A 57671-nucleotide genomic window follows, 5' to 3' on the forward strand; every position below is an offset into this window, starting at 1 on the left:
ACCGGTTTTCATATACCCGTGTTTCTGTTCGCAGAGTCGGATGTTGATCTGCCGGCGGGCGTGAATGCGGTCATTCGCGGTCAGGCGCAGGACTGGCTGGAGCTGGAGTCTGCTGCCTGTCAGTATGAAGAAGATTTGCTGCCGCCGTTCTATGACACGTTGACTCAGTATGTCGAGATGGGGAACAGCACATTTGCCTGCCCAGGACATCAACACGGTGAGTTCTTTAAAAAGCATCCTGCGGGGCGCCATTTCTACGAGTTCTTTGGCGAGAATCTGTTTCGCGCGGATATGTGCAACGCCGACGTTAAGCTTGGCGATCTGCTGATTCATGAAGGCTCGGCGAAACATGCGCAGAAATTTGCCGCGAAAGTTTTCCACGCGGATAAAACCTACTTTGTGCTGAACGGCACCTCTGCGGCCAATAAAGTAGTAACCAATGCGCTGCTGACGCGCGGCGATCTGGTGCTGTTTGACCGTAATAACCATAAGTCGAACCACCACGGTGCGCTGATCCAGGCGGGTGCGACGCCGGTGTATCTGGAAGCGGCGCGTAATCCGTTTGGCTTTATTGGTGGTATTGACGAGCACTGCTTTGATGAGGAGTATCTGCGCCAGCAACTTCGCGAGGTTGCGCCGCAAAAGGCCGATCAACCGCGCCCGTTCCGTCTGGCGATCATTCAGCTCGGCACCTATGACGGTACGATCTACAACGCCCGGCAGGTGATCGACAAGATCGGTCATCTGTGTGATTACATCCTGTTTGACTCCGCATGGGTCGGTTACGAGCAATTTATTCCGATGATGGCCGATGGGTCACCGCTGCTGCTGGAGCTTGATGCTAACGATCCGGGGATTTTTGTCACCCAGTCGGTACACAAACAGCAGGCCGGATTCTCGCAAACTTCGCAGATCCACAAAAAGGATAACCATATTCGCGGTCAGGCGCGGTTCTGCCCGCATAAGCGTCTGAATAATGCATTTATGCTGCATGCTTCCACCAGTCCGTTTTACCCGCTGTTTGCGGCGCTGGACATTAACGCCAAAATCCATGAAGGCGAGAGCGGCCGTCGGCTATGGGCGGAGTGTGTGACGCTGGGCATTGAGGCCCGTAAAGCGATACTTACCCGCTGCAAGATGATTCAGCCGTTTATTCCCCCGGTAGTTGATGGCAAACCGTGGGAAAGCTATCCGACGCAGGTGATTGCCAGCGAGCGCCGCTTCTTTAGCTTTGAACCGGGTGCTAAATGGCATGGTTTTTCCGGCTACGCGCGTGACCAGTATTTCGTTGACCCTTGCAAACTGCTGTTAACCACTCCAGGCATTGACGCACAAACCGGGCAATATACCGAGTTTGGTATTCCGGCGACGATTCTGGCGCATTACCTGCGTGAAAACGGCATCGTACCGGAGAAATGCGACCTTAACTCGATTCTGTTCCTGCTGACCCCGGCAGAAAGCGCAGAGAAACTGGCGCAACTGGTGGCGATGCTGGCGCAGTTTGAGCAGCATATTGAAGACGATACGCCGCTGGCAGATGTGCTGCCCACTATCTTCAACAAGTATCCGGTACGCTATCGGGATTACACGCTGCGTGAACTGTGCCAGGAGATGCACTCACTGTACGTCAGCTTTGATGTGAAAGATCTGCAAAAAGCGATGTTCCGTCAGGAAAGTTTACCTGCCGTGGCGATGAACCCACAGGATGCGAACAGCGCTTTTATCCGTGGTGATGTTGAACTGGTGCGGATTAGTGAAGCAGCTGGCCGCATTGCGGCGGAAGGTGCGCTGCCTTATCCTCCGGGCGTGCTGTGCGTGGTACCGGGCGAAGTATGGGGTGGGGCGGTACAGCAATATTTTCTGGCGCTGGAAGAGGGCGTAAACCTGTTGCCAGGCTTCTCGCCGGAGCTGCAAGGTGTTTACAGTGAAACGGATGCAGACGGTATTAAGCGTCTGTATGGATATGTGGTGAAGTAAGCGCAAAAAAAGCGGGTTACCTTTTGGCAACCCGCTTTTCTCTGCGTAAACGTTAGTGCGCGATAGTCTGTGTGCCTGCTGGAACGCGTACGTGTTTGTATTTAAACAGCGCAACGAAGGCAAAAGCCAGAACCAGCGAGTAACCTGCGAAGATCAACCACACGGTCTGCCAGTCGGTAATACCGTTCAGCGTATAGTGTTCAACGACTTTACCGCTCACCAGTCCGCCCAGAATACAACCGAAACCGTTGGTCATCATCAGGAACATACCCTGTGCGCTGGCGCGGATTTCAGGGCGTACTTCTTTCTCCACGAACACGGAACCAGAGATGTTGAAGAAGTCGAAGGCGCAGCCGTAAACAATCATCGACAGAACCAGCAGCACGGTACCGAACGGCGTTGGATCGCCGTAGGCAAACAGGCCGAAGCGCAGCATCCACGCCACAATACTGATAAGCATCACGTTCTTAATACCGTAACGGCTTAAGAAGAACGGGATGGTCAGGATAAACAGCGTCTCGGAAATCTGTGAAATCGACATCATCACCGATGCGTGTTCCACGATAAAGCTACCGGAGAACAGTGGGTTGTTATCGAAGCTGTGCAGGAAGGTGTTACCAAACATATTGGTAATCTGCAGCTCTGCGCCCAGCATCATTGAGAAGATGAAGAAAATCGCCATACGCTTGTTTTTAAACAGCGCGAAAGCATCCAGACCGAGCATTGATGTCCAGCTCTGGTTTTTCTGCTGATTGGCAACCGGAATATGCGGCAGCGTCAGGGTGAACAGTACCAGTACCAGGGACAATGTCGCACCGATGTACAGCTGCATATGGCTCAGTTCAAAGCCGGAGAAGCTCACTGCCCACATCGCCAGAATAAAGCCGATGGTGCCCCAGATACGAATTGGCGGGAAGTCGGTAACGATATCCATCCCGGCAGATTGCAGGCGATAGTAGGAGATGGTGTTGATTAGCCCCAGTGTTGGCATATAGGCCAGGGAGTTAAGCAAGATCACAAAGAACATGGCCCCTGGCGTGGTGACTTCGGCTGCGGCAAACAGCGTTCCTGCGCCGACCAGGTGGCAAAGGGCGTAAACCCACTTCGCACTGATCCATTTATCGGCCACGATCCCTAACAGCGTTGGCATAAACACGGCGGCGATCCCCAGCGAGCTATACACCGCGCCAATGGATGCACCATCGAATTTAAGGGTGACAAACATATAGGAGCCGAGGGTAGTGAGCCAACTACCCCATAAGCAGAACTGCAGAAACGAGAGAACTTTCAGCTGCAGCTTAAGATTCATGTTAATTTCCTCACACCGTAATGCGGATGAATGTTTTAAAAGGCACATTTGCCGTGGCTATATGATGTGATTCTATCAATGAGAGGCACTCTTTTTTTGTTACCTGTGACAAATATTTGCAAACAATTTCTGATTGCAAAGCAAAAGAGTGATGGAGTTAACATTTTTGGTGCTTCAGGCCCCCGTTTTAGGGGGCTGAAGAGGAATACATTAGCGGCGTCGATAGGATTTTTGTGCGGAATTGACCTTGTAAAGGTATCGGCGTGATTCAGCAGAGGGATGTCGGGTGGTCAGCGTTTGATAAACGTCACCTGGAGACATGCTGTTAATGATATTCGCGGCCTGAATTTTATCGTTCGAGAACACGCGCAGCACGCTGCCCGCACCGCCGTTGTACGCGGTGATTACCGCATAGCGGCGTGAGGTCGGATTATCGATACCACCTAAATAGACATTGTTGAGCATTGCCAGATAGGCCGTGCCGGTATCAATGTTGCTGGCCGGATCAAACAAGAAGCTACGGCTTGGTGTGCCTGAGCGCCCTTGTGAGCGGAACACATCTTTCCCGGCGCTGTGCTGTACCACCTGCATCAGTCCCAGCGCATCGGCATGGCTCACCGCATACGGGTTAAACGAGGATTCGGTTTGCATGATAGCCAGAATCAGCGACTCGTCGACGCCATACTTACGTGAAGCCTGACGCACCATGCCAACGTATTTATGCGCGCGCTTATCAAGGTGGTTCGGCACCAGATTGATCGTCACGCTATAGATGATACGCAGGCCATTGCTGCGGCTTTTAAGTCGTGTTTGCAGCAGGTAGTTGGCAAAGTTGGTGGCACGCCCCTCCCAACGAATGGGCTGGCCGGTATTATCAACAACCTGTCCGTACAGGAATGGCTCTTTGGAAATCTTAATGTCGTCGACATCGGAATAGAGGTCGATAGAACCCGGATCATCGCCCATCAGCAATGTCTTGATAATCGCCCGACGCAGGTGTCCGGCGGGATCTGTCCCGGCAATGGTCTCGACGGTTATCGTACCGTCATCAAAGTTGATGTGGCTGCGGGTTTGATACTGATCGGTATACTTGACGTAGTCCTTCGGACCCGCAATCAGCACTTCCTTAAATCCCCACAAATTCTCAATATTATGGGCAAATTGCCCCATCAGAATATCAAAACCGTTGGTATCCTTGACCCAGGCTTCGTTATAGGAATCGCCTTTTTTGGTCGAACTGGAACAGGAGATGAGCAACGGCGCAATAACGGCAAGCGCGAGAAATTTTTTCATCATTCCGGGAGTGCGTGTTGTGTTTGTTGTTTGCAAGGACCAGATTAAAACGTAGGCCGGATAAGCGCAGCGCCATCCGGCAACGGTTCTTATGATTCTGGCGTATAGCCTTCAATATGCACATCCTTACCTTCAAACAGGAAGTTAATCATCTCCTGTTCCAGTAACTTACGGTGTTCGACGTTCATCATATTGAGTTTTTTCTCGTTAATCAGCATGGTCTGTTTATGCTGCCATTGCGCCCATGCTTCTTTAGAAATCTCGTTATAAATGCGTTTTCCCAGATCGCCCGGGTACAGCTGAAAATCCTGGCCTTCTGCTTCGCGTTGCAGGAAAGTGCAAAAAATCGTTCTGCTCATAAAAAGTCCTCTCTATCGTCCGGTACGTTAAACGTGTGTACCGGCACGTAATTGCTGTAACAAACGCTCCACGGGAGCCGCCAGTCCGACCGACGGCGGTTGCGCTAAGTTATACCAGAGCGCGTTGCCTTCATCCATGCATGAGGTGAATGAAGACACGGGAAGCCACATAGGCACAATATCTAAGTGGAAATGGCTAAAGGTATGGCGAAACGCATTAAGTTGGGTCAGATTATCTGCGTTAATTTGTCGTTGCGCCAGCCAGTTGCGCAGTCCATCTTCGTCGTCAAACTGCGGAAAACAGTATAAACCACCCCATAAGCCGCTGGGCGGTCGCTGTGCAAGCAGCACTTCGTCATCATGCTGCATCAGTAAAAAATAGCCCGTTCGTTCCGGTAGCGTCTGTTTGGGCTTTTTACCGGGATACAACGCCCAACTTGCATTGGCGCTCGCCACACAGCCATTTTCCAACGGACACAGGGAACATTTAGGTTTTGAGCGCGTACAGACCATTGCGCCTAAATCCATCATCGCCTGATTAAAACGCTCAACACCCTGGGCCGGCGTAACTTGCTCGCTCAGCTCCCACAGCTTCTTTTCGACCTCTTTTTTACCCGGCCAGCCGCTTACAGCATAACAGCGAGCCAGCACGCGTTTGACGTTACCGTCGAGAATCGGAAAATGCTGACCCAGAGAGAGAGAAAGGATCGCGCCTGCGGTTGAACGTCCGACGCCAGGTAGGGCGGCTACTTCATCAAAGGTTTGCGGAAATATACCGCTATGCAGCGTCACAACCTGCTGCGCGGCTTTATGCAGATTACGCGCACGGGCGTAATAACCCAGCCCGGTCCACAAATGCAGAACTTCATCCAGCGGCGCATGGGCCAAATCCGTTACCGTTGGGAAGCGCGCCATAAAGCGCTCAAAATAGGGGATAACGGTCGCAACCTGAGTTTGTTGCAGCATTACCTCAGAGAGCCATACTTTGTAAGGCGTCTTGTCAATTTGCCAGGGCAGCGTTTTCCGCCCGTATTTGTCGTACCAGCTCAAAACCTGAGCCGAAAATTGAGACGCTTGCATGATTACCGTTTCATTATTGCCGGGGGCAAGATTGCAGCACAGCGGCAACGGGGTGTAAACCGGAACTTTCCGCTGCTCACTTTCTTCCTTTACTTGCATCCGGCAACTAACTTTGGATAATGCCCGTTTTCAGAACTCAAACACAGCAGACTAAACTTTTATGAAGAACGACGTCATTTCACCGGAATTTGATGAAAACGGCCGCCCTCTGCGCCGGATTCGTAGTTTTGTTCGTCGCCAGGGGCGACTGACGAAAGGGCAGGAACACGCGCTGGAAAACTACTGGCCGGTGATGGGCGTTGAGTTCAGCGAAGAGCCTGTAGATTTCGCAGAACTGTTTGGCCGTGACGCGCCAGTCACGCTGGAAATCGGTTTTGGTATGGGAGCGTCGCTGGTTGCAATGGCGAAAGCGCGTCCGGAACAGAATTTCCTCGGCATTGAGGTTCACTCACCTGGCGTTGGTGCGTGTCTGGCTTCAGCCCATGAAGAGGGTGTCGAGAACCTGCGCGTCATGTGCCATGATGCCGTTGAAGTCCTGCATAAAATGATTCCTGACAATTCTTTATCTATGGTTCAGCTGTTTTTCCCTGACCCGTGGCATAAAGCACGTCATAATAAACGCCGTATCGTTCAGGTACCGTTTGCTGAGCATATCTTAAGTAAGCTGAAGCTGGGCGGCGTGTTCCATATGGCGACCGACTGGGAAGCGTATGCGGAGCACATGCTTGAAGTGATGTCCTCGATTGACGGGTATAAAAACCAGTCAGAGAGTAACGATTATGTACCGCGCCCGGAATCGCGCCCGGTAACCAAATTTGAACAACGTGGTCATCGTCTTGGCCACGGCGTATGGGACTTAATGTTCGAGAGGGTGAAATAATGGCAAAGAACCGTAGCCGTCGTCTGCGTAAAAAGATGCACATCGAAGAATTCCAGGAAGTAGGATTTTCGGTTGCATGGCGTTTCCCGGAAGGTACATCTGGAGAGCAGGTCGATCAAATCGTTGATGACTTTATCAATGAAGTCATCGAACCGAACAAGCTGGCTTTTGACGGCAGCGGCTATCTGGCCTGGGAAGGTCTGATCTGTCTGCAGGAAATCGGCAAATGCACCGAAGAACACCAGGCAATCGTGCGTAAGTGGCTGGAAGAGCACAAACTCGAAGAAGTGCGTACCAGCGAACTTTTCGATATTTGGTGGGACTAAGTAGCACAGGGTCGGCAAATGCCGACCCGATTTGTATTGAGGGAAAGATATGATGCGCAAAACGCTGCTGGCGGCAGTCCTAACGTTCACGGCGATGGCCGCACATGCAGATTACCAGTGCAGCGTCACCCCGCGTGACGATGTGATTTTGAGCCCACAAACGGTGCAGGTGAAGGGCGAGAATGGCGACCTGGTTATTACCCAGGCTGGCGATGTCACCTTCAACGGTAAACAGTACAACCTGAATGCCGCACAGCGTGAGCAGGCCAAAGATTATCAGGCGGCGTTGCGTAGCAGCCTGCCGTGGATCGACGAAGGTGCCAGAGCGCGCGTAGAGAAAGGTCGCGTGGCGCTGGACAAAATCATCGCCAAAGAGGTCGGTGAAAGCAGCAACATGCGTGGCCGCTTAACCAAGCTGGATGCGCAATTGAAAGAGCAGATGAACCGCATCATCGAGCATCGAACTGATGGCCTGACTTTCCATTATAAGGCGATTGATCAGGTCCGCGCGGACGGACAACAGCTGGTTAATCAGGCGATGGGCGGCATTTTGCAGGACAGCATCAACGAAATGGGGGCGAAAGCCGTGCTCAAAGGCGGTGGTAATCCACTGCAGGGCGTACTCGGAAGCCTCGGTGGTTTGCAGACCTCAATTCAGAACGAATGGAAGAATCAGGAACAAGACTTCCAGCAGTTTGGCAAAGATGTCTGTTCCCGCGTTGTGACGCTGGAAAACGATCGTAAAACGCTGGTTAGCACTCTGAAATAATCTTCACCTCTTATTAACGGCACAGAAACATTCTGTGCCGTTTTATTTTGTATATTTCTGTTTTTTTGATATCCATCTCTAAGAACGGCAATTTGGTGGAGATATAAATCTGGTTAATTGGAACTCGTCACATTATTCATCTGTAGGATAGACATAATGCTGCAAATTCAAGTAACTGGAGAAATAACATGGAGTTTTTCAAGAAAACGGCACTTGCCGCACTGGTTATGGGTTTCAGCGGCGCGGCGCTTGCACTGCCAAACATCACCATTTTAGCGACCGGTGGGACGATTGCCGGCGGCGGTGATTCCGCGACAAAATCTAACTACACGGCAGGCAAGGTTGGCGTAGAAAGTCTGGTTGAGGCCGTACCTCAATTGAAAGATATCGCTGTCGTTAAAGGCGAGCAGGTGGTGAATATCGGCTCCCAGGATATGAATGACGAAGTCTGGTTAACGCTGGCGAAAAAGATTAATACCGAGTGTGATAAAACCGACGGCTTCGTGGTAACACATGGTACGGATACCATGGAAGAAACCGCCTATTTCCTCGACCTGACCGTCAAGTGTAACAAACCGGTGGTGCTGGTCGGCGCAATGCGTCCGTCTACGGGTATGAGCGCTGATGGCCCGTTTAACCTGTATAACGCAGTAGTAACTGCCGCAGACAAAGCCTCTGCCAACCGCGGAGTGCTGGTGGTGATGAACGACACCGTTATGGATGGTCGTGACGTGACTAAAACCAACACTACCGACGTCGCTACCTTCAAATCCGTTAACTACGGCCCGTTGGGTTACATCCATAACGGTAAAATCGACTACCAGCGTACGCCTGCGCGTAAGCACACCACGTCTACTCCGTTCGATGTGTCTAAGCTGACCGAGCTGCCGAAGGTTGGAATTGTTTATAACTACGCTAACGCCTCCGATCTGCCGGCAAAAGCGCTGGTGGATGCGGGTTACGCCGGGATCGTCAGTGCGGGTGTAGGTAACGGTAACCTGTATAAAACCATTTTCGATACGCTGGCAACCGCCGCGCATAAAGGTACCGTTGTAGTGCGTTCATCCCGTGTACCAACGGGCGCCACTACACAGGATGCAGAAGTTGATGATGCAAAATACGGATTTGTGGCTTCAGGTTCCCTGAACCCGCAAAAAGCACGTGTTCTGCTGCAGCTTGCGCTGACTCAAACCAAGGATCCTAAGCAGATCCAGGAAATGTTTAATCAGTATTAATCGATGAAGGTGGCTGCGCTTACCGCCCTAACCCTGTAGGCCGGATAAGACGCAGCCGCCATCCGGCAATTTTCCTGATGGCGCTACGCTTATCAGGCCTACGTTCACCAGCCATCACTCCGCCAGAAACAGCTCCAGCAGCGAATTCAAGAACAGCTTACCGTGTTGGGTAATCTGCCAGTACTCATCGCATTCACTCAGGTAGCCCTGGGAAATAGCCTCATCGATCTGTCGACGAATAACGTCTTCGGTAAGACCGGTATATTGCGTAAACTCCGCGCGAGGCGCGGCTTCCAGCAGCCGGAAACGATTCATGAAGAACTCGAACGGCTTATCGGCTTCGGCGACATCGCGCTGGCTTTCGAGATAACGCCCTTGCATATACCCACGCGGATGCCGTGTTTTGGTGGTGCGCAGGATTCGTCCGTCAGGGAATGTGATCTTACCGTGTGCGCCGCAGCCAATGCCAAGATAGTCGCCAAAACGCCAGTAGTTAAGGTTGTGCTGACACTGATAACCCGGTCTGGCGTAGGCTGAGGTTTCGTACTGCTGATATCCCGCGGCGGTCAGTAGCTGGTGGCCTTGCTCAAAAATATCCCACAGTGCGTCATCGTCCGGTAAAACCGGCGGTCGGGAACCGAACAGCGTGTTGGGTTCGATGGTCAACTGATACCAGGAAAGATGCGGTGGGTTGAGCGCGATGGCCTGCTGTAAATCACCCAGCGCCTCTTCCAGCGTCTGATCCGGTAAACCATGCATCAGGTCGAGGTTAAAGCTGCGTAGCCCCAGACCGCTCGCCAGGTGTGCTGCTCGTTTGGCTTCTTCCGGCCCGTGAATACGTCCCAGACGTTCGAGTTTGGCGGAGCTAAAGCTCTGTACGCCAATCGAGATACGGTTGACGCCAGCGCGTTGATAATCCACAAAGCGATCGGCTTCCACCGTCCCGGGATTCGCCTCCATCGTGATTTCTGCATCTTCGGCCAGATTCAGCCGTGCTCGCACGCCGTCGAGCAGCGTTTGCATCGCCGGGCCAGAAAGCAGGCTCGGCGTGCCACCACCGATAAAAATCGTCTTTACTTCACGTCCCTGGGCATGGGCCACCTCAGTATCCAGATCGCTCAGCAGATGCTGCACATAGTCGTCATGAGGGACTTCGCCCTTTAGCGCATGCGAGTTGAAGTCGCAGTACGGGCATTTCTGCACGCACCACGGGATGTGAATATAAAGACTTAGCGGCGGAAGCTTAACCATTACGCAGGGCATCCAGCAGCAGCTTCAGCGCCTGGCCGCGGTGAGAAATTGCACTCTTTTCTTCACGGGTCAGTTCGGCTGCGGTTTTCCCTTCAGACGGCACAAAGAAGATCGGGTCGTAGCCAAAACCACCGTTTCCGGCAGGTTCACGGGTAATCACGCCCGGCCAGCTTCCGTGGCACACAACAGGCGTTGGATCGTCTGCATGGCGCATATACACCAGCACACAATGGAACTGCGCCTGGCGCTTGTCATCAGGAATATCCTGCAGGGTGTGAAGCAGTTTTTCCAGGTTCTGCTGATCGGTCGCATCTTCGCCGGAATAGCGGGCTGAATAGATACCCGGCGCGCCGCCAAGGGCATTTACTGCCAGACCTGAGTCATCAGCAATGGCCGGTAAGCCGGTAATTTGCGCGGCATGACGCGCCTTCAGAATGGCGTTCTCAATAAACGTCAGCCCGGTCTCGTCTGCAGAATCAACACCCAGTTCCGTTTGGGCAACAACATCAAGACCGAAATCACTCAGAAGAGAGGCGAGTTCACGCACTTTACCGGCATTGCCGGTCGCGAGGACAACTTTTTGCATAGGATACCTAATCAGTTAACGCCGCAATTTCGGGCGGGATCTGTTGCGGATGAATGATTTTAACCTGTTTGTGACGACCAAGCTCGCCCTTCTCAATGACGACCTGGCTTTTTGCCACACGGAACTGTTTGCCGAGAAACTTCACCAGATGGCTATTGGCCTGGCCATCTACTGGCGGGGCGGTAATGGCGACTTTAACTTCGTCGCCATGTAAACCCACAATACTGTCACGGCTGGCTTTAGGCTGAATGTAGAGCCGTAAAACCAGACCGTCGTCGCTGGGTGTAACGGCACTCATAGCGCCATCCACAGCCCCGGCAGCAGCATGTTGCCTGTCGCCTGCAACACTTCCGCGATGCCCATGTTAATAACGTAGAGCAGCAGAACCAGAATCATTGGGGAGAAATCGATCCCGCCCATGCCTGGAAGTATGCGACGGATAGGACGCAGCAGCGGATCCGCCAGTTGAATCAGCACGTACTCTACAGGACTGCGGCCCTGGCTGACCCAGCTCATAATTGCCATCACCAGCAGCACCCAGAAAATCAGCAGCCCGATAGTCTTCAGGACAATCAGTACGGCGGCGATCCAGATGATCGGCTGGAACGTGACCACCTTAAACAGCACGATTGCTTTGATAAAGCTGAGAACGAGCGCAACTAATGCCGATGCGCTGTCGATCGGCCCCATCGGGGGAATAATGCGGCGTAACGGCCCAATGATGGGCTGAGTGATTTTCACTATAAACTGCGAGAACGGGTTGTAAAAATCGCAGCGAGACCATTGCATCCACACGCGCAGCAGCAGCGCCATGGTATACAGCTCAATTACCGTTGAGAGCAGGAAGGTCAACGTATTCATGGTGTTCCTTAGTTTTCCTTATTTTTTAGTGTAATCACGAGCACCAAAAATGGCAGTGCCAATGCGCACCATCGTGCTACCCGCCGCGATGGCGGCATCCATATCATCAGACATTCCCAGTGAGAGAGTGTCGATGCCTGGGTAGCGTGTTTTCAACCCGGCAAATGCTACCGCCATTTGCTGTGCAACTTCAAACTGCCTTACATAATCTGACTCTGGAGCCGGAATCGCCATCAGACCACGCAGGGTAATGCGCGGCAGTGCAGCGACTTCAGCGGCTAGTGCATCAAGCTCTGCCAGCGGAATTCCTGACTTACTGTTCTCATCGCTGATATTAATTTGAATCAGTACATTGAGCGGCGGCAGTTCCGCCGGGCGCTGTTCGCTCAGACGGGCAGCGATACGCAGACGGTCGATCGTATGGCACCAGTCAAAGTGCTCGGCGACCAGACGACTTTTGTTGGACTGCAGCGGGCCGATAAAGTGCCACTGCAGATCGTTGACGCCTTTTTCCTGGAAGTAGCGGATTTTATCCACCCCTTCCTGCACATAGTTTTCACCGAAGGCACGCTGCCCGGCGGCAATGGCTTCTTCGATGGCGCTCGCAGGTTTGGTTTTGCTGACTGCAAGCAATGTAACTTCTTCTGAAGACCGCCCGCAACGCGTCGCGGCGGCTGAGATTTTGTCCCGGACATGTGCCAGGTTATGCGCGATATCGTTCATTTTCCGAGGATGTTCATATGAATATGGAAGAAATAGTGGCCCTTAGTGTAAAGCATAACGTGTCGGATCTACACCTGTGCAATGCATGGCGTGCGCGCTGGCGCATACGTGGAAAAGTCGAAATCGCACCCTTTACTACGCCTGACGTGGAGAATCTGCTGATGTGCTGGCTCAGTGAGCAACAACAGGTACAGTGGCAGGAACAGGGGCAGATTGATTTTGCTATTGCGCTGGCAGGTTCCCGGCGGCTGCGCGCCAGTGCTTTTGCTCATCAACAGGGAACCTCGCTGGCGCTAAGATTGCTCCCGCTTGATTGCCCACGTTTAGACGATCTCCAGACCCCTGACGTCATACCTGAACTGCTGCGCAGTGAAAATGGGTTAATTCTGGTGACAGGCGCTACCGGTAGCGGTAAATCAACGACTCTGGCGGCGATGGTAGAGTACCTGAATCAGCATGTTGCGGGGCATATTCTGACGCTGGAAGACCCGATTGAATATCGCTACACCAGCCAGCGTTGTCTTATTCACCAACGGGAGGTGGGCGTACACTGCGCTTCTTTCGCCGCCGGTTTACGCGGCGCGCTGCGTGAAGATCCCGACGTCATTTTGCTGGGCGAACTGCGCGACGCGGAAACCATTCGTCTGGCATTAACGGCAGCGGAAACCGGGCATCTGGTGCTGGCAACGTTACATACGCGAGGGGCGGCGCAGGCCATCGCGCGGATGGTGGATACCTTTCCCGCACAGGAGAAAGATCCGGTGCGTAATCAGCTGGCAGACAGCCTGCGGGCGGTACTTTCGCAAAAGCTGGAGGAAGATAAGCTGGGAGGACGCGTGGCGCTATTTGAGCTGCTCGTCAACACGCCAGCCGTGGGCAATTTGATTCGTGAAGGGAAAACGCATCAGCTACCCGGCGTAATTCAAACCGGGCAACAGACAGGTATGCAGACATTTGCACAAAGTCAGCAGCAGCGCCAGGCGCAGGGTCGGCTTTAGTAGCCCTGCTCGAAATAGCTTTCGAGAATAATAACGGCAGAAGCGGAGTCCACTTTGCCTTTATTCAACGCCCGGTATCCGCCTTGTTCGAACAGGCCGGAGCGGGCCTCGACGGTGCTCAAGCGTTCATCGTGCAGCGTTACGGTTACGCCAAAGCGACCGTGAATACGGTTAGCGAACTTACGCGCGCGCGCGGTAAGGGGCTGTTCTGTGCCATCCATGTTGAGTGGTAGGCCGACAATGATTTCATCCGGCTGCCATTCTTTCAGCAGGCGTTCAATCAAACTCCAGTCTGGCGTACCGTCCTGCGCTTTAATGGCGGGCAACGGTCTCGCCGTACCGGTAATGCGCTGACCAACAGCAACACCAATACTTTTCGTACCAAAATCAAAAGAGAGTAATGTTCCGCTCATCAGGCATGTCCCGCCACGCCAGGCATGGTCTGAATATCTATCCCGATAAGCTTCGCCGCATCGCGCCAGCGGTCGGCAATCGGCGTTTTGAATAAGATGTTGAGGTCTGCGGGCGCCGTGAGCCAGGCGTTATCCAGTAGCTCTTGTTCCAGTTGACCTTTTTCCCATGATGAATAACCCAGCGCAACCAGCACTTCGGACGGTTGCTCCTGCGTACCCAGGGTTTCTAGTACATCGCGGGAGGTTGTGATGATGGTGTTATCTGAGATGCGAATACTGGAGGCAAAGCGTGACGGTGGAGTGTGGAGAATAAATCCACGGTCTTCCGCCAGCGGGCCGCCGAGCATCACTGGTTTATCCAGACGAATGGCCGGATCGCGTTCTTCTGGGGTAATCTTCAGCTTTTCCAGAATCCCTTCAATTTGTAAGTTTTCCAGAGGCTTATTAACGATAATCCCCATTGCTCCGTTCTCATTATGTTCACAGATGTACACCACGGAACGGCGGAAAATCGGATCCTGGAGAGCAGGCATGGCAATCAGAAAGTGATGCTGTAAATTCATTGTCAGAGGTTCTGTTTCCTGGTTCAAAAAAGCAACAGAGCCCAGTATGTGGGCAAAGCTCGAAGATGTCACCCTCTGAAGATAGCATTGCCGGATGACGGCTTCGCCTAATCCGGCCTGCGGGGTGCAATTCCAGGCCGGATGAGACGCGATGGCGTCGCTATCCGGCAACGTATTTATTTCTGCAAACGCACCTCAATGGCATCCATCAGCATACCGGTAATCGAAACCGGGAACTCCGCTTCAATTTCACGAATACAGGTTGGGCTGGTAACGTTAATTTCCGTCAGGCGATCGCCAATGATATCCAGACCGACAAAAATCAAACCTTTCGCTTTCAGCGTTGGCCCAATGCGACGTGCAATTTCCCAGTCGCTGTCGGTCAATGGACGCGGCTCGCCACGACCGCCAGCGGCCAGGTTGCCACGGGTTTCGCCGCCCTGCGGAATACGCGCCAGGCAATAAGGAACGGGTTCGCCATCGACCACCAGGACGCGTTTATCGCCATCTTTAATTGCTGGCAGATAGTTCTGCGCCATGCAGTAGCGGGTACCGTGCTCGGTCAGCGTTTCAGCAATGACGCCAAGGTTCGGGTCGCCTTCCTTCACACGGAAAATAGATGCGCCGCCCATACCATCCAGCGGTTTGAGAATGATGTCGCTGTGTTTTTGCCAGAAGGCTTTCAGCTGCGCTTTGTTACGCGTGACCAGCGTTTCCGGCGTCAGGTCGGCAAACCATGCGGTGAACAGCTTTTCGTTGCAGTCGCGCAGGCTCTGCGGTTTGTTGACGATCAGCGTCCCTTTTTCTTCTGCACGTTCCAGAATATAGGTTGCGTAGATGAACTCGGTATCAAATGGCGGATCCTTACGCATCAGAATAACGTCCAGGTCTGCCAGCGGGAGATCCTGCTCGCTCTTGAACTCATACCATTTGTCGTAGTTCTGCTCTACGCTCAGGGTACGCGTATGGGCGCGGGCTTCACCGTTGATCAGATAAAGATCGGCCATCTCCATATAATGAATTTCGTAACCGCGACGTTGCGCTTCCAGCAGCATAGCGAAGCTGGAATCTTTCTTGATGTTGATGCTTGCGATGGGATCCATCACGATGCCGAGCTTAATCATTGTCTTCTCCGTTTATGCCTTAGCCCAGATCGCCAAAACGCACCTGTAGCGCAGTAATGGCGGTGAGCGCGGTTGTCTCAGTACGCAGAACGCGAGGTCCTAACAGAATATCAGTAAACTGATAACGTGCGGTCATGGCAATTTCATCTGCCGACAACCCGCCTTCCGGGCCAATCAGCAAGCGGATGCGTTCCACCGGCAGCGGCAGCGTATTGATGCTGGCGCTGGCGCGCGGATGCAGGTTCAGTTTCAGACCTTCGTCCTGTTCCGCGCACCATGCTTCCAAATCCATTGCCGGGCGAATTTCGGGCACCCGGTTACGACCGCACTGTTCGCAGGCGGCAATGGCGATTTTCTGCCACTGCAGGAGCTTCTTGTTCAGGCGTTCACTGTCCAGTTTAACGCCGCAGCGCTCAGAAAAAAGTGGCGTAATGAGGCTTACACCCAGTTCGATCGATTTCTGGATAGTAAATTCCATTTTTTCACCGCGCGACATCACCTGACCCAGGTGGATGTGCAACGGCGATTCACGATCGTCGAGTTCAGCGTTAAGTACCTTCACGTCCACGCTTTTTTTACTGGCGTGGGTGATTTCAGCGTCGAATACCTGATTGCTGCCATCAAACAGCTGTAGCGCCTGGCCCGGTCCCATACGCAGCACGCGGCCGATATGGTTGGCTGCATCTTCACACAGTGAAATTTGGCTGCCGGAAGTGATTGGCTCAGGGTGATAAATGCGAGGAATGCGCATAGTTAAACATCCGCGTCATGGCCCTGGGCTGCGAAAGGCCAGGGCATGGTTAAAAATATTGACGCTAGTGTAGGTTAGCTCTTTTGCGCCTGGCAAGCGCGTTGCACATATGGGTTATGGTTCCCCTGTACCTTTGCAATGCGTTCGTCGCGCTCACACTCCCAGTCGGTGACCGGATATTGCTTATTCCAGGCGTTAAAAAGCTGAGTTTGCTGGCGGGAGAGCGTTAGATCGTACTGGTCGCGCATGTAAAAATAGGTACGAGCAATGGCACCGCGAGCGCGGGCTGGCGGCTCGGCAACTTTCTCTTTGAAGTCGACCTTCATGGCGCATTGCCCATACTGACCTTCGCCACCGTTCCACTGGCTGTACATGAAGTTAGCGCGATCGCCATTTACCTCACCCACAGCAGGTTGCAGGTTATGCATGTCGCTTTCCATCTTACGATAGACCGGATCTTTGGCGCAGTTTTTACGCCCTCCGTCCTGCCAGCACTGACGCTGATGACCAAATTGCCAGGCGGGGACAACGTGCTCCCATTCAATTCGACTGGCGCGGTTTTCATTTTTTCGCACTTTATAGCCGCAGGATTCGAGGTCAACGACCCCTTTTTTGCCTTGCCAGTTAATTTTACAACCGCAGTAGAAATCGCCCGGTGCATCGGCGTTAACCTTGACGCCTGCTGCTTTTGCCTGAGAAAAACTGTTGATGCCTTCGGCTAAAACCGGGCCTGAAAACGCAGCGGCTAACAGGGCCGCAGCAAAAGAAAAATGACGGTACATCACAAACTCCGTGTCAAAACGAGCCCGCAACGTAGCGAAAGTTATTCCAGTATGCAATCAGTTAGGTCAGAAAAGTTCCTGATAATTCTGAAGATTATTCTGCAACCAGTGGTTCACCGCAGTGAACACAGCGGTAGGTGGCCTCACCGCGCACAACGCGGTTATGGCGGCGGACGGTCAGTTGGTGCTCCTGACACTTACAGCGGTAAGTAAAGGTCTTGCGCTGCACCGATTGCAGTTCAAACTGATGCGTGCGCCGGGCTGGTACGCCCAGAACGCTTTCCATCATCCATTTCCACTCTTTCCCGTGTGGCGGCACGCGCCCAAAGTGCTTCCACACCAGTAGATGCGCCAGTTCATGGGGCACAACTTCGTTAATGAATGCGTCGACGTTTTCCATCAGCAGGACGGGATTAAGGCGAATTTCATAGGTTTGTAGCCACGCAGTGCCCGCGGCGGTGCCGCGCTGTTGGTAAACCAGCTTTGGCTCCGGGTATTGGCGTTCGAGCTTGAGATTGGCCTGGGCGAGTTTTTCCCGCAGGCTACGCATAACGGCTTGCTGGATGGCGATAGGGAGACGGGAGGTTTTCATAACGCCAGAGGATAGTGCGACAGGGAAGGGACTGCAAGAGGAAGGCTTCCTCCTCTGGGGAGGAAGCCTTTGGTGATTAGTCGTGTGCGCCAATTTCGCGCAGTTTACGACCCTTCATCAGGTTACGCTCAATGTGTTCCAGAGAGACGTTTTTAGTTTCAGGGATCAGCCACAGAGTCAGGAAGATGAACAGTACGTTCAGGCCGCCGTAGACCCAGAAGGTGTTGGCACTGCCCAGCGAGTTCAGCATCGTCAGGAAGGTTGCGCCGACGATCATGTTGGCAATCCAGTTGGTTGCAGTAGAGCAGGTGATGCCGAAATCGCGGCCTTTCAGCGGCTGGATTTCAGAGCACAGTACCCAAATCAGCGGACCGGCGCTCATGGCAAAGCCAACGATAAACATCAGCAGCATCAGTACTGCGAAGTATTGTGCGGATGCCGAGTGAATACCCACGTGCATCATTGTACCCAGCACGCCCATACCAACAGCCATCACGATAAAGCCAAGGATCAGCGTAGGCTTGCGGCCCCAACGGTCAACCAGGCCAATGGCGATAAAGGTTGCCAGCACGTTGGTCAGACCGACGATAACAGTCCCCCACATCTGCTCGGTGGTGTTGGTGTAGCCCGCCAGCTCAAAGATTTTCGGTGCGTAATACATGATGACGTTCATCCCGGTGAACTGCTGCATCACCTGTAACAGAACGCCAAGGAATACCGCGCGACGGAAGTTGCTGTTTTCTTTAAACAGCGCCCAGCCGCTCTGCTTCACCTGCAGACTTTCACGGATTTCATCCAGCTCGCGTTTGGCTTCTGCGCTGGTGTCACGCAGACGCAACAGGACGCGTTCAGCATCAACAAAACGACGTTTAGCTGCAAACCAACGTGGGCTGTCCGGCAGGAAGATAACGCCAACCAGCAGCAGCAGGGCAGGGATGATGATTACACCCAGCATCCAGCGCCATGCGCCGCTGTAGCTAAACGCTGTATCGGAAAGATACGCGCCCAAAATACCGATGGTGATCATCAGCTGATACATGGAGATCATGCTGCCACGAATCTTTTCCGGGGCAATTTCAGACAGGTACAGCGGCGCGGTATAAGACGCAACACCTACAGCCAGGCCGAGCAGCACGCGGGAAACCAGCAGGACTTCAACGTTTGGCGCAGCGGCGGAGAACAGTGAACCCGCAACAAACAAGATCGCACCGATCATCAGGCTTTTTTTGCGTCCCAGTTTGAAGGAGAGCCAACCGCTGCCGACAGCACCTACCGCCGCACCAAACATCATGGAACTCACCACCCATTCCTGAGTGTGCGGGGTAATTTGAAACTCGTCGGTGATGAACGGTAAAGCACCGGCAATAACACCGATATCCAGGCCAAAAAGTAATCCAGCCAGGGCTGCCAGAAAGCAGACAAAAAATGTCATGGCTTTGTTGGAACGCCCCGTTTTTTTATTGTCAGGCATGATGCCCTCCGGTTGGGTAGCTAGTTTTGTTGATGTTAAGGGTAGGTGAGTACGGGGTAAAAAAATGCGAATCACATCACATTAGTGTAATCGCTTACACTGTCATTCATGCGGGTTATTAGTTAATTCATTGAAAGTTAACATTATTTATTGGGATTAAATAATGTTTGTCGTCTGAATTTAAGACAATGATGAAAGATAATGTAACAGTGATGCAAGTGTGCTGGCTAAGAGATGTTAATTCAAGGTAGAGGGAAATATGGTGTGATGTAATCGCTTTCATTTTCATTTAAAGCAATAGTAATCAGCGCGGTTTGGTGATGGATGTGGGAGAGGAAATAGGTATAAAAAAAGACCAGCGCGAGGCTGGTCTTCATAAGCGTTAGGTCTGGTTTAAATTACTTCAGACCGGCAGCGTCGCGCAGCAACTGTGCTTTGTCGGTTTTTTCCCATGGGAAATGTTCGCGACCAAAGTGACCGTAAGCAGCGGTTTCTTTGTAAATCGGGTGCAGCAGATCCAGCATCTGAATCAGGCCATACGGGCGCAAGTCGAAGAACTCACGCACCAGCAGGGTCAACTGCTCTGAAGGCACTTTTTCAGTACCGAACGTTTCCACCATGATAGATGTCGGTTCTGCCACGCCGATTGCGTAGGAAACCTGAATCTCACAACGGTCAGCCAGGCCTGCGGCAACGATGTTTTTCGCTACGTAACGGGCTGCATAGGCTGCGGAACGGTCAACTTTAGACGGATCTTTACCAGAGAATGCACCGCCGCCGTGACGCGCCATGCCGCCGTAGGTATCAACGATGATTTTACGACCGGTCAGACCGCAGTCGCCCATCGGGCCGCCGATAACGAAACGACCAGTTGGGTTGATGAAGAATTTGGTCGAAGCGGTCAGCCATTCAGTCGGCAGTACCGGCTTGATGATCTCTTCCATAACGGCTTCTTGCAGAGATTTCTGGTCGATATCTTCAGAGTGCTGAGTAGACAGAACAACCGCATCAATACCGACGATTTTGCCGTCGTCATATTGGAAGGTTACCTGGCTTTTGGCATCCGGACGCAGCCAGGATAAGGTGCCGTTTTTACGCACTTCAGCCTGACGCTGCACCAGACGGTGAGCATAGGTAATAGGTGCTGGCATCAGCACGTCGGTTTCGTTGGTTGCATAACCAAACATCAGGCCCTGGTCGCCTGCGCCCTGTTCCAGCGGATCGGCACGGTCAACACCCTGGTTGATGTCCGGAGACTGTTTACCAATCGCGCTCAGTACCGCGCAAGAGTTGGCGTCAAAGCCCATGTCGGAATGCACATAGCCAATTTCGCGAACCGTGTTACGGGTGATCTCTTCGATATCAACCCATGCGCTGGTGGTGATCTCACCGCCAACTAAAACCATACCGGTTTTGACGTAGGTTTCGCAGGCAACGCGTGCTTTTGGATCCTGTTCCAGGATTGCATCCAGCACAGCATCAGAGATTTGGTCAGCGATTTTGTCAGGATGCCCTTCTGATACGGACTCGGACGTAAAAAGGTGTTTTGCCATATTTAATTTCACCTAAGGAGAATTTGGTTAGCTCAAACTGTCGAGTGGAATAGCCATGTGTAGAAGATTCTACCATGAGTCTGCAGATGACGGACACTGGCAGTCTGAGTGTTAATCGGTATAGATGGATTAACATCTGGACGGCTATTTTAGGACAGTTCTTCGCCTGATTTCCAGCTTTTTTTGATTGAGGTCGCATTGTACTGAAAATGTAACTGGAAATTTTTCCTGACGGTGCTGGCAATGTGCATATTTATCTTTTGCTTTTTGACTTTCTTATCGGTATAAAACGCGGCGCGCGGCTCATACAAAAGCACACGACGTTTTCATCGTGTTGCCACTTCCAGCCGGGTTAAAACTTTAGCTTTGGCTTGTGGGTTTGTTCCGTAAGGAGCAACCGTGGAGGTGATACGAGATAATGAACCGTTGTATTCTGCAGAATCTGTCGCACCGTTCTGGTGTACATATGTCCCCCGCAATCTGCATCTCTGCTTTGCATACCTGTCGATGTTATATACACAAAATCATTTATGCTGCGTCGAGGCGGCAAGTGAATGAGTCCCCTGAACGTACGAGTAGTACGTGACTGGGGCGAATGAGCGTAGCCAACAAAGTGGCTGCATGAAGGATGAAGTGTATACCCATCTCGGCGTATCTCAGGACTCAAGAGCCGGTAACGGTCACTAAGAACTGAACAAGGGCGCTCTTGGTAAACAAGAGTTTTCTCGTGGTTTCGCCGAACCGTCAGCATTAAGTTCGGTTACGTGTTTACATTGATATGAAAAAGAAACCGGTCGCACAGTCGGAGCGTCAGCACTATCTGCTGCAAATTCTGCCTGTATTTGGGTTGTTATCGCGTCTTCGGATTGCGATAGTAGTCAACTGTTTTACACTTGTTAATAAAATTGAGGTTCGCTATGTCTGACGACATTTCTTTGGGTTCGCCTTCGTCAGCAGGCGAACACGGTGTACTACGCTCCATGCAGGAGGTTGCAATGAGTTCCCAGGAAGCCAGCAAGATGCTGCGTACTTACAATATTGCCTGGTGGGGTAATAACTACTACGACGTCAATGAACTGGGTCACATCAGCGTGTGCCCGGATCCGGACGTACCCGAAGCGCGCGTTGACCTTGCTGAGTTGGTGAAAGCCCGTGAAGCGCAGGGCCAGCGTTTGCCTGCATTGTTCTGCTTCCCGCAGATCCTGCAACACCGTCTGCGTTCGATTAACGCCGCGTTTAAACGTGCCCGTGAATCTTACGGTTACAACGGTGACTATTTCCTCGTTTACCCGATCAAGGTCAACCAGCACCGCCGCGTGATTGAATCGCTGATCCACTCTGGCGAACCGCTGGGACTGGAAGCGGGTTCCAAAGCTGAACTGATGGCCGTTCTGGCCCATGCCGGAATGACCCGTAGCGTGATCGTGTGTAACGGTTATAAAGACCGCGAATATATCCGTCTGGCGCTGATTGGCGAGAAGATGGGCCATAAGGTCTATCTGGTCATCGAGAAGATGTCTGAAATTGCAATCGTGCTGGATGAAGCTGAACGCCTGAATGTCGTTCCGCGTCTGGGCGTGCGTGCGCGTCTGGCGTCGCAGGGCTCTGGCAAGTGGCAGTCCTCCGGCGGGGAAAAATCAAAATTCGGCCTGGCGGCAAACCAGGTGCTGCAGCTGGTCGAAATTCTGCGCGAGCGCGGTCGTCTGGACAGCATTCAGTTGCTGCACTTCCACCTTGGCTCGCAGATGGCGAACATTCGTGATATCGCCACCGGCGTACGTGAATCGGCGCGTTTCTACGTTGAGCTGCACAAGCTTGGCGTCAATATCCAGTGCTTCGACGTGGGCGGTGGTCTGGGCGTGGATTACGAAGGTACCCGTTCGCAGTCTGACTGTTCCGTAAACTACGGCCTGAACGAATACGCCAACAACATCATCTGGGCTATTGGCGACGCCTGCGAAGAACACGGTCTGCCGCATCCGACGGTAATCACCGAGTCTGGCCGCGCGGTTACCGCGCACCATACCGTGCTTGTATCAAACATTATCGGCGTTGAGCGTAGCGAACACACAGAAGCAACGCCTCCGGCTGATGATGCGCCGCGTGCTTTGCAAAGCATGTGGGAAACCTGGCAAGAAATGCATGAACCGGGAACCCGTCGTTCACTGCGTGAATGGCTGCACGACAGCCAGATGGATCTGCACGATATTCACGTTGGTTACTCTTCAGGTACTTTTAGCCTGCAAGAGCGCGCGTGGGCTGAGCAGCTTTATCTGAACATGTGCCATGAAGTGCAGAAACAACTCGACCCGAGCAACCGCGCGCATCGCCCGATTATCGACGAGCTGCAGGAGCGTATGGCGGATAAGATTTACGTCAACTTCTCGCTGTTCCAGTCGATGCCGGATGCGTGGGGGATCGATCAGCTGTTCCCGGTAATGCCGCTGGAAGGACTGAATCAGGTACCTGAGCGCCGCGCGGTGCTGTTGGATATCACCTGTGACTCTGATGGCGCTATCGACCACTACGTTGACGGTGATGGCATTGCGACCACCATGCCGATGCCGGAATATGACCCGGAGAACCCGCCGATGCTGGGCTTCTTTATGGTGGGGGCGTACCAGGAGATCCTCGGCAACATGCACAACCTGTTTGGTGATACCGAAGCGGTTGACGTGTTCGTCTTCCCTGACGGCAGCGTAGAAGTTGAGCTGTCCGACGAAGGGGATACCGTGGCGGATATGCTGCAGTACGTGCAGTTGGATCCGAATACCCTGCTGACGCAGTTCCGTGACCAGGTGAAAAACACCGATCTGGATACCGAGCTGCAGCAACAGTTCCTCGAAGAGTTTGAGGCCGGTCTGTACGGTTATACTTATCTGGAAGATGAGTAACGATAAATGCCTGCTGGCGCTACGCTTACCGGGCCTACGAAAGTAGGCCGGATAAAGCGAAGCCGCATTTTTGGCACTTACTTGAATCCGTACAAAATAACGGCGATAATTTGCCGTAAATATGCAGTTACCAAATCAATCCCTTCCTCGTCGGGCTTAACGACGCGGAGGGGATTTTTTTTCATCGATTTTTAAAGAGGTCAGTACATGAGCACCTTAGGTCATCAATACGACAACTCCCTGGTTTCTAACGCCTTTGGTTTTTTACGTCTGCCGATGAACTTCATGCCATACGACAGCGACGCCGACTGGGTGATCACCGGCGTACCGTTTGATATGGCAACGTCTGGCCGCGCGGGCGGGCGTCATGGTCCGGCGGCGATCCGTCAGGTTTCCACTAACCTGGCGTGGGAGCATAACCGCTTCCCGTGGAACTTCGATATGCGCGAGCGCCTGAACGTGGTGGACTGCGGCGATCTGGTTTATGCCTTCGGTGATGCGCGTGAAATGAGTGAAAAACTGCAGGCTCATGCTGAGAAGCTGCTTTCTGCCGGTAAGCGCATGCTCTCTTTCGGCGGCGACCACTTCGTCACGCTGCCGCTGTTGCGCGCACACGCTAAGCATTTTGGTAAAATGGCGCTGGTGCATTTTGATGCCCACACCGATACCTACGCGAACGGCTGCGAATTCGACCACGGCACCATGTTCTACACTGCGCCGAACGAAGGGCTGATCGATCCGAATCACTCTGTGCAGATTGGTATTCGTACCGAATTCGACAAAGACAACGGCTTTACCGTGCTGGATGCCTGCCAGGTGAACGATCGCAGCGTAGATGACATCATCGCCCAGGTTAAGCAGATTGTCGGTGATATGCCGGTGTATCTGACCTTTGATATCGACTGTCTGGATCCAGCGTTTGCGCCGGGTACCGGTACGCCAGTGATTGGCGGTCTGACTTCCGATCGCGCGATCAAGCTGGTACGTGGTATGAAAGATCTGAACATCGTCGGGATGGACGTCGTTGAAGTGGCTCCGGCCTACGATCAGTCAGAGATCACCGCGCTGGCGGCGGCTACGCTGGCTCTGGAAATGCTGTACATCCAGGCAGCGAAAAAAGGCGAGTAAGTTGTTTTGCAGGATGTCGCTAACGCTTATCCGGCCTACAGCTGGTTGATGTTTGTAGGCCGGATAAGGCGTTCACGCCGCATCCGGCACGATTAACGGTTATTTGATCCCGTCGGCGCTCATGCGATCGCGAATATGTTGCGCACGTTCTGCGGATGCCGGGTGATCGTCAAACATTGAGCTTTGACGTCCAGCTTCCAGTTTGGCCAGTTTCTCAAAGCTGGTGGCTAAACCTGCCGGATTGATCCCGCGTTTGCGCAACAAATCATACGAGTAATCATCCGCCTCGGATTCCTGACGCTGGGAGAACTGCGAGTTCACCAGTTTCTCGCCAAGATCGCCCAATTGCGACTGTGACAGGCTGCCGACAATGCCGCCAGCTGACGCCGCCGCTGCACGTACGGCGTTTGTACCCAGCGCAACCTGCATGCCTTTTTTCACGTGGCCCAGCGCGACGTGGCCCATTTCATGGCCGATCACCGCTTCGACTTCGTTGTCGGTCATCATATCCATCAGGCCGCTGTACACGCGGATACAGCCGTTTGCCATGGCAAAGGCATTCACATCTTTCGCCATATAGACTTTGTAGTTCACCGGCTGGCCGTTAATGTTATCGCCAAGCGCGGCGGATATTTTGCCAAGACGCGTTGCGTACTCGCTGCTGGCCGGGGCGATAGTAGCCTTGCTGTCCATATCTTTACAGGCCTGATCGCTCAGCGCTTTTACCTGAGCATCGCTCAGACTGTAGGCCTGAAAAGCCTCCGCGCCAGAAGAAAGCAGTCCGTTGGAGTCCATGTTCTGGCAGCCGGTCAATGCCGCAGCCATGCTCGTAGCAAGCAGTAAAGCGCGAATTTTCATTTTTTCTCTTCCGCACAAAGTCAGGATTATTCTAAAAATTACGTCGTTTGCAGGTGAACCGACGCTCGGCCTAAGTATAAAGAAAAGAACAATACGCGGGCGAGAAGATTGCGCAACTTGCGCGCATGATCCAGAGATTTCTGAAGCGGCAAAAGGATGCTCCATGTACATGACACGCGGCTTGGGTTACATTGTTGGCACTTTTTTCCGGCGTAGCCCAAAACGCGCTGTCGTCAAGTCGTTAAGGGCTCAGCCTTCATTATCCGATCTGGAGTCAAAATGTCCTCACGTAAAGAGCTTGCCAATGCTATTCGTGCGCTGAGCATGGACGCAGTACAGAAAGCCAAATCCGGTCACCCGGGTGCCCCGATGGGTATGGCTGACATTGCCGAAGTCCTGTGGCGTGATTTCCTGAACCACAACCCGACTAACCCGTCCTGGGCTGACCGTGACCGCTTCGTGCTGTCCAACGGCCACGGCTCCATGCTGATTTATAGCCTGCTGCACCTCACCGGCTACGATCTGCCGATGTCCGAGCTGCAGAACTTCCGTCAGCTGCACTCCAAAACTCCGGGTCACCCGGAAGTGGGTTACACCGCCGGTGTTGAAACCACTACAGGTCCTCTGGGTCAGGGTATTGCGAATGCAGTGGGTATGGCTATCGCTGAAAAAACGCTGGCGGCGCAGTTTAACCGTCCAGGTCACGACATCGTTGACCACTTCACCTATGCTTTCATGGGCGACGGCTGCATGATGGAAGGTATCTCTCACGAGGTATGTTCCCTGGCCGGTACGCTGAAGCTGGGTAAACTGGTTGCGTTCTACGATGACAACGGCATCTCTATCGATGGCCACGTTGAAGGCTGGTTCACCGACGACACCGCGAAGCGTTTTGAAGCTTACGGCTGGCATGTGGTCCGTGGCGTTGATGGCCACGATGCTGACGCCATTAAACGCGCAGTTGAAGAAGCACGCGCAGTAACCGACAAACCGTCCCTGTTGATGTGCAAAACCATCATCGGTTTCGGTTCTCCGAACAAAGCGGGTACTCACGACTCTCACGGTGCACCGCTGGGCGATGCAGAAATCGCACTGACCCGTGAACAGCTGGGCTGGAAATACGCGCCGTTCGAAATCCCGTCTGAAATCTATGCTCAGTGGGATGCGAAAGAAGCAGGCCAGGCAAAAGAAGCTGCGTGGAACGAGAAGTTCGCTGCATATGCGAAAGCCTTCCCGCAGGAAGCGGCTGAATTCACCCGTCGTATGAAAGGTGAAATGCCGTCTGACTTCGACGCAAAAGCGAACGAGTTCATTGCTAAGCTGCAGGCTAATCCGGCGAAAATCGCCAGCCGTAAAGCTTCTCAGAACGCGATTGAAGCCTTCGGACCTCTGCTGCCTGAATTCCTCGGCGGCTCAGCTGACCTGGCACCGTCTAACCTGACGCTGTGGTCTGGTTCGAAAGCGATTAATGAAGATACTGCCGGTAACTACATCCATTACGGTGTGCGTGAATTCGGTATGACCGCTATCGCGAACGGTATCTCCCTGCACGGTGGTTTCCTGCCGTACACCTCCACCTTCCTGATGTTTGTGGAATATGCCCGTAACGCGGTGCGTATGGCTGCGCTGATGAAACAGCGTCAGGTCATGGTCTACACCCACGACTCCATCGGTCTGGGCGAAGACGGCCCGACTCACCAGCCGGTAGAGCAGGTTGCTTCTCTGCGTGTGACCCCGAACATGAGCACATGGCGTCCGTGTGACCAGGTTGAATCCGCCGTTGCGTGGAAATACGGTGTTGAGCGTCAGGACGGCCCGACCGCGCTGATCCTCTCCCGCCAGAACCTGGCACAGCAGGAGCGTACCGAAGAGCAACTGGCAAACATCGCTCGCGGTGGTTACGTGCTGAAAGACTGCGACGGTCAGCCGGAACTGATCTTCATCGCTACCGGTTCTGAAGTTGAGCTGGCTGTGGCTGCGTGGGACAAACTGACTGCCGAAGGCGTGAAGGCTCGCGTGGTTTCCATGCCGTCTACCGACGCGTTCGACAAACAGGATGCCGCTTACCGTGAGTCTGTGCTGCCGAAAGCGGTTTCCGCTCGCGTTGCAGTGGAAGCAGGTATCGCGGACTACTGGTTCAAATACGTGGGCCTGAACGGCGCAATCGTCGGTATGACCACCTTTGGTGAGTCTGCTCCGGCAGAGTTGCTGTTTGAAGAGTTCGGCTTCACCGTAGACAACGTTGTCGCGAAAGCAAAAGAACTGCTGTAATTTCGATTACAGGTGAAAACGGGTCGCTCAGGCGACCCGTTTTTTTTTGCTTTTCCGGAACGCGCCGCGCGTTGCGCAATCGCACGGCTCAGTCTGCTATCCAGACCGTCTGCGGCATCATTGAAGGGCTCCGGGACTCGGACCTCGCGCTGGTGATTAGATGCAGGTTAGGGGGCTTTCTGATTTAAATCAGGGTGTGTAACACGACAATGAAATAATTTTGCTACGGTTATTCGTCATTCTGGAATATGGAATAAATTTAGCGTTGAAGGGCGTTAAAATGTGACGCAAGTCAGATAACTGTGTTCTGTTGCTGGACAATCATTCCTTTTATTCCGCGTTTCGCTTATTCTAGCTGAAGCGTTTCAGTCGATTAAATGTTCGACAATTAACCAATTAGTCGCAGTTTGCGACAGGTAAGGTTTCCCTGAGCGATTTGCTGCATTACTCTGTCTGCCACATCGTTTCTGAGAAATCCTTGCAGGAGACCTATGACCGTACGCGTAGCGATTAATGGTTTCGGTCGTATCGGACGCAACGTGGTTCGTGCTTTGTATGAATCCGGGCGTCGGGCGGAAATCACCGTGGTGGCAATCAACGAACTTGCGGATGCTGCAGGCATGGCGCATTTGTTGAAATATGACACCAGCCATGGACGTTTTGCCTGGGATGTTCGTCAGGAACGTGACCAGCTCATCGTTGGCGATGACGCTATCCGCATTCTGCATGAGCGAACACTCGATGCACTTCCATGGCGCGAACTGGGTGTCGACATCGTGCTGGATTGTACGGGGGTCTTCGGCAATCGCGAACACGGCGAGGCGCATATTGCCGCTGGTGCAAAAAAAGTGCTCTTTTCACATCCTGGTAGTCACGACATCGACGCAACCGTTGTGTATGGCGTTAATCAGGATCAGCTGCGCGCTGAGCACCGGATCGTTTCCAACGCTTCCTGCACCACGAATTGCATAATACCCGTCATTAAATTGCTGGATGATGCTTACGGCATTGAGTCTGGTACCGTCACCACGATCCACTCCGCGATGCACGATCAGCAGGTTATTGATGCTTATCATCCTGACCTGCGTCGCACGCGAGCGGCCAGCCAGTCGATTATTCCGGTTGATACCAAACTGGCGGCGGGCATCACGCGAATTTTTCCGCAGTTTAACGATCGTTTTGAAGCGATAGCGGTGCGTGTACCAACCATAAATGTGACGGCGATCGACTTAAGCGTGACGGTGAAAAAACCAGTAAAAGCCAGTGAAGTCAACCAGTTGCTGCAAAAAGCAGCACAAGGTGCATTTCATGGTATAGTTGACTATACGGAATTACCGTTGGTCTCTGTAGATTTTAACCACGACCCGCACAGTGCCATCGTTGATGGTACGCAAACGCGTGTGAGTGGCGCTCACCTGATCAAAACGCTGGTCTGGTGTGATAATGAATGGGGCTTTGCTAACCGTATGCTCGACACTACGTTAGCGATGGCTGCTATTGGTTTCAGGCTCGACGCTTGAGCGTCGACAAAACTTTATGAATCAACGAGAGGATTCACCATGTCTGTAATTAAGATGACCGATCTGGATCTGGCTGGTAAACGCGTTTTTATCCGTGCGGACCTGAACGTACCAGTTAAAGAAGGGAAAGTAACCAGCGATGCGCGTATCCGTGCTTCTCTGCCGACCATCGAACTGGCCCTGAAACAGGGTGCGAAAGTGATGGTAACTTCCCACCTGGGTCGTCCTACCGAAGGCGAGTACAACGAAGAATTCTCTCTGCTGCCGGTTGTTAACTACCTGAAAGACAAACTGTCTGCTCCGGTTCGCCTGGTAAAAGATTACCTGGACGGCGTTGAAGTCGCTGCCGGTGAACTGGTGGTTCTGGAAAACGTTCGCTTCAACAAAGGCGAGAAGAAAGACGACGAAGCACTGTCCAAAAAATATGCTGCGCTGTGCGACGTATTCGTAATGGATGCTTTCGGTACAGCTCACCGTGCACAGGCTTCTACTCACGGTATCGGTAAATTCGCTGATGTAGCTTGCGCAGGCCCGCTGCTGGCTGCTGAGCTGGATGCGCTGGGTAAAGCACTGAAAGAACCTGCTCGTCCGATGGTTGCTATCGTTGGCGGTTCTAAAGTTTCCACCAAACTGACCGTTCTGGATTCTCTGTCAAAAATCGCTGACCAGCTGATCGTTGGCGGTGGTATCGCGAACACCTTCGTTGCCGCTCAAGGCCACAACGTGGGTAAATCCCTGTACGAAGCTGACCTGGTTGACGAAGCTAAGCGTCTGCTGACCACTTGCGACATCCCGGTCCCGACTGACGTTCGCGTAGCGACTGAATTCTCTGAAACTGCACCGGCTACTCTGAAGTCCGTAAGCGATGTGAAAGAAGACGAGCAGATCCTGGACATCGGCGACGCTTCTGCACAGCAGCTGGCTGACATCCTGAAAAATGCGAAAACCATTCTGTGGAACGGCCCGGTTGGCGTGTTCGAATTCCCGAACTTCCGCAAAGGTACTGAAATCGTTGCTAACGCTATCGCAGACAGCGAAGCGTTCTCTATCGCAGGCGGCGGTGACACCCTGGCAGCAATCGACCTGTTCGGCATTGCTGACAAAATCTCCTACATCTCCACTGGCGGCGGCGCTTTCCTCGAATTCGTGGAAGGTAAAGTATTGCCAGCAGTAGCGATGCTCGAAGAGCGCGCTAAAAAGTAAGCATTTAATGGGCAGGGAAACCTGCCCAATTATTAGCGCGCTTTAGAGCGCGCGCCCTTTCCAAGGCCGAAGATACAGGATTCGTAATATGTCTAAAATTTTTGATTTCGTAAAACCAGGCGTAATCACTGGTGATGACGTACAGAAAGTTTTCCAGGTAGCAAAAGAAAACAACTTTGCTCTGCCAGCTGTTAACTGCGTGGGTACCGACTCCATCAACGCCGTTCTGGAAACCGCTGCAAAAGTTAAAGCGCCGGTAATCGTACAGTTCTCCAACGGTGGTGCTTCTTTCATCGCGGGTAAAGGCGTGAAGTCTGACGTTCCTCAGGGCGCTGCAATCCTGGGTGCTATCTCTGGCGCGCATCACGTTCACCAGATGGCTGAACACTACGGTGTTCCGGTTATCCTGCACACTGACCACTGCGCGAAGAAACTGCTGCCGTGGATCGACGGTCTGCTGGACGCGGGTGAAAAACACTTCGCAGCAACCGGCAAACCGCTGTTCTCTTCTCACATGATCGACCTGTCTGAAGAGTCTCTGGAAGAGAACATCGAAATCTGCTCCAAATACCTGGCGCGCATGTCCAAAATGGGCATGACCCTGGAAATCGAACTGGGTTGCACCGGTGGCGAAGAAGACGGCGTGGACAACAGCCACATGGACGCTTCTGCACTGTACACCCAGCCGGAAGACGTTGATTACGCATACACCGAGCTGAGCAAAATCAGCCCGCGTTTCACCATCGCAGCTTCCTTCGGTAACGTACACGGCGTTTACAAGCCGGGTAACGTTGTTCTGACCCCGACCATCCTGCGCGACTCTCAGGACTATGTTTCTAAGAAACATAACCTGCCGCACAACAGCCTGAACTTCGTCTTCCACGGCGGTTCCGGTTCTACTGCTCAGGAAATCAAAGACTCCGTAAGCTACGGCGTAGTGAAAATGAACATCGACACCGATACCCAATGGGCTACCTGGGAAGGCGTTCTGAACTACTACAAAGCGAATGAAGCTTACCTGCAGGGCCAACTGGGCAACCCGAAAGGCGAAGATCAGCCGAACAAGAAATACTACGATCCGCGCGTATGGCTGCGTGCTGGTCAGGCAACCATGATCACCCGTCTGGAACAGGCTTTCAAAGAACTGAACGCGGTTGACGTTCTGTAATTTACGCCGTTCTACGTGACATGAGGCCCGCAAATGCGGGCCTTTTTTATTGCCATTTCAATATGCTGCTGGCAGAGAATTCTGTGATCTGTTTGGCAAAATCCAGGTTTATTGTTTACCCTTGTCAGATTGCCAGTCCCGTTGGGACGGCTTTATTTTTCCCATTTGGGTAAGCAAAAAAGGAATATTGAATGGAAGATTTGAATGTTGTCGACAGCATAAATGGTGCGGGCACCTGGCTGGTCCGCAATCAGGAGCTGCTGTTAAGCTATGCCGTCAACATCGTTGCGGCCATCGCCATTGTCATTATCGGTATGATTGTGGCGCGCATCGTATCAAACACCGTTAACCGCCTGATGGTGGCACGTAAAATTGATGCAACCGTTGCTGACTTCCTCTCCGCACTGGTGCGCTACGGGATTATCGCGTTCACGCTGATTGCCGCTCTGGGTCGCGTTGGGGTACAAACCGCTTCTGTGATTGCCGTTCTCGGTGCCGCAGGTTTAGCCGTTGGTCTGGCGCTGCAAGGTTCGCTGTCTAACCTCGCCGCTGGCGTGCTGCTGGTGATGTTCCGTCCGTTCCGCGCAGGTGAGTATGTAGACCTCGGCGGCGTAGCGGGAACCGTACTCAACGTGCAGATTTTCTCCACGACTATGCGTACCGTAGACGGTAAGATTGTTGTGATCCCAAACGGTAAAATCATTGCCGGGAACATCATTAACTTCTCTCGTGAGCCGGTTCGTCGTAACGAATTTATCATCGGCGTGGCTTACGACTCCGATATCGATCAGGTGAAAAAAATCCTCACCGATATCATTCTGTCTGACGAGCGTATCCTTAAAGATCGTGAAATGACGGTGCGCCTGAATGAGCTGGGCGCTTCCTCGATCAATTTTGTGGTACGCGTCTGGAGCAACAGTAGCGATCTGCAAAGCGTCTACTGGGACGTACTGGAGCGTATTAAACGCGAGTTTGACGCCAACGGTATCAGCTTCCCGTACCCGCAGATGGATGTGAACTTCAAGCGTGTGAAAGAGAGCGCGGCAGAGTAATCGCGTGCCCGGTGGCGCTATCGCTTACCGGGCCCGCAGGTTTTGTAGGCCGGATAAGGCGTCAGCCGTCATCCGGCATTTCCCCCCCCCCCTTGGTATTAATTCTTCTTATCCCTGATTAAAATTATCCATTTCCGCTAATGTTTTCCCCGCGCTATAGTCTGCTCCTAAGAGAAACAGTTCGGGATGATTAACGTGTTATCGTATTATTTTCAAGGGCTTGCACTTGGTGCGGCTATGATACTTCCGCTCGGTCCGCAAAACGCCTTCGTGATGAATCAGGGGATCCGTCGCCAGTATCACATCATGATTGCTTTACTCTGCGCTATCAGCGACTTAGTGCTGATTTGCGCGGGGATCTTTGGCGGTAGCGCCTTGCTGATGCAGTCACCATGGCTGATGGCGCTTGTCACCTGGGGTGGGGTGGCATTTTTACTCTGGTACGGTTTCGGGGCGTTAAAAACGGCGATGAGCAGTAACCTGGAACTGGCCAGCGCCGAGGTGATGAAGCAGGGCCGCTGGAAAATTATCGCTACTATGCTGGCGGTGACATGGCTCAACCCCCATGTTTACCTGGATACCTTTGTGGTGCTGGGGAGTCTGGGAGGCCAACTGGACGTTGAGCCTAAGCGCTGGTTTGCGCTGGGTACCGTCAGCGCTTCGTTCCTGTGGTTCTTCGGCCTGGCATTGCTGGCGGCCTGGCTCGCTCCGCGTTTGCGCACTGCTAAAGCACAGCGGATCATCAATACCCTGGTAGGATTGGTGATGTGGTTTATCGCTTTTCAGTTGGCAAAAGAAGGTGTTGCGCACGTTCATGCGTTGTTCAACTAAGTGTTGTCTGATGGACAACGCAGCGAGATCGGCTAAGCTTGCCTGCATGTGCCCTGAGTTTCGGGGTAATTAATGAAACATGGAGGAACGACCGTGAAGTTCAAAATAATGGCCCTGGCGGCATTAGTCGGATTCAGCGCACTATCGGTACAGGCAAATGAGTTGCCAAATGGACCGCACATCGTGACTTCCGGAACGGCAAGCGTGGATGCGACACCAGACATCGCTACTCTGGCGATTGAAGTGAACGTAGCTGCAAAGGATGCGGCCTCAGCTAAGAAACAGGCTGATGAGCGCGTGGCACAATATCTGTCCTTCCTTGAACAGAACCAGATAGCGAAGAAAGATATTAGCGCGGCAAACCTGCGCACCCAGCCGGACTACGACTACCAGAATGGTAAAAGCGTCCTTAAAGGCTATCGTGCGGTACGTACCGTTGAGGTCACGCTGCGTCAGTTGGACAAACTCAACGCGCTGCTTGATGGTGCACTGAAGGCCGGTCTGAATGAGATCCGTTCGGTATCGCTTGGCGTTGCCCAGCCGGATACTTACAAAGATAAAGCGCGTAAAGCAGCAATTGATGATGCTATTCATCAGGCTGAGCAGTTAGCTGCGGGCTTTAACAGCAAATTGGGGCCCGTTTACAGCGTGCGTTACCACGTTTCCAATTATCAACCGAGCCCGATGGTACGGATGATGAAAGCAGATGCAGCGCCTGCGACATCCGCTCAGGAAACCTACGAACAGCCGGTTATTCAGTTTGACGATCAGGTTGATGTGGTCTTCCAGATTGAGCCGACGGCGGGGCAGCCAGCAGCAACGCCAGCCAAAACCCAGTAATCATTGCAGACCCGGCTTTCCAGCCGGGTTTTTTCTGTGAGCAACTGTAAAAATGAGACCCCACATCCAGTCTTTTTTTTCGCCGTAATGAGGATAGGCCATAGCGATTTTTAAGGGGACGCTATGGATATTTTTATCTCGAAAAAGATGCGTAATTTCATTCTGCTGGCGCAAACCAATAACATTGCCAGAGCGGCAGAAAAAATACATATGACCGCATCGCCTTTCGGTAAAAGCATTGCCGCACTGGAGGATCAAATCGGCTATACGCTGTTTACCCGCAAAGATAACAACATCAGTCTGAATAAAGCCGGACAGGAACTGTATCAGAAGCTGTTTCCCGTTTATCAGCGCCTTTCTGCCATTGATAACGAAATCCATAACGCCTCTCGCCGCTCGCGGGAAATCGTCATCGGTATCGACAATACCTACCCAACGATTATTTTTGACCAGTTGATTAGCCTTGGTGACAAGTATGACGGCGTGACGGCTCAGGCCGTTGAATTCAGCGAGAATGGGGTGATTGATAACCTGTTCGATCGCAAACTGGATTTTATTATCTCGCCGCAGCACGTTTCCCCCCGCGTCCAGGAACTGGAGAATCTGGCGATTAGCGAGCTGCCCCCGCTGCGTCTGGGGTTTCTCGTTTCCCGGCGCTACGAAGAAAAACAGCCGCAGGATCTGCTGCGCGAGCTGCCCTGGCTGCAAATGCGCTTCCAGAATCGCGCCAACTTTGAGGCGATGCTGGATGCATACATGCGGCCCTGTGGGATCAACCCGACGATTATCTACCGTCCGTACAGCTTTATGGCCAAGATCAGCGCGGTAGAGCGCGGGCAGTTTTTGACGGTGATTCCTCACTTCGCCTGGCGGCTGGTGAACCCGTCGACGCTAAAGTATTTCGATGCGCCCGGCAGCCCCATGTATATGCAGGAGTTTCTCTATTCGCTGAAAAACCATCGTTATACCGCCACGATGCTTCAGCATATTGCTGAAGATCGTGACGGTAGCGCAAGTTAACCGAGCATCGATCCTGTTTCGAGAAGATTACGATGCAGATCGAACGCATGGCTGAGATCGTGATGGATATGTCCGCCGGGTGCTTTCTCCAGATAGCGGTGCAGATAATCCCGGTAAAGAGGGTGCGCACAGTTATCGATAATCGTGTGCGCCCGCTGCATCGGAGATAGCCCACGCAGATCGGCAATCCCTTGTTCGGTCACGATCACTTTAACGCTATGTTCGCTGTGGTCGACATGGCTGCACATTGGTACGATGGTGGAGATTTTCCCGCCTTTGGCAATCGACGGCGCCATAAAGATAGACAGGTAGGCATTGCGCTCGAAATCCCCGCTGCCGCCGATGCCATTCATCAGGTTCACCCCCGCAACGTGCGTGGAATTGGCATGGCCGTAGATATCAAACTCCAGACCGACGTTGAGCGCAATAACCCCCAGCCGACGGATGATCTCCGGGTTATTGGAGATCTCCTGCGGGCGCAGCACAATCCGGCTGGCGAAGAAGTCCATGTTGTCGTAAATCTTCTGTAGCGACGGGGCTGAAATGGTCAGGCTGGAGGCGCTGGCACCTGTTATCTTGCCCGTTTCCAGCAGATGCACCACCGACTCCTGCAACACCTCCGAATACATCATAAAGGGCGGGATATCCGGGTTCTCGCCCAGTCGCGCCATTACCGCGTTGTTGATATTGCCCACGCCGCTTTGTAAGGGTAGAAACTCAGCTGGAATACGTTTGTGAGCCATTTCTGCCAGCAGGAAAGTGACGACGTTATCGGCAATTTGCTGGCTGACCGGATTGGTTTTATCCGCCGCATTTCCGGCATCGGGCAGCTCGGTATCCACCACCGCAACCACCTTTTTGGGATCTATCTGCACGCACTGGCTGCCCACGCGATCCATGGTATGAAAAATGGGTACGCTGTTACGCCGCGGCGGCGCACCGGGTATCACGATGTCGGCAAACTCCGCCACGCGCGGATTATGGTAATGATTCAATTCAATGATCACTTGTTTCGCCCGCAGCAGCCAGGTCGGCGCATTACCAATACCGCTGGAAAGCCAAATCCGGCCATCTGGCGCAATGGCGGAGGCTTCAATGACGGCAACATCGATCTCGCCAAAAAAGCCGTAATTAACCATTTGCGCCACTTCACTCAAATGGAGATCGACAAACCTCACCTGGCCCTGATTAATTTTCTCGCGCAGGCCCGATGACGTTTGATAAGGCGCCCGCCAGGAAACGGCATCCGCCGCGGATAGAACATCATCAGCGGCGGCGCCAATTGATGCTCCGGTCAGCAGGCGGATCTGAAAAGGCTGCCCGTTCTGATGCCGTTCGCAGGCGCGTTGGGCAATTGCGCTGGGTAACGCTTTGGGTGAACCCGCAGGGGTAAAGCCGCTAAACGCCACCATATCATCGTGCTGGATAATTTCTGCCGCCTGTTCGGCGCTCATCCGTTTCATGGCCGTCTCCTTCCTCGGACGTGATTAATGGCCAACAAAATTTGGTTTACGTTTTTCCATAAACGCGTTCATCCCTTCCTGATAATCCTCGCTGTCGTACACCGCGCGGCGCATGCCCTGAATACGCTCGAACTCATCGGAATTCATGGTGTGCGCTTCACCCAGCACGCGCAGTTCTTCTTTGATGACGGCGATGGCCAGCGGCGCTTTTTCCGAGATGTGGTGCGCCATTTGCAGAGTGAAATCTTCCAGTTCCTCAACGGGCACGACATGGTTAAGGATCCCGACCGCCATGGCGCGTTGAGCGGTGATGGGCGAAGCGGTAAAAATCAGCTCTTTCACGATGTGAAAACCAGCGTCGCGGGTCAGGTTGTGGATGCCCACCAGGTTATACGGCACACCGAGGTTGACCGGGGTCATCGAGAAAGTGGAGGTACTGGCTGCAATGATCAGATCGGAACTCATGATCATCTCAAACGCGCCGCCCCAGACGCTGCCTTCGACCATGGAGATCACCGGCTTCGGGTATTTTTGGATCATACGGGTTATCTGACGCAGCGGATCGTCATAAGAGAGCGGATCGCGACGTCCGGTCGGGAGTTCATGAATATCATGCCCGGCAGAAAACACTTTGGCCCCGCTTGGAGCGCGCAGAATGATGCAGCGAATGTCTACACGATTGAGATCGCTCAGCGCCTGCATCAGATCGTCAATAAACACTTTACTCAGGGCATTGAGCTTGCGGGCGTAATTGAACTCAATAACCGCGACTTTCTGGATGATGACCACGTTGACGTATTGATAAGACATAATGTTCTCTTTATTGAAAGTAATGATGCTGAATAAATTCGCTGATGTGCCGCAGACCGGTGCGCGGCGAAAGATCATTGTTTTTGACGGCCTGAAGCGTCTGCTGGAAATAGCGGTCGAAATCAGTGCGGGCAAACAACAGATGCAGGGCTTCTTCTTCAGCCTGTTGGTGTAACCAGTCCACCGCCTGCTGCTGGCGAACTTTTTCCAGTCGACCGCTGGCGGTCAGGCACGTTTTAAAGTCGGTTATCGCCTGCCAAACCTCCTCGATACCGCGTTTTTCCAGGGCGCTACAGGTCAGAACCCGCGGCTGCCACTCGTCATATTTGCGGCGCAGAATATGCAGGGCGGACTCGTACATATGGCGGGCAATGGCAACGCTGGTATGGTTATCACCGTCGTCCTTATTGATGACGACCAGATCCGCCATTTCCATCAGGCCTTTTTTGATGCCCTGTAAATCGTCGCCACCGCCAGCGATTTGCAGTGAGATAAAGCAATCCACCATGCCTGCGACTTCGGTTTCTGACTGCCCAACGCCGACGGTTTCTACAATCACCACGTCAAAGCCAGCCGCTTCGCACAGCAGCATTAATTCGCGGGCATGCTGGCTGGCACCGCCTAAATGACCGCTGGAAGGGACCGGTCGAATAAACGCAGATTCGGCGCGGGCCAGCTCCGTCATGCGGGTTTTATCGCCAAGAATGCTGCCGCCGCTGACCGGGCTGCTGGGATCGACGGCGATCACCGCCACCCGTAATCCGTGGTGGATGAGCAACATGCCGAATGCTTCCAGGAAAGTGCTTTTGCCCGCGCCCGGCGTACCGGTGATCCCCAAACGCAGGGCGTTACCGGTGAACGGCATTATCGCGTCCAGCAATTGCGTACTCAGTGGCTGGTGGCGCGGGTGGTTGCTTTCGACCAGCGTCATCGCCTGGGCGAGCGTAGCCCGTTCGCCGAGTCGCAAACGGCGGACGGTATCTTCAAGCGTGGCGGCGTTAATCATGATGCTGACTGATACGGGTTAACACATCGCGGACGCTGTCGAGCATTGGCGTGCCGGGACCATAAATGGCTGCCACGCCATGTTCGTGCAGGAAGGCGTAATCCTGTGGCGGAATAACGCCTCCTGCTACCACGCAGATATCTTCACGCCCCCATTTTTTGAGTGCGGTAACCAACTCAGGAATCAGCGTTTTATGGCCCGCCGCAAGTGACGATGCGCCTATTACATGCACATCGTTTTCTACCGCCAGACGGGCGATCTCTTCCGGAGTGGAGAACATCGGGCTGAGATCGACATCGAAACCGAGATCGGAATAGGCGCTGGCGATCACCTTCGCGCCGCGATCGTGGCCGTCCTGACCCATCTTGGCGATCAGAATACGCGGGCGGCGTCCATTTTCCGCGAGGAACTGTTCGGTTTGCGCAACAATGGCATCGAACTCGTCGGCGGATTTGTCTGACTGGTGATAGCTTTGCGCAATCACCCCGGTGACGCACTGGCTGGGAACCAGATACCGGTCAAAGGCGACCTCCAGCGCGTCGGAGATTTCACCGAGCGTGGCGCGAACGCGAGCGGCGCTGACGGCGGCGGCCAGCAGGTTTTCATTATGCTGCGCGGCGTGGGTCAGCGCGGATAGCGCGGTCTTGACGGCATCGTTGTCGCGGGTGGTGCGGATATGCTGCAGCGAGGCAATCTGCTCGTTGCGCACCTTCACGTTGTCGATCTCCAGTACCGACGTCTCGTCTTCTTTATCCAGTTTGTACTTATTGACGCCGACGATAACGCGCTTACCCTGGTCGATCAGCGATTGTTCACGCGCGGAAGCTTCTTCGATCATCCGTTTAGGGAGTCCGGCTTCGATTGCTTTCGCCATGCCGCCTGCCTCATCAATCTGTTTGATGATCGTGCGCGCCTGCTTCACGATTTGATCGGTGAGTGACTCGACGTAATACGATCCGGCCAGCGGATCAACGGTGCGGCAGATCTCTGATTCTTCCTGAATGATGATCTGCGTATTACGCGCAATACGGGCGGAGAAATCGGTGGGCAGACCGAGCGCTTCATCAAAAGCATTGGTATGCAGCGACTGGGTGCCGCCAAGCGTAGCGCCGAGTGCTTCAATAGTGGTTCGTACCACGTTGTTGTACGGGTCCTGCTCGGTCAGGCTCCAGCCGGACGTCTGGCAGTGGGTACGCAGAGCGAGAGATTTCGGGTTGGTCGCGCCAAAGCTGCTGACCGCTTCACTCCACAAATAGCGCGCCGCGCGCAGCATGGCGACGTTCATAAACAGATCCATGCCGATACCGAAGAAGAACGACAGGCGCGGGGCGAAGTCATCAATTTTCAGTCCGGCGGAGAGTGCAGCTTTGATGTATTCAATACCGTCTGCCAGCGTAAACGCTACCTGCTGCACGCAGTTCGCTCCGGCTTCACCCATGTGATAGCCGCTGATGCTGATGGTGTTAAAGCGCGGCATGTTGCCAGAGCACCAGGCGATGATGTCGGCGATAATGCGCATGGACGGTTTTGGGGGATAAATGTAGGTGTTGCGGCACAGGTACTCTTTCAGAATATCGTTCTGAATGGTCCCGGTGAGTTGTTCCGGCGCTACGCCTTGTTCTTCTGCAGCGACGATATAAAACGCCAGCACAGGTAGAACCGCGCCGTTCATGGTCATCGATACTGACATTTTATCCAGCGGGATCTGGTCGAACAGTATCTTCATATCTTCGACGGTATCGATCGCCACGCCTGCTTTACCGACGTCACCCGCCACGCGTGGGTTGTCAGAGTCATAGCCACGATGTGTGGCAAGGTCAAAGGCGACGGAAAGTCCTTTTTGTCCGGCGGCGAGGTTGCGGCGGTAAAAGGCGTTGGACTCTTTGGCGGTAGAGAAACCAGCGTATTGACGAATGGTCCACGGCTGCGCGGTATACATGGTGGCGCGCGGGCCACGCACGTAAGGCGGCAGGCCGGGAAGGGTGCCCGTGACTTCCAGATTATCGAGGTCTTCTTCGGTGTACAGCGGCTTGATGGCAATCCCTTCCGCCGTCTGTCTTTCCAGCGACTCGACGGTTTTTTCCCGGCGACTGAGTTCTTTATTGGCGAGTGTTTGCCACTCCTGCACGTTTGCCATTTTTTGCTCCGTATTACGCAATAAGTTGAATCTTTGCGAATACGGTGAGCTTTTTCATTTGGCTTGTCGCCAGCAAAAAATAGCCAACAGGGCGTCGTTTTTTGCCGCGTGGCGTGTTTGATTTTGTGATTTATTTCAAAGACGTGGCGGGAATAGCATGAAAAGAGGGTAAAAGGCTTGTCGGCCGGATAGGGCGTTACGCCACCATCCGGCACTCAGAGGTTATGAGCGGTTTAATCCTGACGCAGTACGTTGTGACCATAGGCCAGCAGCGCATCGGTGACGTTGCGCATCATGCGGCTTTCCGGTGCAAAACGGTGCCAGTACAGCATCCGGCGCTGGAACAGGCCCGGTGTTAAGTCGATAAGCTCGCCGCTTTCCAGTTCTTTCTCAATCTGCAAGTGGGGGATCATGCAGCAGGTCGTTCCCTGACGCGCCAATTGAACAAAGGCTTCAGACGAGTTAACGATATGGCACGGCACGCTGCCCGGCGGCAGGTCGAAGTTTTGTTGCAGGAACGCCTGGTGCATATCATCAAGATGGTCAAACGCTACCGCTGGGGCTTTCAGCAGGGCAGAGCGGGTGACGCCGTTAGGGAAATAGCGCTCGGCGAAAGGTTTGGATCCAACAAACAGGTAGTCCAGCGCGCCGAGTTTATCCACCAGACAGCTTGGCAGCGCCTGATGCTGAATACTCACCGCACCGACCACCTCACCACGACGTAGACGCTCCTGAGTGCGCGTTTCATCCTCAACCTGCAGGTTCAGACGAATCGGTGAATTGGCCAGTACCGGAGCCAGCGCCGGAAGCAACCAGGTCGCCAGACTGTCGGCGTTCACCGCCAGTGAGAGCAGCAGTGGCGTCGAGCCGGTTTGTTCATCACCCAGCCACTCGTCTTCCAGCAGTTCAACCTGACGCAAAAGCGCCAGTAGTTTCTGCCCCTGTTCGGTTGGGCGTGGTGGTACGGTACGCACCAGCAGCGGTTGTCCGAACATATTCTCAAGCTGTTTTATGCGCTGTGAAACCGCGGATTGCGTGATGCACAGCTTTTGCGCCGCGCGCTCAAATCCTCGTTCACGAATAACCGCATCCAGTGCTTGTAGTGTTCTGTAGTCCGGACGTTTCATTGCTTTGACGCACTCCTGAAAATTTTGCTTGTTCTGCACTATGACACAAATTTAGGTTGGGTAAAGACGAAATCCGCCGCTTGCGAGCGGGTGTGGGGACATTTTTCTGCACAATGTTCTATAATGCGCGTGAATTTTCCCACCATATTCACACCACAGGCGAAACGATCATGACGCAGGATGAACTGAAAAAAGCAGTAGGATGGGCGGCACTTCAGTATGTACAGCCCGGTACCATTGTGGGCGTAGGTACAGGTTCAACAGCCGCACACTTTATTGATGCGCTGGGCACAATGAAAGGTCAGATTGAAGGTGCGGTATCCAGTTCGGACGCTTCAACCGAAAAACTCAAAAGCCTCGGTATCCACGTGTTCGATCTTAACGAAGTGGACAGCCTCGGCGTATACGTTGACGGCGCGGATGAAATCAACGGCCACATGCAGATGATCAAGGGCGGCGGCGCAGCGTTGACCCGTGAAAAAATTATTGCTTCCGTGGCGAAGAAATTTATCTGCATTGCCGACGCGTCCAAAGAAGTCGATATTCTCGGTAACTTCCCACTGCCGGTTGAAGTGATCCCAATGGCGCGCAGCGCTGTGGCTCGCCAGTTGGTGAAGCTGGGTGGTCGTCCTGAATACCGTCAGGGCGTAGTGACGGACAATGGTAACGTGATCCTTGATGTACACGGTCTGGAGATCCTCGATGCCATCGCGATGGAAAACGCCATCAATGCGATTCCGGGCGTGGTAACCGTCGGTCTGTTTGCCAACCGTGGTGCGGATGTCGCGCTGATCGGTACACCAGACGGCGTGAAAACTATCGTAAAATGATCTGACGGGAGTGTCTTCTCCCGTTAAAAAAATTTTGGCAGGGCAAATTTGGTGACTTGTGTCACGTTTATAATATTGTCCTGCCGATCTCTCCAAAGAAAAAGTTATCGCCAGTATTTTCCTCTGACATTTCTCTCTGAATGACATTTCTTCAGCACGGCGACGCAAACGTTCATATTGCCGCAATATTATTTTTTGATATGTTGAAGAGACGGATGAAAATCCCACACACAACACATCAGTTTGAACAAAAAAAGACAGGGTCGGGGAAATGGCAAAGGTATCACTGGAGAAAGATAAGATTAAATTTCTGCTGGTTGAAGGCGTGCATCAAAAAGCGCTCGAAAGCCTTCGTGCAGCAGGTTATACCAACATCGAGTTTCATAAAGGCGCTCTGGACACTGAACAACTGAAAGAGTCCATCCGTGATGCCCACTTCATTGGCCTGCGATCCCGTACCCATCTGACTGAAGATGTGATTGACGCCGCAGAGAAACTGGTCGCGATTGGCTGCTTCTGTATCGGCACCAACCAGGTTGATCTCAGCGCTGCGGCAAAGCGCGGTATCCCCGTGTTTAACGCACCATTCTCTAACACACGTTCCGTTGCGGAACTGGTGATTGGCGAACTGCTGCTCCTGCTACGCGGCGTACCCGAAGCGAACGCCAAAGCACACCGCGGCGTGTGGAATAAACTGGCTACCGGCTCGTTTGAAGCGCGTGGCAAAAAACTGGGGATCATCGGCTACGGCCACATTGGTACTCAGCTAGGCATTCTGGCGGAATCGCTGGGGATGCACGTCTATTTCTATGATATTGAAAATAAACTCCCGCTCGGCAACGCTACACAGGTGCAGCATCTTTCCGACCTGCTCAATATGAGCGACGTGGTCAGTTTGCACGTACCGGAAAATGCCTCCACCAAAAATCTGATGGGCGCGCGTGAGATTGCGTTGATGAAACCAGGCGCGCTGCTGATTAACGCCGCACGCGGCACAGTTGTTGATATTCCTGCGCTGTGCGACGCGTTAGCGACCAAGCACCTGGCAGGGGCTGCAATAGACGTATTCCCAACCGAGCCGGCAACCAACAGCGATCCTTTCACTTCGCCGCTGTGTGATTTCGACAACGTGATCCTGACGCCGCACATTGGTGGTTCAACGCTGGAAGCACAGGAAAACATCGGTTTGGAAGTGGCTGGGAAACTGACCAAGTATTCCGACAACGGCTCTACGCTGTCTGCAGTTAACTTCCCGGAAGTTTCGCTGCCGCTGCACGGCGGTCGTCGTCTGATGCACATTCACGAAAACCGTCCGGGCGTACTGACTGCGCTGAACCAGATTTTTGCCGAGCAGGGCGTCAACATTGCCGCGCAGTATCTGCAGACTTCCGCACAGGTAGGTTACGTGGTTATTGATATTGAAGCGGATGAAGATGTGGCAGAGAAAGCGCTGCTGGCGATGAAAGCCCTTCCGGGAACCATTCGCGCTCGTCTGCTGTACTGATTTCCTCTACATGGGCAGGCGATGACCTGCCCATCTTTCCTCTGATTTCCCGGCCTCAAAATCTCTTCCTGTCACGCATACATTCTGTTTTCGAGCCTTGCCGCAATTGGCAAAAAAGCTACCACTCCCAGATTTTGGACGGCGTCACCACTGCAGGCAGCGGGATATCCCATTCTTCGACAGGCAGCTTTTCCACTCGCTGACAATCGTGCGCGTAGCCTACGGGCTGGATCTTATGCTGCTGCCAGTTTTGAAGCGTCCGATCGTAAAATCCACCGCCCATACCCAGGCGTTGCCCGACCTCATCAAACGCCACTAACGGCGTAATCAGTACATCCAGCTGTGAGAGCGGCAATACGTCACGTACATCAAGCCGTGGTTCCTGGATCTTTAAGCGATTGGTTACCAGGTCGCTGTGCGGATGATAGTGCAGGAACAGCAGGTTGCCAGGGCTGAAGGGATGAAGAACCGGAAGATAGACGCGCTTGCCCGCTCGCCACAGCTGATCTATTAGCGGCTGGGTATCGAGTTCGCCATCGAACGAGAGGAATACCGCCACGGTATGAGCGAGTACAACAGGGGGATAACTGAGCATTCGGGTCGCGGCTTGCTGACCGTATTGTCGTTGCTGTTCGGAAGTAAGCGCGCGACGACGCTGCCGAATCAGTTGACGGATTTCTTGCCGGGATAAAGGGAGTTCAGAAAGTAATGTCATGGCTGTTGCCAGGTAGAAGGGAATCTCCGAGATGCCGCCGCAGGCTGTAACCCTTGAACCCTTGGTTCAAGGTGAATGCGTCGTCACAGTTTTAAGGCTTCTCGGACGGGCCGAGCATGCTCACCAACCGTGGAGCGCCACATTCTTGTGGTATGAAATATCGGCTCAGGGGACTGGCCCGCTTGCAAACATCTCAGAGAAATTTTGTCTTCACGGTCACTCTACCACAGTAAACCGAAAAGTGTTATTCAAAGTTTTGGCCCGTTTTTTCGGTTATGCGACCCTGATCAAGCAACGCCTGTTCGATGGTCTGTTGTAGCATCCGAATACGTTGTTCCATGCTCGCCGCGTACTCACGCGTCTTCGCTTTTTCCTGAGTTAATTCATAGCTGATGTTCAACGCGGCGATGAAAACCAACTGCTCAGTATTTGTGACTCTAGTGCGAACTTTCAGATCTTGCAATCGCTGATTGAGATCGTCCGCAGCCTGATTCAACGCATCCCTTTGTTCAGGCGGGCAATTCACTCGCAGTGAACGGCCAAATATTTGGATATCGACGGGTTGTGCAGACATGCCACCTTCCTGCTGATTGACTGCGCTGCCTTCGTCTCCAGACCGTGGGTCCGCGAAGGGGCGACACTATAGCTACCCTGGTATCAAGATACAAGCCCTTTTCTGGTCCACCAGGGTCCAAAGTGGTAGCATATCATGAATATTCCTCCCTTTGATGACGAATGCTTATGTCTATACAGAACGAAATGCCTGGTTACAACGAAGTTAGCCAGTTTTTGAACCAACAAGGGGCTGGATTAACCCCGGCCGAAATGCACGGCTTGATAAGCGGAATGATTTGCGGCGGAAACAACGACAGCTCATGGCAGCCGCTGCTGCACGACCTGACGAACGAAGGTCTGGCCTTTGGTCACGAGCTGGCTCAGGCGCTGCTGAAAATGCACTCAGCCACCAGCGATGCCCTCGAAGACGACGGCTTCCTTTTTCAGCTTTATCTGCCTGAAGGGGATGACGTCAGCGTTTTCGATCGCGCCGATGCGCTGGCGGGATGGGTAAACCACTTTTTACTGGGCCTTGGCGTCACGCAGCCGAAGCTCGACAAAGTGACCGGCGAAACCGGGGAAGCGATTGACGACCTGCGCAATATCGCTCAATTGGGATATGACGAAGACGAAGATCAGGAAGAGCTGGAAATGTCGCTCGAAGAGATCATCGAATACGTGCGCGTAGCCGCCTTGCTGTGCCATGACACGTTTACGCGTCAGCAGCCGACCGCGCCGGAAGTCCGTAAACCGACTCTGCACTAAGAACGAAACGCAAAGGAGAGTGTGATGAGCGAGATATCTCAGCAAGAATTCCAGCGTCGTCGCCAGGCTTTACTGGCACAAATGCAGCCCGGCAGCGCCGCGCTGATTTTTGCCGCACCGGAAGCGACGCGTAGTGCGGACAGTGAATACCCTTACCGCCAAAGCAGTGATTTCTGGTACTTCACCGGTTTTAACGAACCTGAAGCCGTGCTGGTGCTGATTAAAAGTGATGACACTCATAACCACAGCGTTTTGTTCAATCGGGTTCGCGATCTGACGGCGGAGATCTGGTTTGGCCGCCGTCTGGGTCAGGATGCTGCCCCGGCAAAACTTGGCGTTGACCGGGCGCTGGCCTTCAGTGAAATCAACCAACAGCTGTATTTGCTGCTCAATGGTCTGGACGCGGTATACCACGCCCAGGGCGAGTATGCCTGGGCAGACGAGATTGTGTGCACGGCGCTGGATAAACTGCGCAAAGGCTCCAGACAAAATCTGCACGCGCCTGCCGCGATTATCGACTGGCGTCCGATGGTGCATGAAATGCGCCTGTTCAAATCACCGGAAGAAATTGCGGTCATGCGTCGTGCCGGAGAAATCACCGCACTGGCGCATACCCGCGCGATGGAAAAATGCCGTCCAGGAATGTTTGAATACCAGTTAGAAGGGGAGATTCACCATGAATTTACCCGTCATGGCGCGCGTTATCCGTCCTATAACACGATTGTCGGCAGCAGTGAAAACGGCTGTATTCTGCATTACACCGAAAATGAAAGTGAAATGCGCGATGGCGATCTGGTGCTAATCGACGCTGGCTGTGAATACAAAGGCTATGCGGGTGACATTACGCGAACCTTCCCGGTAAACGGTAAATTTACCCCAGCACAGCGTGAAATCTACGATATCGTACTGGAATCCTTAGAGACCAGCCTGCGTCTGTATCGTCCCGGAACGTCCATTCAGGAAGTCACTGGCGAAGTGGTGCGCATCATGATTACGGGCCTGGTGAAGCTTGGCATTCTGCACGGTGATGTCGATCAGTTGATTACCGAAAATGCGCACCGCCCATTCTTTATGCATGGTCTAAGTCACTGGCTTGGGCTGGATGTGCACGACGTCGGCGTTTATGGTCAGGACCGCTCACGTATTCTTGAGCCGGGAATGGTACTCACCGTCGAACCGGGACTGTATATCGCGCCGGATGCCGATGTACCGCCGGCCTATCGTGGTATCGGCATTCGTATTGAGGATGACATCCTCATCACCGAGGACGGCAATGAAAACCTGACCGCCAGCGTAGTGAAGAAAGCCGATGATATTGAAGCCTTAATGGCTGCGGCGCGACTGCAATGAGCGTGATTATCGTTGGTGGTGGTATGGTTGGCGCGACGCTGGCGCTGGCCATTTCTCAGCTCAGCCATGGGACTCTGCCGGTTCATCTGATAGAAGCGAGCGAACCTGAAACTGACCGCCATCCTGGGTTTGACGCCCGGGCGATCGCGCTGGCGGCAGGAACCTGCCAACAGCTGGCGAGAATTGGCGTATGGCAGGCGATTGCCGATTGCGCAACGGCCATTAAAACGGTTCACGTCAGCGATCGCGGCCATGCCGGATTTGTGACGCTGGATGCGCAGGAATACCGTATTCCGGCTCTGGGCCAGGTGGTAGAACTGCACGACGTCGGGCTGCGTCTGTTTGCGCTGCTGCGCAAAGCACCGGGTGTCACATTGCACTGCCCCGACCGCGTAGCCAGCGTGTCGCGCACGCAGGAGCGCGTTGAAGTGACGCTGGAGAATGGCGAGATGATTACCGGTCGCCTGCTGGTGGCTGCTGACGGCACGCGTTCCGCACTGGCGACTGCCTGCGGTGTTGACTGGCTGCAACAGCCTTATGAGCAACTGGCGGTGATTGCCAACGTCACGACCTCTGTACCGCACGATGGGCGAGCGTTTGAACGCTTCACGCAATATGGCCCGCTGGCAATGCTGCCAATGTCTGACGGTCGCTGCTCGCTGGTGTGGTGCCATCCGCTGGAGCAGCGTGATGAGATCATGGCCTTGTCCGACGAACAGTTTTGCCGTGAACTGCAAACCGCTTTTGGCTGGCGACTGGGACGTATTACCCAGGCTGGTAAACGCAGCGCTTATCCGCTTTCGTTAACTACGGCGCTGAAAGCGATTACCCATCGTACCGTGCTGGTAGGGAACGCCGCCCAGACGCTGCACCCCATTGCCGGGCAAGGTTTCAACCTTGGCCTGCGCGATGTAATGAGCCTTGCTGAGACGTTGACGCAGGCGCAAAACGGCGCGGAAGATGTGGGTGATTATGCGGTGCTGGCACGTTATCAGCAGCGCCGCGAGCGCGATCGCGAGACGACGATTGGTGTGACCAACAATTTAGTGTATTTGTTTGCCAATCACTGGGCCCCGCTGGTTGTTGGGCGCAATGTCGGGTTGATGGCGATGGAATTATTCACCCCTGCGCGCGATGCGCTGGCGGAGCGGACCCTGGGTTGGGTTGCACGATAAATATGACCTGTAGGCCGGATAAGGCAACGCCGACATCCGGCAAGGGTCCCCGCAAAAATGCCTGATGGCACTGCGCTTATCAGGCCTACGGATTACAGGTTTCGAGGTATAAACAGTGCAAAGTGTTGATGTAGCAATTGTTGGTGGCGGCATGGTGGGACTGGCGGTTGCCTGCGGCCTGCAGGGCAGTGGGTTGCGCGTTGCTGTATTAGAACAACATGTTCCGCAGCCGTTGGCGGCGGATGCACCTCCTCAGCTTCGCGTTTCGGCCATTAATGCAGCCAGCGAAAAACTGCTTACCCGTCTTGGCGTCTGGTCCGACATTGTTGCCCGTCGCGCTTGCTGCTACCACGGCATGGAAGTCTGGGACAAAGACAGCTTTGGACGCATTGAATTTGATGACCAGAGCATGGGTTACAGCCATTTGGGCCACATCGTTGAAAACTCAGAAATCCATTATGCGTTGTGGCAAAAGGCACAGCGTTCAGCGGATATTACGCTGATGGCGCCAGCTGAAATACAGCAGGTGGCCTGGGGCGAGAACGAAGCATTTCTGAGCCTCAAAGATGGCGCAATGCTGACGGCGCGTCTGGTCGTCGGTGCCGATGGCGCTAATTCCTGGCTGCGCAATAAAGCGGACATTCCGCTCACCTTCTGGGACTACCGTCATCATGCGCTGGTGGCGACTATCCGTACGCAGGAAGCTCACGGTGCGGTTGCGCGTCAGGCGTTTCATGGCGAGGGGATCCTGGCATTCCTGCCACTCAGCGATCCACACCTGTGTTCTATCGTCTGGTCGCTCTCGCCGCAGGAAGCAGAACGTATGCAGCAGGCAAGCGTTGACGAGTTTAATCAGGCGCTGAATATCGCCTTTGATAATCGTCTGGGGCTGTGCAGCCTTGAAAGCGAACGTCAGGCGTTTCCGCTGACGGGACGTTATGCTCGCCAGTTCGCGGCCCATCGTCTGGCGCTGGTGGGGGATGCGGCGCATACCATCCACCCGCTGGCGGGTCAGGGGGTTAACCTTGGCTTTATGGATGCGGCGGAGCTGATCGATGAACTTAAGCGGCTACAACGTCAGGGTAAAGATATTGGGCAGTATCTCTATTTACGCCGCTACGAGCGCAGCCGTAAGCACAGCGCAGCGCTGATGCTGGCGGGGATGCAGGGTTTCCGTGAACTGTTTGCAGGCGAGAATCCGGCGAAAAAACTGCTACGCGATATTGGGCTGAAACTGGCCGATACCCTCCCGGGCGTAAAACCACAACTCATCCGTCAGGCGATGGGACTGAACGATCTTCCCGAGTGGTTACGTTAGTGTCCGTAAGGACAATCTTAAGAGTTTGAGACCCGTCACACTTTCCTCTCCCGGCCTTCGCGCCGGGGTGCTTCTCTCATTTGAAATAATCTAATTCCACGCCTTTTTTCGCATTAGTTTTTCTAATATTGTGTTTTTTTCATAACGCCATTTTTGACATTTTTTCCACATTTAATGTGGATTGGTGCTGTGATTTTACGCTTACCTTTGTTTGTTGTTCTGATTAATTGCTATATGTATGGAGTTTTATTCTGTTGGTGATCTGGCTGTTTTTCGCCATAAGCTAATGTGATGGTTAATTTTGACTTATGGTTTAGCGTCTGTTTCGGTGGTAAGTTCAGGACAAAGAGAACGTTTGCGTCGTAGCCCCTGGAGCGGCTGCGGTGCTGAGTTTCGTGGCGAAAATTTCACCGCGAAAGAGTTGGTAGCCCCGCTTATTCAACGAGGAAAAGATGGCTCAACAGACTCCTTTGTACGAACAACACACGCTATGTGGCGCGCGCATGGTCGATTTCCATGGCTGGATGATGCCACTGCATTACGGTTCTCAGCTCGATGAACACCATGCTGTTCGCACCGACGCCGGAATGTTTGATGTGTCGCATATGACCATCGTCGACCTGCGCGGTAGCCGCACCCGGGAGTTCTTGCGTTATCTGCTGGCAAACGACGTCGCGAAGCTAACGAAGACGGGTAAAGCCCTCTACTCCGGGATGCTCAACGCTTCGGGCGGCGTGATAGATGACCTGATTGTCTACTACTTCACTGAAGATTTCTTCCGCCTCGTTGTAAACTCCGCCACCCGCGAAAAAGACCTCTCCTGGATTACCCAACACGCTGAACCTTACGCCATCGACATCACCGTTCGTGACGACCTGTCGCTGATTGCGGTGCAGGGGCCAAACGCGCAGGAAAAAGCAGCCACGTTGTTTACTGACGAACAGCGCCATGCGGTTGAAGGCATGAAGCCGTTCTTTGGCGTTCAGGCGGGTGATTTGTTTATCGCAACCACCGGTTATACCGGCGAAGCAGGCTATGAAATCGCCATGCCGAATGAAAAAGCGGCTGATTTCTGGCGTGCGCTGGTACAGGCTGGCGTCAAACCTTGTGGTCTCGGCGCGCGCGACACCCTGCGTCTGGAAGCGGGTATGAACCTGTATGGTCAGGAGATGGACGAAGGGATTTCTCCGCTGGAAGCCAATATGGGTTGGACCATTGCGTGGGAACCTGCCGACCGCGACTTTATTGGTCGTGAAGCACTGGAAATGCAGCGCGAAAAAGGCCACGAACAGCTGGTCGGGCTGGTGATGACTGAGAAGGGCGTGCTGCGGAATGAACTGCCGGTGCGTTTCACCGATGCTTCTGGCAACCAGCATGAAGGCATTATCACCAGTGGCTCATTCTCCCCAACCCTGGGTTACAGCATCGCGTTGGCGCGCGTGCCTGCGGGTATCGGTGAGACTGCGATCGTACAGATCCGTAACCGTGAAATGCCGGTAAAAGTGACTAAACCTGTTTTTGTGCGTAACGGCAAAGCCGTCGCGTAATTCATCCTTTTTTGGAGATTGATTGATGAGCAACGTACCTGCAGAACTGAAATACAGCAAAGAACACGAATGGCTGCGCAAAGAAGCTGACGGCTCTTACACCGTTGGTATCACCGAACACGCTCAGGAGCTGTTAGGTGACATGGTTTTCGTTGACCTGCCAGAAGTTGGCGCCACCGTCAGCGCGGGCGATGATTGCGCCGTTGCGGAGTCCGTAAAAGCGGCATCCGATATCTATGCGCCAGTAGGCGGTGAGATTGTTGCGGTTAACGATGCGCTCAGCGACTCCCCGGAACTGGTTAACAGCGAACCGTATGCGGGCGGCTGGATTTTCAAAATCAAAGCCAGCGATGAAAGCGAAATTGAATCGCTGTTGGATGCCACTGCGTACGAGGCATTACTGGAAGACGAATAAGATTGTGCCGGATGGCACTGCGTTTATCCGGCCTACGGTTTTATGTAGGCCCGGTAAGCGTCAGCGCCACCGGGCAATTGAGTTAGAGACCATCACGATTCACTGCACGTTTCAGGAACCATCGCCCATGACACAGACGTTAAGCCAGCTTGAAAACAGCGGCGCTTTCATTGAACGCCACATCGGACCGGACGCCGCGCAGCAGCAAGAGATGCTGAATGCGGTTGGCGCCGAGTCGTTAAACGCGCTGATCGGCCAGATTGTGCCGAAAGACATTCAGCTCGCAACCCCGCCACAGGTGGGCGAGGCGGCGACCGAATACGCTGCGCTGGCTGAATTAAAAGCCATCGCCGGGCGTAACAAGCGCTTCACGTCCTACATTGGCATGGGCTACACCGCCGTGCAGTTGCCACCGGTTATTCTGCGTAACATGCTGGAAAACCCAGGTTGGTACACCGCATATACGCCGTATCAGCCGGAAGTATCCCAGGGACGACTGGAAGCTCTGCTGAACTTCCAACAGGTCACGCTGGACCTGACGGGCCTGGATATGGCTTCTGCTTCTCTGCTGGATGAAGCCACTGCGGCTGCTGAAGCCATGGCGATGGCCAAACGTGTCAGCAAACTGAAAAATGCTAACCGTTTCTTTGTGGCGGCTGATGTTCACCCGCAAACGCTGGACGTGGTTCGCACCCGTGCAGAAACCTTTGGCTTTGACGTCATTGTTGATGACGCGGCGAAAGCACTGGATCACCAGGATGTGTTTGGCGTGCTGTTGCAGCAGGTTGGCACCACCGGTGAAGTGCACGACTACAGCAAACTGATTGCCGAGCTGAAATCCCGTAAAGTTGTGGTCAGTGTCGCTGCCGACTTTATGGCGCTGGTACTGCTGACTGCACCGGGCAAACAGGGCGCGGATATTGTTTTCGGCTCTGCGCAACGCTTCGGCGTACCGATGGGTTACGGCGGCCCACACGCGGCATTCTTCGCCGCTAAAGACGAATTCAAACGCTCCATGCCAGGCCGTATTATCGGCGTATCGAAAGATGCGGCGGGCAATACCGCACTGCGCATGGCGATGCAGACTCGTGAGCAGCATATCCGCCGTGAGAAAGCGAACTCCAACATTTGTACCTCGCAGGTTCTGCTGGCCAACATCGCCAGCCTGTATGCCGTTTATCATGGTCCGGTTGGCCTGAAACGTATCGCTAATCGCATCCATCGCCTGACTGATATTCTGGCGGCCGGTCTGCAGCAGAAAGGGCTGAAGCTGCGCCATGCGCACTACTTCGACACTCTGTGTGTTGAAGTGGCCGACAAAGCGGCTGTTCTGGCGCGTGCCGAAGCGGCAGAAATCAACCTGCGTAGCGATATCCATAACGCGGTAGGCATTACGCTCGATGAAACCACCACCCGTGAAAACGTGGTGCAGTTGTTCAATGTTCTGCTGGGCGACAGCCACGGTTTGAATATCGATACGCTGGATAAAGATGTGGCGCTCGACAGCCGTTCCATTCAGGACAGCATGCTGCGTGACGATGCGATCCTCAGCCATCCGGTGTTTAATCGGTATCACAGCGAAACCGAAATGATGCGCTACATGCACTCGCTGGAGCGCAAAGATCTGGCGCTGAACCAGGCAATGATCCCGCTGGGTTCTTGCACCATGAAGCTGAACGCTGCCGCCGAGATGATCCCTATCACCTGGCCGGAATTCGCTGAACTTCACCCGTTCTGCCCGCCAGAGCAGGCAGAAGGTTATCACCAGATGATCGGCCAGCTTTCCGAGTGGCTGGTAAAACTGACCGGTTATGACGCCGTCTGCATGCAGCCGAACTCCGGCGCGCAGGGCGAGTATGCGGGTCTGCTGGCGATTCGTCACTATCACGAAAGCCGTAACGAAGGCCATCGCGATATCTGTCTGATCCCGGCTTCTGCCCACGGCACCAATCCGGCATCTGCACAGATGGCGGGGATGCAGGTTGTGGTTGTCGCGTGTGATAAGAACGGCAACATCGACCTGGACGATCTGCGAGCAAAAGCAGAACAACATGCTGCGAATCTCTCCTGCATCATGGTGACCTATCCGTCTACTCACGGCGTGTATGAAGAAACGATCCGTGAAGTGTGCGACGTTGTGCACCAGTTTGGCGGCCAGGTTTACCTTGATGGCGCGAACATGAACGCTCAGGTTGGGATCACCACGCCGGGCTTTATCGGCGCAGATGTCTCGCACCTCAACCTGCATAAAACATTCTGCATTCCGCACGGCGGCGGCGGCCCAGGTATGGGACCGATTGGCGTCAAATCACATCTGGCACCGTTTGTACCGGGTCACAGCGTAGTGCAGATTGAAGGAATGCTCACCCGTCAGGGCGCAGTTTCAGCGGCGCCGTTCGGTAGCGCATCCATTCTGCCAATCAGCTGGATGTACATCCGTATGATGGGTGCAGAAGGTCTGAAGCAGGCAAGCCAGGTGGCTATCCTTAACGCTAACTACATTGCCAGCCGTCTGAAAGATGCTTATCCGGTACTGTATACCGGTCGCGACGGTCGCGTGGCGCATGAATGTATTCTCGACATTCGCCCACTGAAAGAAGAGACCGGCATCAGCGAACTGGATATTGCCAAGCGTCTGATCGATTACGGTTTCCATGCGCCGACCATGTCATTCCCGGTCGCGGGTACCCTGATGGTTGAACCGACTGAATCTGAAAGCAAAGTGGAACTTGATCGCTTTATCAATGCGATGCTGGCAATCCGCGCTGAAATCGATCGCGTGAAAGCCGGTGAATGGTCACTGGAAGATAACCCGCTGGTTAACTCACCGCACACGCAAAACGAGCTGGTCGCGGAGTGGAATCACGGTTATAGCCGAGAAATCGCCGTCTTCCCGGCTGGTGTGGCGAACAAATACTGGCCGACCGTGAAACGCCTTGATGATGTTTACGGTGACCGTAACCTGTTCTGCTCCTGCGTGCCGATGAGCGAATATCAGTAACTTTTCCGCGCAGTAAAGCTTTTGTAGGCCGGGTAAGGCGAAGACGCCTCCCGGCTTTTTCATATCTGGAGGTATCCATGGGAATCGCATTGGTTACTGGCGGCAGTCGCGGCATCGGGCGGGCAACCGCGCTGCAGTTAGCGCAAGAGGGTTACACGGTTGCGGTTAACTTTCATCACAATATCCGTGCGGCAACGGAGGTGGTGAATACCATTGCCGCTGCCGGGGGAAAGGCGTTTGCTCTACGGGCTGATATCAGCGATGAAAGCCAGGTTGTGGCAATGTTTGAATGCATTGACCGCGAAGGTGAACCACTGTCTGCGTTAGTGAATAATGCCGGGATTTTGTTTGAACAGAGCACGGTGGAAAGCCTAACCGCCGAAAGAATTAACCGCGTGCTGGCGACCAATGTTACCGGCTATTTTTTGTGTTGTCGGGAAGCGGTAAAGCGCATGTCTTTCAAACACGGAGGGCAAGGCGGGGCGATTGTGAATGTGTCTTCGGCGGCATCGCGGCTTGGTGCGCCATTCGAATATGTTGATTACGCGGCCTCAAAAGGCGCTGTGGACACGCTCACCACCGGCCTTGCGCTGGAGGTTGCGGCGCAAGGGATCCGCGTAAACTGCGTGCGACCTGGTCTTATCTACACTGAAATGCACGCATCAGGCGGCGAGCCGGGAAGGGTCGATCGCGTGAAACCGATGTTGCCTATGCAGCGCGGCGGACAACCGGAGGAGGTCGCGCAGGCGATTACCTGGCTGCTGAGCGAGAAGGCGTCGTACGTAACGGGCAGTTTTCTGGAACTGGCTGGCGGGAAGTAGGGTTTAATCGCCGGTTGGCGCTACGCTTATCCGGCCTACGGGAATTTAATCTGTAGGCTGGATAAGGCGTTTACGCCGCCATCCGGCAAAAAATCAAAGTTTCTCGCCGTTGCTGGCAATCACCGCTTTGTACCAGTTAAAACTTTTCTTGCGTGAACGCGACATATCGCCGGTGCCGTCGTCGTGTTTGTTCACGTAGATAAAGCCGTAGCGCTTGCTGTACTGACCGGTGGTGAACGAGACACAGTCGATGCAGCCCCACGGAGTGTAGCCCATCAGGTCTACGCCATCATACGTTACCGCTTTCATCATCTCTTCAACGTGGGCGCGCAAATAGTCGATGCGATAGTCGTCGTTGATGCTGCCGTCTTCTTCCACTTTGTCGTAGGCACCAAATCCGTTTTCTACGATAAATAGCGGTTTCTGATAGCGCTCATACAGTTCGCATAAGGCGTAACGCAGACCGACCGGATCAATCTGCCAGCCCCAGTCGGACGCTTTTACGTGCGGGTTCGGTACGCTGCCCTCAAAACCAGAAATGGCATCGCCGCTGCCGCCTTCCGCTTTTACCGCGTTGGTCATGTAGTAACTGAATCCGAGATAGTCACAGGTGCCTTCACGCAGGATTTGCTCATCTCCGGCTTCCATTCGGATGTTGAATTCGCGGCGTTCCCACTCGTTCAGTACATATGATGGATAGTAGCCGCGCAGTTGAACGTCGGTGAAAACGTAGCGCTCACGCATCGATTCCTGCGCGAACATCACATCTTCAGGCTTACAGGAGAATGGGTAAAGTGGCACCATCGCCAGCATGCAGCCGACTTTCATTTCCGGGTTGATGCGACGTGCGGCTTTCACTGCCAGAGCGCTGGCCACGAACTGGTGATGCAGCACCTGGTACATGGTTTCTTCCGGGTTTTCATGCTCGGTATACACCACGCCGGAGCAGCAATAACCAAACAGCGGTGCGCGCCAGTTGCGCTGGTTGTTGATCTCGTTAAAGGTCATCCAGTATTTGACCTTGTGCTTGTAGCGCTCAAAAACGACTTCAGCAAATCGGACAAAGAAATCGACGACTTTACGATTGGTCCAGCTACCGTATTGTTGAACCAGGTGCAGCGGCATTTCAAAGTGGGAAAGGGTGATGACCGGTTCGATGTTGTACTTCAGCAGTTCATCGAACATGTCGTCGTAGAACTTTAGCCCTTCTTCATTCGGCTGGCTTTCGTCCCCTTTGGGGAAGATACGGGTCCAGGCGATTGAGGTACGGAAGCATTTGAAGCCCATCTCGGCAAACAGCTTGATGTCTTCTTTGTAATGACCGTAAAAATCGACGGCTTCGTGGTTGGGGTAGTACTTACCGGGCTCAACTTCCTGAGTGATTTCTCGCGGAACGCCGTGTGCCCCTCCGGTCAGTACATCGCAAATGCTGGGGCCTTTGCCACCTTTGT

53 protein-coding genes, 1 other RNA gene and 1 pseudogene (2 of these 55 only partly in view) are annotated in these 57671 nt (G+C 53.5%); 28 read left to right on the top strand and 27 right to left on the bottom strand.

The genetic code is table 11. The features are described 5' to 3' along the window. Window positions 1-1977, top strand: partial view of an ornithine decarboxylase gene (locus JQN59_RS03910; protein WP_128611708.1) — the 3' portion only. Its footprint begins 159 nt before the window's first position; the window shows 1977 of its 2136 coding nt (coding positions 160-2136); the start codon falls outside the window, past its left edge; its stop codon occupies window positions 1975-1977. Window positions 1978-2029: 52 nt separating this feature from the next. Here the strand turns inward: JQN59_RS03910 and JQN59_RS03915 are convergent, their stop codons facing one another. The 4 genes from JQN59_RS03915 to mutY form a co-directional block, all read right to left on the bottom strand. Beyond that, complete coding sequence (locus tag JQN59_RS03915) at window positions 2030-3286, bottom strand: nucleoside permease (protein ID WP_008785778.1); 1257 nt, start codon at window positions 3284-3286, stop codon at window positions 2030-2032. A 210-nt stretch (window positions 3287-3496) separates the two neighbouring features. Then, window positions 3497-4582, bottom strand: coding sequence for a membrane-bound lytic murein transglycosylase MltC (mltC, locus tag JQN59_RS03920; protein WP_008785777.1), 1086 nt, complete (start codon window positions 4580-4582; stop codon window positions 3497-3499). A gap of 86 nt (window positions 4583-4668) precedes the next feature. Further along, the gene (locus JQN59_RS03925) at window positions 4669-4938 is read right to left on the bottom strand and encodes an oxidative damage protection protein (protein WP_003027126.1); all 270 of its coding nucleotides are present in this window, start codon (window positions 4936-4938) and stop codon (window positions 4669-4671) included. A gap of 27 nt (window positions 4939-4965) precedes the next feature. Beyond that, the gene (gene mutY / locus JQN59_RS03930) at window positions 4966-6018 is read right to left on the bottom strand and encodes an A/G-specific adenine glycosylase (RefSeq protein ID WP_128611816.1); all 1053 of its coding nucleotides are present in this window, start codon (window positions 6016-6018) and stop codon (window positions 4966-4968) included. Window positions 6019-6178: 160 nt separating this feature from the next. Between mutY and trmB the strand changes: the two genes are divergently transcribed. From trmB to ansB, 4 genes are all read left to right on the top strand, one after another. After that, window positions 6179-6898, top strand: a complete 720-nt coding sequence (gene trmB, locus JQN59_RS03935) for a tRNA (guanosine(46)-N7)-methyltransferase TrmB (protein WP_003825406.1) — start codon at window positions 6179-6181, stop codon at window positions 6896-6898. Further along, window positions 6898-7224 (top strand): YggL family protein, encoded by a 327-nt coding sequence (locus JQN59_RS03940; protein WP_003027115.1) that lies wholly within the window; start codon window positions 6898-6900, stop codon window positions 7222-7224. Before trmB ends, JQN59_RS03940 begins: the two co-directional genes overlap by 1 nt. Window positions 7225-7273: 49 nt before the next feature. After that, window positions 7274-7993 (top strand): DUF2884 domain-containing protein, encoded by a 720-nt coding sequence (locus JQN59_RS03945; protein WP_003825409.1) that lies wholly within the window; start codon window positions 7274-7276, stop codon window positions 7991-7993. A 188-nt stretch (window positions 7994-8181) separates the two neighbouring features. Next, window positions 8182-9228 (top strand): L-asparaginase 2, encoded by a 1047-nt coding sequence (gene ansB, locus JQN59_RS03950; RefSeq protein ID WP_149608185.1) that lies wholly within the window; start codon window positions 8182-8184, stop codon window positions 9226-9228. Between the two features lie 114 nt (window positions 9229-9342). Here ansB and hemW read toward each other — a convergent pair whose 3' ends face one another. The 5 genes from hemW to JQN59_RS03975 are packed head-to-tail and all read right to left on the bottom strand — an operon-like array spanning window position 9343 to window position 12649. Then, entirely contained in the window at window positions 9343-10479 is a 1137-nt protein-coding gene (gene hemW / locus JQN59_RS03955; protein ID WP_003825412.1) for a radical SAM family heme chaperone HemW, read from the bottom strand. Next, window positions 10472-11065, bottom strand: a complete 594-nt coding sequence (locus JQN59_RS03960) for an XTP/dITP diphosphatase (RefSeq protein WP_003825414.1) — start codon at window positions 11063-11065, stop codon at window positions 10472-10474. The genes hemW and JQN59_RS03960 overlap by 8 nt, the downstream gene beginning before the upstream one ends. Window positions 11066-11072: 7 nt before the next feature. Further along, window positions 11073-11363 carry a DUF167 family protein YggU gene (gene yggU, locus JQN59_RS03965; RefSeq protein WP_149608186.1) on the bottom strand — a complete coding sequence of 97 codons (291 nt, stop codon included), beginning with the start codon at window positions 11361-11363 and terminating at the stop codon, window positions 11073-11075. Continuing rightward, complete coding sequence (locus JQN59_RS03970; protein ID WP_003825417.1) at window positions 11360-11926, bottom strand: YggT family protein; 567 nt, start codon at window positions 11924-11926, stop codon at window positions 11360-11362. The genes yggU and JQN59_RS03970 overlap by 4 nt, the downstream gene beginning before the upstream one ends. Window positions 11927-11944: 18 nt before the next feature. After that, window positions 11945-12649, bottom strand: coding sequence for a YggS family pyridoxal phosphate-dependent enzyme (locus JQN59_RS03975; RefSeq protein ID WP_103284733.1), 705 nt, complete (start codon window positions 12647-12649; stop codon window positions 11945-11947). Window positions 12650-12666: 17 nt separating this feature from the next. On the opposite strand from JQN59_RS03975, the gene JQN59_RS03980 reads away from it, so the two are divergent. Further along, window positions 12667-13647: a type IV pilus twitching motility protein PilT gene (locus JQN59_RS03980; RefSeq protein WP_149608187.1), complete on the top strand. Its 981-nt coding sequence runs from the start codon at window positions 12667-12669 to the stop codon at window positions 13645-13647. On the opposite strand, the gene ruvX is transcribed toward JQN59_RS03980, so the two are convergent. The 8 genes from ruvX to metK form a co-directional block, all read right to left on the bottom strand. Further along, on the bottom strand, window positions 13644-14060 hold the full coding sequence (gene ruvX, locus JQN59_RS03985; protein ID WP_003825428.1) for a Holliday junction resolvase RuvX: 417 nt from the start codon (window positions 14058-14060) through the stop codon (window positions 13644-13646). The two genes, JQN59_RS03980 and ruvX, sit on opposite strands and share 4 nt — an antisense overlap. Continuing rightward, on the bottom strand, window positions 14060-14623 hold the full coding sequence (locus JQN59_RS03990) for a YqgE/AlgH family protein (RefSeq protein ID WP_003027086.1): 564 nt from the start codon (window positions 14621-14623) through the stop codon (window positions 14060-14062). The genes ruvX and JQN59_RS03990 overlap by 1 nt, the downstream gene beginning before the upstream one ends. 176 nt (window positions 14624-14799) lie before the next feature. Next, window positions 14800-15747, bottom strand: coding sequence for a glutathione synthase (gene gshB, locus JQN59_RS03995; RefSeq protein WP_048215574.1), 948 nt, complete (start codon window positions 15745-15747; stop codon window positions 14800-14802). 19 nt (window positions 15748-15766) lie between these two features. Next, window positions 15767-16498 carry a 16S rRNA (uracil(1498)-N(3))-methyltransferase gene (gene rsmE / locus JQN59_RS04000; protein ID WP_149608188.1) on the bottom strand — a complete coding sequence of 244 codons (732 nt, stop codon included), beginning with the start codon at window positions 16496-16498 and terminating at the stop codon, window positions 15767-15769. Between the two features lie 74 nt (window positions 16499-16572). Then, window positions 16573-17280: a deoxyribonuclease I gene (endA, locus tag JQN59_RS04005; RefSeq protein WP_008785767.1), complete on the bottom strand. Its 708-nt coding sequence runs from the start codon at window positions 17278-17280 to the stop codon at window positions 16573-16575. Window positions 17281-17374: 94 nt separating this feature from the next. Then, window positions 17375-17872: a SprT family zinc-dependent metalloprotease gene (locus JQN59_RS04010; RefSeq protein WP_003825440.1), complete on the bottom strand. Its 498-nt coding sequence runs from the start codon at window positions 17870-17872 to the stop codon at window positions 17375-17377. Between the two features lie 76 nt (window positions 17873-17948). Further along, the gene (gene galP, locus JQN59_RS04015; protein ID WP_008785766.1) at window positions 17949-19343 is read right to left on the bottom strand and encodes a galactose/proton symporter; all 1395 of its coding nucleotides are present in this window, start codon (window positions 19341-19343) and stop codon (window positions 17949-17951) included. Window positions 19344-19741: 398 nt separating this feature from the next. Beyond that, on the bottom strand, window positions 19742-20896 hold the full coding sequence (gene metK / locus JQN59_RS04020; RefSeq protein ID WP_020996311.1) for a methionine adenosyltransferase: 1155 nt from the start codon (window positions 20894-20896) through the stop codon (window positions 19742-19744). 418 nt (window positions 20897-21314) lie between these two features. Here metK and JQN59_RS27150 point away from each other — a divergent pair. The 4 genes and pseudogenes from JQN59_RS27150 to speB all read left to right on the top strand — a co-directional run. Beyond that, a pseudogene (locus JQN59_RS27150) lies at window positions 21315-21416 on the top strand (hypothetical protein); the annotation flags it as partial. Window positions 21417-21674: 258 nt separating this feature from the next. Next, window positions 21675-21821: an acid stress response protein YqgB gene (yqgB, locus tag JQN59_RS04030; protein ID WP_071692618.1), complete on the top strand. Its 147-nt coding sequence runs from the start codon at window positions 21675-21677 to the stop codon at window positions 21819-21821. Beyond that, window positions 21814-23790: a biosynthetic arginine decarboxylase gene (speA, locus tag JQN59_RS04035; protein WP_071692619.1), complete on the top strand. Its 1977-nt coding sequence runs from the start codon at window positions 21814-21816 to the stop codon at window positions 23788-23790. The genes yqgB and speA overlap by 8 nt, the downstream gene beginning before the upstream one ends. Window positions 23791-23997: 207 nt before the next feature. Next, window positions 23998-24918, top strand: coding sequence for an agmatinase (speB, locus tag JQN59_RS04040; RefSeq protein ID WP_111464971.1), 921 nt, complete (start codon window positions 23998-24000; stop codon window positions 24916-24918). 99 nt (window positions 24919-25017) lie between these two features. On the opposite strand, the gene JQN59_RS04045 is transcribed toward speB, so the two are convergent. Continuing rightward, window positions 25018-25776 carry a M48 family metallopeptidase gene (locus JQN59_RS04045; protein WP_032944921.1) on the bottom strand — a complete coding sequence of 253 codons (759 nt, stop codon included), beginning with the start codon at window positions 25774-25776 and terminating at the stop codon, window positions 25018-25020. A 279-nt stretch (window positions 25777-26055) separates the two neighbouring features. Here JQN59_RS04045 and tkt point away from each other — a divergent pair, with 279 nt between their 5' ends. The 8 genes from tkt to srsR all read left to right on the top strand — a co-directional run bounded on the left by tkt (window position 26056) and on the right by srsR (window position 35681). After that, the gene (gene tkt / locus JQN59_RS04050) at window positions 26056-28047 is read left to right on the top strand and encodes a transketolase (protein WP_048215577.1); all 1992 of its coding nucleotides are present in this window, start codon (window positions 26056-26058) and stop codon (window positions 28045-28047) included. 491 nt (window positions 28048-28538) lie between these two features. Next, on the top strand, window positions 28539-29567 hold the full coding sequence (gene epd, locus JQN59_RS04055) for an erythrose-4-phosphate dehydrogenase (RefSeq protein WP_008785759.1): 1029 nt from the start codon (window positions 28539-28541) through the stop codon (window positions 29565-29567). Between the two features lie 39 nt (window positions 29568-29606). Beyond that, window positions 29607-30770 carry a phosphoglycerate kinase gene (gene pgk / locus JQN59_RS04060; protein WP_003027032.1) on the top strand — a complete coding sequence of 388 codons (1164 nt, stop codon included), beginning with the start codon at window positions 29607-29609 and terminating at the stop codon, window positions 30768-30770. Window positions 30771-30858: 88 nt separating this feature from the next. Next, a complete protein-coding gene (fbaA, locus tag JQN59_RS04065) occupies window positions 30859-31938 on the top strand; it encodes a class II fructose-bisphosphate aldolase (RefSeq protein ID WP_003027029.1) in 1080 nt (359 codons plus the stop codon). A 191-nt stretch (window positions 31939-32129) separates the two neighbouring features. Then, entirely contained in the window at window positions 32130-32990 is an 861-nt protein-coding gene (locus tag JQN59_RS04070; protein WP_125363297.1) for a small-conductance mechanosensitive channel MscS, read from the top strand. A gap of 195 nt (window positions 32991-33185) precedes the next feature. Next, window positions 33186-33821: an arginine exporter ArgO gene (argO, locus tag JQN59_RS04075; protein WP_003027005.1), complete on the top strand. Its 636-nt coding sequence runs from the start codon at window positions 33186-33188 to the stop codon at window positions 33819-33821. Between the two features lie 93 nt (window positions 33822-33914). After that, a complete protein-coding gene (locus JQN59_RS04080) occupies window positions 33915-34661 on the top strand; it encodes an oxidative stress defense protein (RefSeq protein ID WP_003825465.1) in 747 nt (248 codons plus the stop codon). A 123-nt stretch (window positions 34662-34784) separates the two neighbouring features. Beyond that, a complete protein-coding gene (srsR, locus tag JQN59_RS04085) occupies window positions 34785-35681 on the top strand; it encodes a LysR family transcriptional regulator SrsR (RefSeq protein ID WP_003026999.1) in 897 nt (298 codons plus the stop codon). Here srsR and JQN59_RS04090 read toward each other — a convergent pair. The 5 genes from JQN59_RS04090 to argP all read right to left on the bottom strand — a co-directional run bounded on the left by JQN59_RS04090 (window position 35678) and on the right by argP (window position 42224). Next, window positions 35678-37144 carry an acetyl-CoA hydrolase/transferase family protein gene (locus JQN59_RS04090; RefSeq protein ID WP_048215579.1) on the bottom strand — a complete coding sequence of 489 codons (1467 nt, stop codon included), beginning with the start codon at window positions 37142-37144 and terminating at the stop codon, window positions 35678-35680. The genes srsR and JQN59_RS04090 overlap by 4 nt on opposite strands. 24 nt (window positions 37145-37168) lie before the next feature. Then, window positions 37169-37954, bottom strand: coding sequence for a methylmalonyl-CoA decarboxylase (gene scpB, locus JQN59_RS04095; protein WP_103015237.1), 786 nt, complete (start codon window positions 37952-37954; stop codon window positions 37169-37171). 10 nt (window positions 37955-37964) lie between these two features. Further along, on the bottom strand, window positions 37965-38960 hold the full coding sequence (gene meaB / locus JQN59_RS04100) for a methylmalonyl Co-A mutase-associated GTPase MeaB (protein ID WP_149608190.1): 996 nt from the start codon (window positions 38958-38960) through the stop codon (window positions 37965-37967). Then, on the bottom strand, window positions 38953-41097 hold the full coding sequence (gene scpA / locus JQN59_RS04105) for a methylmalonyl-CoA mutase (RefSeq protein WP_048215581.1): 2145 nt from the start codon (window positions 41095-41097) through the stop codon (window positions 38953-38955). Before scpA ends, meaB begins: the two co-directional genes overlap by 8 nt. A 233-nt stretch (window positions 41098-41330) precedes the next feature. After that, window positions 41331-42224 carry a DNA-binding transcriptional regulator ArgP gene (gene argP, locus JQN59_RS04110; protein ID WP_003825477.1) on the bottom strand — a complete coding sequence of 298 codons (894 nt, stop codon included), beginning with the start codon at window positions 42222-42224 and terminating at the stop codon, window positions 41331-41333. A 170-nt stretch (window positions 42225-42394) separates the two neighbouring features. Between argP and rpiA the strand changes: the two genes are divergently transcribed. Both rpiA and serA read left to right on the top strand, forming a co-directional pair. Next, window positions 42395-43054: a ribose-5-phosphate isomerase RpiA gene (gene rpiA, locus JQN59_RS04115; protein WP_003825479.1), complete on the top strand. Its 660-nt coding sequence runs from the start codon at window positions 42395-42397 to the stop codon at window positions 43052-43054. Between the two features lie 271 nt (window positions 43055-43325). Next, on the top strand, window positions 43326-44558 hold the full coding sequence (gene serA / locus JQN59_RS04120; protein ID WP_003825480.1) for a phosphoglycerate dehydrogenase: 1233 nt from the start codon (window positions 43326-43328) through the stop codon (window positions 44556-44558). Window positions 44559-44676: 118 nt separating this feature from the next. On the opposite strand, the gene JQN59_RS04125 is transcribed toward serA, so the two are convergent. The 3 genes from JQN59_RS04125 to zapA form a co-directional block, all read right to left on the bottom strand. Then, complete coding sequence (locus JQN59_RS04125; RefSeq protein WP_003825482.1) at window positions 44677-45273, bottom strand: 5-formyltetrahydrofolate cyclo-ligase; 597 nt, start codon at window positions 45271-45273, stop codon at window positions 44677-44679. A 19-nt stretch (window positions 45274-45292) separates the two neighbouring features. Continuing rightward, window positions 45293-45476: non-coding RNA, 6S RNA (ssrS, locus tag JQN59_RS04130), on the bottom strand. A gap of 41 nt (window positions 45477-45517) precedes the next feature. Continuing rightward, a complete protein-coding gene (gene zapA, locus JQN59_RS04135) occupies window positions 45518-45847 on the bottom strand; it encodes a cell division protein ZapA (RefSeq protein WP_003026980.1) in 330 nt (109 codons plus the stop codon). Between the two features lie 167 nt (window positions 45848-46014). Here zapA and JQN59_RS04140 point away from each other — a divergent pair, with 167 nt between their 5' ends. From JQN59_RS04140 to JQN59_RS04175, 8 genes are all read left to right on the top strand, one after another. Next, on the top strand, window positions 46015-46593 hold the full coding sequence (locus JQN59_RS04140; protein WP_003026978.1) for a YecA/YgfB family protein: 579 nt from the start codon (window positions 46015-46017) through the stop codon (window positions 46591-46593). 24 nt (window positions 46594-46617) lie between these two features. After that, a complete protein-coding gene (gene pepP / locus JQN59_RS04145) occupies window positions 46618-47943 on the top strand; it encodes a Xaa-Pro aminopeptidase (RefSeq protein WP_204528161.1) in 1326 nt (441 codons plus the stop codon). Next, on the top strand, window positions 47940-49118 hold the full coding sequence (gene ubiH, locus JQN59_RS04150) for a 2-octaprenyl-6-methoxyphenyl hydroxylase (RefSeq protein ID WP_103015235.1): 1179 nt from the start codon (window positions 47940-47942) through the stop codon (window positions 49116-49118). The genes pepP and ubiH overlap by 4 nt, the downstream gene beginning before the upstream one ends. A 115-nt stretch (window positions 49119-49233) precedes the next feature. After that, complete coding sequence (ubiI, locus tag JQN59_RS04155; protein ID WP_008785748.1) at window positions 49234-50436, top strand: FAD-dependent 2-octaprenylphenol hydroxylase; 1203 nt, start codon at window positions 49234-49236, stop codon at window positions 50434-50436. A 452-nt stretch (window positions 50437-50888) separates the two neighbouring features. Further along, complete coding sequence (gene gcvT / locus JQN59_RS04160; protein WP_149608191.1) at window positions 50889-51983, top strand: glycine cleavage system aminomethyltransferase GcvT; 1095 nt, start codon at window positions 50889-50891, stop codon at window positions 51981-51983. Between the two features lie 25 nt (window positions 51984-52008). Next, window positions 52009-52398: a glycine cleavage system protein GcvH gene (gene gcvH, locus JQN59_RS04165; protein WP_003026965.1), complete on the top strand. Its 390-nt coding sequence runs from the start codon at window positions 52009-52011 to the stop codon at window positions 52396-52398. Window positions 52399-52525: 127 nt separating this feature from the next. Next, window positions 52526-55399, top strand: a complete 2874-nt coding sequence (gcvP, locus tag JQN59_RS04170; protein ID WP_003825499.1) for an aminomethyl-transferring glycine dehydrogenase — start codon at window positions 52526-52528, stop codon at window positions 55397-55399. Window positions 55400-55476: 77 nt separating this feature from the next. Continuing rightward, window positions 55477-56220: an SDR family oxidoreductase gene (locus JQN59_RS04175; protein ID WP_149608192.1), complete on the top strand. Its 744-nt coding sequence runs from the start codon at window positions 55477-55479 to the stop codon at window positions 56218-56220. Between the two features lie 93 nt (window positions 56221-56313). Here the strand turns inward: JQN59_RS04175 and bglA are convergent, their stop codons facing one another. Further along, window positions 56314-57671 carry the 3' portion of a 6-phospho-beta-glucosidase BglA gene (gene bglA, locus JQN59_RS04180; RefSeq protein WP_057067555.1) on the bottom strand. It continues 76 nt past the right edge of the window, so the window shows 1358 of its 1434 coding nt (coding positions 77-1434); the start codon falls outside the window, past its right edge; the stop codon is at window positions 56314-56316.

Source organism: Citrobacter sp. B72, assembly GCF_016894305.1.
In the GTDB taxonomy this organism is placed as follows: domain Bacteria; phylum Pseudomonadota; class Gammaproteobacteria; order Enterobacterales; family Enterobacteriaceae; genus Citrobacter; species Citrobacter portucalensis.

Excerpts from the sequence above, each read along its gene's own strand:
- galP (WP_008785766.1), bottom strand. The coding sequence starts at position 19,343 with ATGCCTGACAATAAAAAAACGGGGCGTTCCAACAAAGCCATGACATTT.
- epd (WP_008785759.1), top strand. The coding sequence starts at position 28,539 with ATGACCGTACGCGTAGCGATTAATGGTTTCGGTCGTATCGGACGCAAC.
- fbaA (WP_003027029.1), top strand. The coding sequence starts at position 30,859 with ATGTCTAAAATTTTTGATTTCGTAAAACCAGGCGTAATCACTGGTGAT.
- rpiA (WP_003825479.1), top strand. The coding sequence starts at position 42,395 with ATGACGCAGGATGAACTGAAAAAAGCAGTAGGATGGGCGGCACTTCAG.
- JQN59_RS03960 (WP_003825414.1), bottom strand. The coding sequence starts at position 11,065 with ATGCAAAAAGTTGTCCTCGCGACCGGCAATGCCGGTAAAGTGCGTGAA.
- gcvT (WP_149608191.1), top strand. The coding sequence starts at position 50,889 with ATGGCTCAACAGACTCCTTTGTACGAACAACACACGCTATGTGGCGCG.
- scpB (WP_103015237.1), bottom strand. The coding sequence starts at position 37,954 with ATGTCTTATCAATACGTCAACGTGGTCATCATCCAGAAAGTCGCGGTT.
- JQN59_RS03915 (WP_008785778.1), bottom strand. The coding sequence starts at position 3,286 with ATGAATCTTAAGCTGCAGCTGAAAGTTCTCTCGTTTCTGCAGTTCTGC.
- JQN59_RS03975 (WP_103284733.1), bottom strand. The coding sequence starts at position 12,649 with ATGAACGATATCGCGCATAACCTGGCACATGTCCGGGACAAAATCTCA.
- ruvX (WP_003825428.1), bottom strand. The coding sequence starts at position 14,060 with ATGAGCGGAACATTACTCTCTTTTGATTTTGGTACGAAAAGTATTGGT.
- JQN59_RS04175 (WP_149608192.1), top strand. The coding sequence starts at position 55,477 with ATGGGAATCGCATTGGTTACTGGCGGCAGTCGCGGCATCGGGCGGGCA.
- srsR (WP_003026999.1), top strand. The coding sequence starts at position 34,785 with ATGGATATTTTTATCTCGAAAAAGATGCGTAATTTCATTCTGCTGGCG.
- serA (WP_003825480.1), top strand. The coding sequence starts at position 43,326 with ATGGCAAAGGTATCACTGGAGAAAGATAAGATTAAATTTCTGCTGGTT.
- JQN59_RS03925 (WP_003027126.1), bottom strand. The coding sequence starts at position 4,938 with ATGAGCAGAACGATTTTTTGCACTTTCCTGCAACGCGAAGCAGAAGGC.
- ubiH (WP_103015235.1), top strand. The coding sequence starts at position 47,940 with ATGAGCGTGATTATCGTTGGTGGTGGTATGGTTGGCGCGACGCTGGCG.
- metK (WP_020996311.1), bottom strand. The coding sequence starts at position 20,896 with ATGGCAAAACACCTTTTTACGTCCGAGTCCGTATCAGAAGGGCATCCT.
- JQN59_RS03940 (WP_003027115.1), top strand. The coding sequence starts at position 6,898 with ATGGCAAAGAACCGTAGCCGTCGTCTGCGTAAAAAGATGCACATCGAA.
- JQN59_RS03980 (WP_149608187.1), top strand. The coding sequence starts at position 12,667 with ATGAATATGGAAGAAATAGTGGCCCTTAGTGTAAAGCATAACGTGTCG.
- JQN59_RS04010 (WP_003825440.1), bottom strand. The coding sequence starts at position 17,872 with ATGAAAACCTCCCGTCTCCCTATCGCCATCCAGCAAGCCGTTATGCGT.
- JQN59_RS03945 (WP_003825409.1), top strand. The coding sequence starts at position 7,274 with ATGATGCGCAAAACGCTGCTGGCGGCAGTCCTAACGTTCACGGCGATG.
- JQN59_RS03970 (WP_003825417.1), bottom strand. The coding sequence starts at position 11,926 with ATGAATACGTTGACCTTCCTGCTCTCAACGGTAATTGAGCTGTATACC.
- hemW (WP_003825412.1), bottom strand. The coding sequence starts at position 10,479 with ATGGTTAAGCTTCCGCCGCTAAGTCTTTATATTCACATCCCGTGGTGC.
- argP (WP_003825477.1), bottom strand. The coding sequence starts at position 42,224 with ATGAAACGTCCGGACTACAGAACACTACAAGCACTGGATGCGGTTATT.
- pepP (WP_204528161.1), top strand. The coding sequence starts at position 46,618 with ATGAGCGAGATATCTCAGCAAGAATTCCAGCGTCGTCGCCAGGCTTTA.
- pgk (WP_003027032.1), top strand. The coding sequence starts at position 29,607 with ATGTCTGTAATTAAGATGACCGATCTGGATCTGGCTGGTAAACGCGTT.
- tkt (WP_048215577.1), top strand. The coding sequence starts at position 26,056 with ATGTCCTCACGTAAAGAGCTTGCCAATGCTATTCGTGCGCTGAGCATG.
- JQN59_RS04125 (WP_003825482.1), bottom strand. The coding sequence starts at position 45,273 with ATGACATTACTTTCTGAACTCCCTTTATCCCGGCAAGAAATCCGTCAA.
- ansB (WP_149608185.1), top strand. The coding sequence starts at position 8,182 with ATGGAGTTTTTCAAGAAAACGGCACTTGCCGCACTGGTTATGGGTTTC.
- mutY (WP_128611816.1), bottom strand. The coding sequence starts at position 6,018 with ATGCAAGCGTCTCAATTTTCGGCTCAGGTTTTGAGCTGGTACGACAAA.
- gcvP (WP_003825499.1), top strand. The coding sequence starts at position 52,526 with ATGACACAGACGTTAAGCCAGCTTGAAAACAGCGGCGCTTTCATTGAA.
- speA (WP_071692619.1), top strand. The coding sequence starts at position 21,814 with ATGTCTGACGACATTTCTTTGGGTTCGCCTTCGTCAGCAGGCGAACAC.
- JQN59_RS04045 (WP_032944921.1), bottom strand. The coding sequence starts at position 25,776 with ATGAAAATTCGCGCTTTACTGCTTGCTACGAGCATGGCTGCGGCATTG.
- endA (WP_008785767.1), bottom strand. The coding sequence starts at position 17,280 with ATGTACCGTCATTTTTCTTTTGCTGCGGCCCTGTTAGCCGCTGCGTTT.
- yggU (WP_149608186.1), bottom strand. The coding sequence starts at position 11,363 with ATGAGTGCCGTTACACCCAGCGACGACGGTCTGGTTTTACGGCTCTAC.
- speB (WP_111464971.1), top strand. The coding sequence starts at position 23,998 with ATGAGCACCTTAGGTCATCAATACGACAACTCCCTGGTTTCTAACGCC.
- scpA (WP_048215581.1), bottom strand. The coding sequence starts at position 41,097 with ATGGCAAACGTGCAGGAGTGGCAAACACTCGCCAATAAAGAACTCAGT.
- JQN59_RS04090 (WP_048215579.1), bottom strand. The coding sequence starts at position 37,144 with ATGAAACGGATGAGCGCCGAACAGGCGGCAGAAATTATCCAGCACGAT.
- gcvH (WP_003026965.1), top strand. The coding sequence starts at position 52,009 with ATGAGCAACGTACCTGCAGAACTGAAATACAGCAAAGAACACGAATGG.
- JQN59_RS04140 (WP_003026978.1), top strand. The coding sequence starts at position 46,015 with ATGTCTATACAGAACGAAATGCCTGGTTACAACGAAGTTAGCCAGTTT.
- gshB (WP_048215574.1), bottom strand. The coding sequence starts at position 15,747 with ATGATTAAGCTCGGCATCGTGATGGATCCCATCGCAAGCATCAACATC.
- zapA (WP_003026980.1), bottom strand. The coding sequence starts at position 45,847 with ATGTCTGCACAACCCGTCGATATCCAAATATTTGGCCGTTCACTGCGA.
- meaB (WP_149608190.1), bottom strand. The coding sequence starts at position 38,960 with ATGATTAACGCCGCCACGCTTGAAGATACCGTCCGCCGTTTGCGACTC.
- yqgB (WP_071692618.1), top strand. The coding sequence starts at position 21,675 with ATGAAAAAGAAACCGGTCGCACAGTCGGAGCGTCAGCACTATCTGCTG.
- JQN59_RS04070 (WP_125363297.1), top strand. The coding sequence starts at position 32,130 with ATGGAAGATTTGAATGTTGTCGACAGCATAAATGGTGCGGGCACCTGG.
- trmB (WP_003825406.1), top strand. The coding sequence starts at position 6,179 with ATGAAGAACGACGTCATTTCACCGGAATTTGATGAAAACGGCCGCCCT.
- mltC (WP_008785777.1), bottom strand. The coding sequence starts at position 4,582 with ATGATGAAAAAATTTCTCGCGCTTGCCGTTATTGCGCCGTTGCTCATC.
- rsmE (WP_149608188.1), bottom strand. The coding sequence starts at position 16,498 with ATGCGCATTCCTCGCATTTATCACCCTGAGCCAATCACTTCCGGCAGC.
- JQN59_RS03990 (WP_003027086.1), bottom strand. The coding sequence starts at position 14,623 with ATGAATTTACAGCATCACTTTCTGATTGCCATGCCTGCTCTCCAGGAT.